The following is a 57,671-nucleotide window of genomic DNA, read 5'->3' on the forward strand; positions in this document are numbered from 1 at the left end:
AGGATAGTTGCCGGGCGCCAGTTCCATGGCAAGAGCTGATCGAGCCGGCTCATGGGATGACCTGCCGACATGCGTTCAAGGATGTCCTTGAGATAGGTGAAGGGCTCGACGTCATTTAGCTTTGCCGTGGTGATGAGGGAGCAGACTGTGGCCCAGCGCTGAGCCCCGCCATCTGATCCGGCGAACAGGTGGTTCTTTCGTCCGAGCGTGACCGGACGAATGGCGCGTTCGACGGTGTTGGTGTCGAGCTCGATGCGGCCGTCATTGAGGAAGCAGCAAAGAGCATCCCAGCGGCTTAGGGCATAGCGAGTGGCATCGGCGAGCCCGCCGCGCGGCGGGATTTGGGCGAGTTGCATTTCGAGCCATGCTTTCATCGCCGTGACCAGAGGCAACGACTTTGATCGACGCATGCTTTGCCGTGCTTCCGCGGTCTGGCCGCGGATGGCGGCCTCGATCACGTAAAGCTCGGCGACGCGTCGCAGCGCTTCGGTCGCGACAGGCGAGGCGGTCGCCTGCTGCACCTCGTAGAACTTCCGCCTGGCGTGAGCCCAACAAGCTGCGAGCTGGATGGTGCCGCCGTCGCGAAGCCGATCGAACCCGGGATAACCGTCGACCTGAACGATGCCGCTGAAGTTGGCCAGATGAGCAGCGGGACGCTCAGCCTTGCGATCCGGACTGTAGAGATAGACCGCGGCTGGCGGATCCGGTCCGTTCCAAGGCCGGTCATCGCGGGCGTACACCCACAACCGGCCAGTTTTGGTGCGGCCGCGGCCGGGATCGAGTACCGGGATAGGCGTGTCGTCGGCGAACAGTTTCTGCGATGCAAAGATGTGTTCAGCGAGCTTGGATTGAAGGGGCTCCAGCCACCAGCAGGCGCCGCCGATCCAGTTCGCCAAGGTCGAGCGGTCCAACGTGACGCCCTGCCGGGCGAAGATCTGGCTCTGCCTGTAAAGCGGGAGGTGATCGCAGTATTTGGAGACCAGAACATGGGAGAGCAGAGCCGGGGAGGCCAGCCCTTTGGCGATCGGCCGCTCTGGTGCTGGCGCTTGATGGATAGTCCCGCAGGCCCGACAGCCATAGCGCGGCCGGCAGATTCGGATGACCCGCAGCCGCGCCGGTACATGGTCGAGCATCTCGCTCGTCGTTTCGCCGATCAGGTGCAGTATGCCGCCGCAACACGGGCAGGTTTGATGCTCAACATCGAGCCTGACATCCTCGCGGGGCAAGTGCACCGGCAGGCTCGGGCGCTCGCTTTGGGGCCTCGGGGGACGGCTCTCGGCTGGCGGAGGCGGAAGGCTAGTTTCGACGTGCGCAAGATCGGCGTTGAGGTCTTCGAAGCCGAGTTGCAACTGCTCGTCATCGAGCCGCTCAGCCCGGCGGCCGTACTGGTTGCGCTGCAGCCTCTTGATGATGAGATTGAGCCGTTCGATCTCGGCCTTCGCCTTGCTGAGGCTGATGCGCTCGGCTACAAGCGAACGCACCAGCTTTTGCAGCGTCTCCACGTCGTCGGGCAGTGCGGCGAGATCGACGTTCATACGAGAAGAATCTAACTGACTCGCACCGTTCTCGCCGCATTTCTTGCATCATCGAGTCAATCGGTCGCAGATCATCCGGCAATTGCCGGACGCCAGCGTTGCTCAGGCGCGCGCCAATCGACACCTTCGATCAGCAGCGACAGCTGTGCTGAGGTCAACGACAGCGTTTCGCCAGGCGCAATGCTCGGCGGCCACAGAAAGACACCATGCTCGAGCCGTTTTGTGAACAGGCAGAAGCCGGTGCCATCCCAGTAGATGATCTTGATAAGGTTGGCCCTGGTGCGACCTCGGAAGACAAACAGATGTCCGGTAAATGGATCCTGGTGCAGGACGCCTTGCACCAGCATCGCGAGACCGTCGATGCCTTTGCGCATATCGATGTAGCCCAGAGCCAGGTGCACCTTTACGTTTGGAGGAAGCAAGGCCGTCATGGCATGGCCCTCTCGGCCGCAGGTGTCGCTCCGTCGGCGATCTGCACAGTGACGAAGCCCAGCTCTTTCGCTGCGGCAACGTCCTGCTTCCATCGGCGCAGAACGCGCGGAGCGATGCCGTAGCGGCGCGAGATCTCGCTGCCGCTCGCACCGGACCGTATCATCTCTTCAAGAATCCAACGCTTGTCGGCTTCGCTGAACCGTCGCCGATGCCCTTCACGTGGTCTTGGAACAATGGGCTCCGCTGCCGCCGAGGAGGGATAAGACCCCGGACTTACGAGGGGACTTAACGGCGGACTAAGGGGAGGACTTAAGGGGCGTCGTCGATACAACAGCTTCCGCTTGGGCGGCTGTGGCTCCACTTTAAACAACGATCGCCAGTTGCCAAACGCCTTGAGCGGAATGCCTTGCGCTTCACAATATTGACGTTGATTCAAGTCGCTACGCTTCCAGGCCTCGTGATGTGCCCGCCAAAAATCCTCGCCTTGACGCCTCCACCCTCGATGTTCGCTCGTCATGCTGTTCTCTCCATCTTCAAATTGAAGACAGGAACAGATCGGGGTCGCTAACGATCGAACAAGGGTGCGAGAAATGGACGCTTACTCCAGCGGTTCAAGCTCTCCCTGATCTGCTGCCTAAATTCCCTGTTGCGTCCTGAAAATTCCCTGCTCGGCGAAGCAGGGAATTCACCTGCATATCATTGAGTTTTCGGGTGATTCGTTAGCTTTTCGGCCATTCTCCCGCCGAGATTTCGCAAAATTCCCTGTTATTTTCCCTATTAGCAGGGAATTCTCGCGCCGAGACCCGTTCGCATCCGACTGCGTCCGCCACCAATAAAATCAATGGTTTAGTTGATTTTCACCAAAACGCCCGATGCCCAAAGGTGCGGTAAAGGCGCGGTCCAAAATCCCCGATAATCACCTTTTGTCCCCGATAGGGGCCACGTGTACCAAGCGACGGCGGCTATCGTTCAGGAGGGAGACCGAGCGACAACGCAAAAATAAGAAGAATCGACGACACTCGGTCTCACGTGGCTTCGGTCACTATAGATTTATAGAATCGGGGCGAAGGTTCGATATGGCTGACATCGTATACATCCTGACAAACGAAGCCATGCCTGGGTTGATTAAAATCGGCTGCACCAACGGCGAGTTGGCCTCACGTATCAGGCAATTGTATTCGACTGGCGTTCCGCTCCCTTTTGAACTTTTCTACGCTTGCGAAGTCAGCAATTGCGCGTCTGTTGAAAACAGGCTCCATGATGCATTTGGCGATCACCGCATAAGCAAGGGCCGAGAGTTCTTTCGCATAGCTCCTGAACGCGTAAAGTCCGCTCTCTTGCTGGCTGAAATTCGCGAGGTGAGGCTTGGCGACGAGATATTTGAGAACACTGAGGTCAAAGCCGAGGTGGAAGCCGCCAAGCGCCGAAGCCGTTTCCGCCTCTCAATGATAGGAGTTACGCCGGGAAGCGAACTTCAACTTGCTAAAGATCCTAAGATTATTTGCACGACCATCGATGACGGCAACAAGGTGGACTATCTAGGCGACGTCACGTCCTTATCGGATGCAGCACTTCGAGCACATAACGCGCTCGGGGACGATTGGCCCGCTGTGTCTGGCCCATAGGCTTGGACGTACAAAGGCAAACGCCTTGACGATTTAAGACGAGAAATCGACGACTCCGACTGAGGATTGGGTAGCCGGATAGTCGTTTGGATGTCTCAGCCCTTCGAGCAAGGATCGAAATCAAGCCAGCAGCTATCTTCTTCATGACGCCCGGTTCTGTTTCGACATCCATCGTCGAGTAGTCGCTGCCCTACATCTTTCCAAATGGCATGAGGGCCATAGAGCCTGATCGCGTCAGCGGTCTGGATTTCGACAGTCCGTGGACAGCGCAAGCAGGCGACACGCAGCAGGGAACGAGGAATTTCGTTGAGGCGAAGCTGTTGGATCGGCAATCGAGGTCGTCCACCGGCTCGCGGATCGTTCAGAACCGACCGCCACCAATCAGATGATGGTGGATCGCTCGGAAGCTCGATCGTTTGCGGCACACCATTGCGTGACCTGCTCCGCGAGCTTCTCCATTTGTTTGGCCGAAGGCATGTCTAAAGATGGCAAGTACGTAGAGTTAAAAAAGCGCCCAGGTCGTCAGCATGCCTTCGGCCACTCGCGCTTTCTTATTGACGACGATGCCGAGGATAATCGCTGGCGATGCATCGTGACGCCGCATTATGTCGAAGCCCTCGTCCGTAGTCTTTTCGATCAAGGCTTCTTCTTCGCGTTCAAGTTCAACGATTTTTGCCTTGATCTCCCGAAGCCGATCGCGTTTCGCATCAGCCGATAGCGCAAGCTCGTTAACGTAGTCGCAAGCCGCCTTATCGCCCCAAGTGCGAATGCAGCAATCCGTCGGGCCTTTCACTTCTATAAAGAATGCAGGGGTTCTGGCCGATGACGTTAGCGCCCGGCTGAGCCGCGTCATCCTCCAGCAACAGGAAAGTGCAACGCTGCGCGAGCACGGTCGGGTGCCGACACACATATGCTTCTCGTTGGGCCAGGCACGTTGGAGGCGGCAGCCTTGCCGATGTCAGCACGCTGCGCGCGCGTGAGGTCGCCGCCCTGCAATCCGCCGATAATCACGCAGCGGGCTACTGCTTGAATCCGCGCGGCCTCGGGCATCGATGGACACTAGTTACAAAGACGACAAATGTCTTCTGCTTTACGCAATCAACATCGCATCATCGGTCGCGCTTATTCAGCGTTGCGCGGTTCATCGACCATCGCGATTACAACAGAGGAGATCGTCGCATCGCGCATGGATTGCATCGTTGCAAATGCAAGACGCGCAAGTCTATGTTGGAGCATCAACTAGGATTGAGTCCTCCAAGCTGCCGAAAGGCAATGCTTCTTGCTGCGGTATCTCTCGCGGTTAGAGCACTTACCCCGAACTAATCAGGTTGGTGGATTTCGTTTGCCTGCAAGTGAGCGGGCGGACTCTCGACGCGATGAATCCTGCGCGCGGCAACGACGGGTGAAATAGCACCTCCCGGCGAACGGTGGTCCTTTGGAAAAGGAAAGCGTGATGAGCGGTATCGATCTGGCGACTGCACGAAAACCTGCGATCGAATTCATTGACCGGACTGGCGGCTGACTCCGCAGAGCGGTTTGAAGAAGCAGATTGAAGAATATGGATGTGAGCAACGACAGGCCCCGCGGCCGGCCGAAAGCACTGAGGAGACGCTGATGAGCTGGATACTTGACCTCGTTAATCCCCGGGAGCGCAAGTGGGAAGAGTTCTACCGCAACCGCTGGTCCCACGATAACGTCTTCCGCAGCACGCACGGCGTGAACTGCACCGGCGGCTGTTCCTGGGCGATCTACGTCAAGGACGGCATCATCACCTGGGAGATGCAGCAGACGGACTATCCGCTTCTTGAGCGCAGTCTGCCGCCCTATGAGCCGCGTGGCTGTCAGCGCGGCATCTCCGCTTCGTGGTACGTCTACAGCCCGATCAGGGTGAAGTATCCGTACATTCGCGGGCCGCTCTACGACCTTTGGCATGAGGCCAAGGCTTCACATCCGGATCCGGTGCAGGCCTGGGCATCGCTGGTCGAAAATGAGGAGAAGCGAAATCGCATCCAGAAGGCGCGCGGTAAGGGTGGCTTCCGCCGCGCCAAGTGGGAAGAGCTGGTCGAGCTGATCGCGGCGTCTTGTTTATATACTGCGCGCAAGCACGGGCCGGACCGGGTGATGGGCTTCTCTCCCATTCCCGCGATGTCGATGCTGTCATTCGCGGCCGGTACACGCTTTCTGTCGCTGTTCGGCGGCGGGTTGATGAGCTTTTACGACTGGTACGCCGACCTGCCGACCTCGTTCCCGGAAATCTGGGGCGACCAGACCGACGTGTGCGAAAGCGCCGACTGGTACAACTCCAAGTTCATTGTTTCGATGGCGTCGAACCTGAACATGACGCGGACCCCCGACGTGCACTTCATCTCGGAAGCGCGCACCGAGGGCACCAAGTTCGTGGTTCTCTCGCCTGACTTCAGCCAGGTCGCGAAGTACTGCGACGAGTGGATTCCGATCCAGGCGGGTCAGGACACGGCTCTGTGGATGGCAGCCAACCACGTCATTCTCAAGGAGTACTATATCGACCGCCAGGTTCCGTACTTCATCGACTATGTGAAGCGCTATACCGACCTTCCGTTCCTTGTCGAGCTGGAGCCCAACGGCAACACCTACAAGACGGGCCGGCTGCTGCGAGCCAAGCGTGTGGCGCGCTATCAGGACGTCGAGAACGGCGACTGGAAGATGCTGGTGCTCGATTCCAAAACCGGCGAGCCGCGCGCGTTCAAGGGTCAGGTCGGCGATCGCTGGGGCTCCACGCACGGCAAGTGGAATCTGTCCGCGGAAGATACGCTGGACAACAGCCCGATCGATCCGGTGCTGAGCTTCATCGATCAGTCCGACGGCGTGGTGCAGGTCGGGTTTGACGACTTCGTCAACGGCAGCGTCGTTTCGCGCGGCGTTCCGGTGAAGCGCATCGCGACCGACAAGGGCGAGGTGCTGGTCACGACCGGCTTCGACATCATGATGTCCCAGTTCGGTCACAGCCGCGGCCTGGAAGGCTCGTTTGCGACCAGCTATGACGACGAGAACGCGCCCTACACGCCGGCCTGGCAGGAGCGTCACACCGGCATCGGCCGCGAGACCGCGATCAGGTTCGCGCGTGAGTTCGCGACCAACGCGGAGCTCACCAACGGCAAGTCGATGGTGATCGTGGGCGCCAGCGCCAACCACTGGTACTACAACAACCTGTGCTACCGGTCGGCGACGGTCGCCTTGATCCTGTGCGGCTGCTGCGGCGTCAACGGCGGCGGCATCAACCACTACGTCGGGCAGGAAAAGCTTGCGCCGGTGGCTCCGTGGAACACGATTGCGATGGCTCTGGACTGGACCAAGCCGCCGCGCGTGGTGCAGTCGTCGACCTGGCACTATGCCCATAGCTGTCAGTGGCGCTACGAGCAGGAGTTCACCGAATATGGTCTGACGGCTCCGAATCCGCGCTGGGCCAAGGGTCACGCGATCGATCTCGAAGCGAAGTCGGTGCGCTCCGGCTGGATGCCGTTTACCCCGAACTTCCATCGCAACCCGATTGAGGTTGTGGCCGACGCCGAACGCGCCGGCGCGAAGACGACCGAAGATATTGCCACTTACGTCGCGGATCAGGTCGCGAGCAAGAAGCTGAATCTCGCGATCGATGATCCTGATGCCGAGGAGAACTGGCCGCGTGTGTGGTTCATCTGGCGGGGTAACGCGATCCAGTCGAGCGCCAAGGGTCACGAGTTCTTCCTGCGCCACTACCTAGGTGCGCATGACAACGTGGTCGCTGAGGAGCGTGCGAAAGGAAAAACGACGACGGTTAAGTACCGCGAGACAGCTCCGCGCGGGAAGTACGACCTGGTGGTCGACATCAACTTCCGCATGAACACGACGGGGTTATACTCCGACATCATATTGCCGACTGCGTTCTGGTACGAGAAGAACGACCTCAACACGACGGACCTGCACTCGTTCCTGCACGTGCTGGGGCAGGCGGTTCCTCCGGTGTGGGAATCCAAGACCGACTGGGAAATCTTCAAGCTGATTTCCAAGAAGGTCAGCGAATTGGCGCCGCTTGCGTTTTCGAAGCCTGTTCGGGACGTGGTCCTTCAGCCGCTCATGCACGACACTCCCGACGAACTGGCGCAGCCCGAGATTCTCGACTGGGCCGAGGGTGAGTGCAAACTGGTGCCGGGCAAGTCCTTCCCGCACGTCCGAGTCGTCGAACGTGACTATGCGAATCTGTACAACAAGTTTATTTCGTTCGGACCAAGGGCGCGTGAGGAAGGTATTTCAGCGGTCGGCGTGAATATTCCGATCAAGAAGCAGTACGATCAGATGCTCGATAATCCCATCATGCCGATGCCGGATGCGAGGCATATGCGGTGTGTGGAGTGGGGCGGCAAGCGCTACCCGAGTCTCGAGGACGTGCTGGATGCGTGCAACACCGTGCTGATGTGCGCGCCGGTATCGAATGGTGAAGTCAGCTACCAGGGCTTCGTCAACGAGGAGCAGCATGTCGGACTGCCGCTTGCAGACTTGGCGGAGCCTACGCGGAGTGTCTCTTCGACGTTCTTCGATCTGACGCGGCAGCCGCGGCGGATTCTGACCAGCCCCTGCTGGACTGGCCTAGTCAATGATGGTCGTGCATACGCCGCCTGGTGCATGAATATCGAACGCCTTGTGCCTTGGCGCACGCTGACCGGTCGGCAATCTCTATATCTCGACCATCAGTGGTATCTGGACTTCGGGGAGCACATCCCGACCTACAAGCCGCGGCTCAATCCGCGCAAGACCGGTGACATCGCGAAGAGCCGGGTTGATGATCGCTCGCTGGTGCTGAACTACATCACGCCGCACGGCAAGTGGAACATTCACTCCACCTACAAAGACAACCACCGGCTGCTGATGCTGTCTCGCGGCATGGATCCGGTGTGGATCAATGACCGGGATGCGGAAAAGGTCGGCATCGAGGATAACGATTGGGTCGAGGTCTACAACGACAACGGTGTGGTTGTGACGAGAGCTAACGTTAGTCGTCGAATTCAGCCCGGCACCTGCATGTATTACCACGCGGTTGAACGCACGGTGTACATTCCGAAGTCGCAGGAGCGGAAGTGGCGAGGCGGTGGACACAACAGTCTGACGCGTATTCGTATCAACCCGTTGTTCCTGGCCGGTGGCTATGCCCAGTTTACATACGGCTGGAACTATTGGGGACCGACCGGCATCTTCACACGCGACACCCATGTTGTCGTGCGTAAGATGGAGAAACTGGAATGGTAGGCGATGTCGTGACGCCTTGATGGTACGTAAGGCTTAAGGCGCTGTCGCATGAGCCGGGCAAACGTCCACATCTTCTCAGCAGAGTTATCTGCTGCCAGCTTCACCCCGTTGGAATTGATATGACTCTAGTCAAGGCAGTCGTTGCCAGCGCAGAGCAATATCCCTGAGGTCACGAGTTGGTTGAATAAGTAAGGTGTGCTTCCTCCTATTCTGTGCCAGCCTCTACGCCTGGAATAAAATACGCGCCCGTCCGCAGGGGCGGGCGCTGTCTGACCGGACTGGCTGGGTGCTACCAGCCAAACCTTATTGCTGATATGATCTGCCACCGGGAGCGCCCCATCGCGGGCAACAGCAATCTCTACCGGACGTGCTATCGCACTCTCCGTCAGGACGCAGGAATCCGGTCAAGACCGCGAAGGTCCGAACGGGTTTGCCCCGTCGCTGAATGGAATGAAGATCATCTCGTAGCCGCTGCGCAACACACGGTTCCACGATCCATACTGTCCGATGAACGCTACGTTTGTCGACGGGGGCCATGAGCCGGCCATGAGCCAGATTAGGTCGCTCCTTGCAAATAAAAACTATGCGCAAGCCTATGACGTAGCTTTGAACGATCTCAACGGGACGTATGGCGGGTTAGAACTCAACGCCAATGATCAAGACGTGGTCCATTGGCTCGACATCGCACAACAGGTGAACTCCGGCTCACAGTGTTGCCGCAAATTCTCATTCGCGCCAATAACCAAGCCGCAGTTGCATATGAGAAAAGTCAAACAATCGATGTTTTTGGACAGGAGCAACAGGCCTCTTCGAACGCCGTCGCCAAGGAGTTTTTTTAAAGGTATAAGTGCTGACAATGCGCTACCCGATTTTAGCACAATTCAAAGGTTCGACGCCGGGGCAGGGCCTTGCGTCTCTTGGCATCAGCGCTGCCGGCTGGTCGGCGCGGTTCAGTTGTTCGGTGAGCCGTTTCTTCTCAGCGTCTTTTTGGGCAGCTATTGCCAAAGGTTCAGCAAAGCGCCGCTTGCGTTCCTCACGCTGACATACCAATCGTCGAATAACGTCTCGATCAGTTTGATCAGGACGTTCGCTTCCCCTTCCTCGATGGGGATGATCAGATCAACGTCCTTTTCCATATGAGCGCCGAGGCTGAAAATTTTAACTGATCTTCATCGCCGCATCGACGGTGGGTACTCCGGCAAGAGCATAAATCAGGAGGACTGCCGGTCTGACGGGGGCATCAAGAGAAAGACCGGCAGCCCGTGCCGGAGAAGTTAGCCGGCGCACAATCCTATCTGAAATATACAAGTGTATACAATGCGACTGACTGTCGTTCTGGTGGGCGCGAGGCCCTGTGTCTTGGATTAACGCCGTCGCGCAACTGAGCTGAGGTTCCAGGCATCTCTGGCCCTGAGAGCCACGTTTGGCACGACGTTCTTTCCAGGGAGGAAACTATTTGAGATTTTTACGCATTCTTACGCAGGCCATTGGTTGTCTGTTGCTGAGGATGTGCTCGCAATGCTCGCGAACCTCATATCCGTGCGCGGCGTAGAAGGGTTCAGCCGTCACGGAAGAGTCTACGTCCAAAACCGTTAGATTCTGTTTACGCGCTTCTTGCTCAAGTTCTCGAATAAGCGCCGAGGCCACCCCCTTCCGGCTGGCTGCGGGGGTAACATAACAAGCGCGCAGCTCATTGTTCTTAGCAAAAAGAACACCAACTCCAACGACGCAGCCATCTTCCAAAAAAGATCGCGCGTCCTCCGGATGCGTTCCTCGAATAAACCCGTCGGTCCGCACCGTGGGTCGCACCCTGTCGCAAAAGTCAAAAGCTAGCCGCGGCTACAATGAGTCCGGACCCGACGAGTGACGCCAAAAGTCCAAAACTACCCGCGAAAAGGAACAGATTGCTCGTCGGTTCCTGGGGCATTCGATCATCGCTGCTGTCACCCATGCTGACCATCCTGATTTTCTAGCGTTACACCATTGGCGCCGGGCTGTTCTTTGCGGCCGGCTGGAAGCTACCAAGCTTGGGAGCTATCCGATGAAGGGCCAACGCCTGATGCTCAGGATGCGTTCCTGGATCGTGATCACCCGGCCGGGAAAAATCGATAGCCTTCCGGCTGCTCGCCAAAAAGGCCCGCCGGGGCAGATCAACAGCGGGCCTGATCGGGGTCGGGGATCATGGAGTGTGGGTCCACCCGTTCCGGTTGAATCAATGCAGATAGAGGGAAAGTTGTTCCCGCGTTAACGTCGCGGCCGGGAGATATTTTCGCCGCGTCAGCATGGCGCCGGGGGCGCCAAAGTTTCTAACGGCGGAGCCGGGCAGTGTTTTAATGCCCGGCTTCGCCCGTTACGCTGATGTGAACTTCGTCGCCCTCCCGAATAGCCACCGACGCGGCCCCTACTGCCGCTTCGAACGCGGCCTCCTTCGTGGCATATTCGTGGTCTGCTTTCCCGTCGTGAAGCACAATCCACGACCGACCCTTTTCGAAGACTTCGTAACTGGCCAATCCCATGTTGCGCTCCTGCATTGTGGCTACTGCTGCTGCGGATCAAGATGCAAAGTACGTCATATAGACGACGATGAAGGCCGCCACGACCAGTCCCGTGCTTGCGAGGAGTACGTTTCGTATCGTAGGGCCGCGCTCAGCGCCTCGCGCCTCGGTTGCGGTTTCAACAATCCGTCCGTTTTCTTCCGTTGGCATTTGTTGTTCTCCACTGTGAGAGCCAGGGTCCCGGTTCGCGATTCTCAGCCGGGACGGATGACTTCATCGTTGTAGTAATCGTCCAGTTCGGCGTATCGGGCATCCCAGTCGAAGATGGTCTCGGTGCCGTGCTTTGGAGCACCTTTCAGCCGGTTCTCACTGATGTCGGAATGGTAGCCGTCGACATTGGAATCATATCGCAGCACCTTCCACGGCACCGGGAACTGGTCAGTGCCGAATCCCAGAAACCCGCCGAAGTTGAGTACAGCGTAGGCGATTTCACCGGTTCTCTTGTCGATCATGACGTGATCGATCGACCCTACCTTCTTCTTGTCGGCGCCATAGACGGCTTTTCCAGACTCTTTATCGCTGGCGGTCAGGTGACCCGAGGGACGCGCGTTATCGGGGGCAGGCGGCGGATGATCGCCTTGCGGGTCCTGGTACACGTCTCTACCCTGACTGGGCCGCTTTTCGGGATCGTTACTCATGGGCGCGCTCCTTCTTTAGGCACAGGGACCCGGTCAATCTCCAGTGCGTCCCTTCGTTCCTTTATTCGGCACAGTCGGGCCGTGAATCTCTTAAGGTGATGAGCAAAAGGTCCGGTCAGCACGAAAAGCTGACGGGAACGGCCTGTCGAACCATGCCCAGTGTTCGAAAGGTTCCAAGCGGACAGCTAAATTAAAGAAGACTCGCTGTTCCGTGTTTGACGCGCTCATGTTCGGAACATCGCAGCGTGGCACGTCGTATTTATCGGTGTGACGATAATTATTTCCTTCAGCCGTCGCTGACATGGCTGACGGACACCGATAGGCGATTGACGATCTACGCTCAGGTGTCCCACAGCGTGGCGCGCATCGACCAAAAAGGAAGATTCTGGTGACTGATGCCTATTTCCCTGTGGGCGGCGGGTTGATCGAGCGTTTCACCCACTGACCAAGAACGTAAGAGACCACAAATATGACGGTGGCGATTAACGCGATCGTTAAATCCGCAGATTGATCTTTAAGCACCCTGGCAAGGATGTAGACGCCGGCGAGCCCGACTCCAAAGACAGCTAGCGAGGCGACTTCGGCAATGAATTTCCGGGTCAATTTGGTTTCCATGGGCGATGAGCTCCGGGTTATGAGAACTAAAGCCGCCCCCGATATGGAGCCGTTCGGCTTCTGACGAAATCAGAAGCGCGGCTCTATGATTCTGATCTGACGCATTTTCTTCACACGAACCAGTATCTGCCCTCGCGCCAAGCTCAGGGACATGCTTCGCACGAAAACGCTATAGGATATCACCAATAGAATATCGAGACCATTTGGCCCGCAATCTCATTAGCAATAAGATGAGTTGGACGCGGCCTATCAGGTTCTCCCGCATCTATTCATTTGAACTGCACGGCAATTCCTGGTCAGCGGGCCGCTTACTTTGGTCACCGCCGTGCCGAAGCTATCAAGACCCGCCTCATTGCAGCCGGTGGTGGCGGATGGCAAACTCCATACCAGCAGCAATGTTGATCCCGTTTGGTTGCGCGCGTTCTATCCGATGGTGGGAAAGGAGAAGCCGAGATGGCCGGACTGTACTTTGAGCAGTTTTCCGTCGGGCAGACGTTTGTTCACGAAATTCGGCGAACCGTCACCGACATGGACAACATTCTGTTCTCCTCGCTCACCTGCAATCCGGCGGCGGTGCACATCGATCACGAATATGCCAAATCGACTGAATTCGGTAAGCCGCTGATCAATTCCATCTTTACGCTGGGACTTATTATTGGCCTTTCGGTGCAGGACACGACTCTCGGAACCACGGTCGCAAACCTCGGCATGGAGGAAACCAGATTTCCTCGTCCGGTATTCGCGGGCGATACATTGCGCGCGGAGTCGAAAGTGGCCTCGGTTCGCGTCAGCAAGTCGCGTCCAACGCAGGGTATCGTTACTTTCGAGCATCGTGGATACAATCAACGAGACGAAGAGGTGGTGTTCTGCCGCCGCAATGCGCTGATGATACGGAGGCCGGCATGAAGTGGCGCTCGCTTCTTTTCGTCCCGGCTGACAGCGAACGCAAGTTCGCGCGGGCCGAGACTTGCGGTGCGGATGCGCTAGTCCTGGATCTGGAAGACTCGGTTGCATCCGGCCGCAAGGCAGTTGCGCGTGACGCGGTCAAGAGCCTTCTCGGCGCGGCGGCGCGGGACTGGACATTTCTGGTGCGGATCAATTCGCTCGGAACGGGCCTGACGCTGGCTGATCTCGCCGCTGTCGTCAGACCGGGACTGGACGGTATCCTGATTCCGAAGGTCAACGGCATTCAGGACGTCGAGCGGATATCGCACTATGTCGACGTCCTGGAGGTAGCTGCGGGTATTCCGGCCGGGCATGTTAAGCTGCTGACGATCGTCACCGAAACGCCGGCTGCGATGCTTGGCTTTGCCCGTTATGCCGCGCCGGTCCCAAGGCCGGACTCAAGGCTGGTGGCGATGACATGGGGCGCGGAAGACCTCAGTGTCGCGCTCGGCGCACTGGCCAATAAAGAACCCAACGGCGACTGGACGTTCCCATACCGGCTCGCGCGGGCTCAATGCCTGTTCGCGGCCGGCGCGGCCGGCGTTCTTGCGCTGGATACGCTGTACGGTGATTACAAGGATCAGGCCGGACTCGCCGAGAGTTGCCGCGTCGCCCGCCGCGACGGGTTCGTCGGACGACTTGCGATCCATCCGGACCAGGTCGCCACCATCAACGCCTGCTTCACGCCATCCGACGCCGATTTGGCGCACGCCCGCCGTGTCGTCGCGGCTTTCGCCAGTCAGCCTGACGTCGGCACTGTGGGCATCGACGGCAAGATGTATGACGTTCCGCATCTGATCGCGGCGAAACGAACGCTGGCTTCGGCTGGTGAATCTGCCGACCATCCAGGCGTCAAGACTCGCAATCCTATTTGACGGCATCCCTTTTAGCTGATGTCGAAAGCTGGCGGCGACAGGGCTGCGGCAGTCATTTATTGTTACTTCGGGGATGAGAGAACCAATTTCGGTGAGTTCAGGGTGTCCCGCGTCCAGAACGCAATGTGTCGTATGACCCGAGCGATTGCGAGCCGCGGATTCGCGGGGAGTGGCAATCGTCGGCGGGTTCGTGCAAGACAACGGCGCGGTGCGAAGCCCGCGGCAGAGAACAGACAATGCTTGGAGGCGATATGACAGACGCTCAGACCATACAGAGTTGGTCGGTTTGACAAATGGTAGAAGCACCGATTCTAATCGTCGGCGCCGGCCATGCCGGCTTTCAGCTTGCCGTTTCGCTTCGTCAGGCCGGGTACGAGGGGCCCGTCGGTCTGATCAATGACGAGCCGCATCTGCCTTACCAGCGGCCGCCGCTCTCGAAAGCCTATCTGAAAGGCGGTGGAAGCCCGGATTCGGTGATGTTCAGGCCGGAGAAATTCTATCACGATCAGCGCATCGAACTGATTGCCGATCGCGCCGTCGCCATCGACCGCAGTGCGCTTCAACTCGTCTGCGCATCCGGTGCTTCCCGGCCTTATAAACATCTCGTACTGGCGATGGGCGCGCGAAACCGTTTGCTCGACATTCCCAACGCCGGTCTGGAGGATGTCCTCTACCTGCGATCGCTTGACGAGAGCGAGAAGCTGCGGCGGCTCTTTGCCACCAGGCGGCGAGCGGTGGTCGTGGGGGCGGGCTTTATTGGTCTCGAATTCGCGGCGACCGCGCGCGCCAAGGGCCTTGAGGTCGATGTCGTGGAGCTTGCGCCGCGCGTGATGGCGCGCGCGGTTACGCCGGAGATCTCGGAGTTTTTTCAGCGTCGCCACACCGAAGCGGGGATCCGCCTTCATTTCGGGGCGCAGGTGACGAGCATCACCAGCAACGACGGTCGCGTGACAGGCGTCACCCTGAGCGACGGCAGGCCGATCGCAGCCGATCTCGTGGTCGTCGGCGTCGGCGTTTTGCCCAACGTCGAATTGGCGGCAGATGCGGATCTTCCGGTGGCCTCCGGCATCATCGTGGATGAGAATCTGCTCACCGCCGACCCGAATATTTCAGCGATCGGCGATTGTGCGCTGTTTGAGAGCGTACGTTTCGGTGCGCCGCTTCGGCTCGAATCGGTGCAGAATGCGACCGATCAGGCCCGCTGCGTAGCGGCGCGGCTGACCGGTGTCATCAAGAGCTATGACGGTTTTCCGTGGTTCTGGAGCGATCAGGGACCTGACAAGCTGCAAATCGCGGGCCTGACAACCGGCTACGATCAAGTCGTTGTGCGTGGTGACGCCGGGCAGGGATCATTCTCCGCGTTCTGTTACAAGGGTGGTCGCCTGATCGGAATCGAATCGGTCAACCGCGCGTCGGATCACGTCTTCGGCCGCCGCTTTCTGGCCGTGAACGGTTCGATACCGCCGGAGCAGGCTGCCGATCCCGCTTACGATCTCAAGCAGGCGCTTGTCTGAAATTCTGCCGGCATTGGGGCCATCCCCTGTCGGCCGGTCCAGGCTCGATCTGGGCGGCGGATGGCCGCCAGTCAGGATCACGAAAGGGAGAGAACGATGACGGTTTACGCCGGCCCGGTCTTCGACATGGCGGTTCAGCAGTTCGGGGTCATTGCCAATCATCTGTCGATCCCGATGGACGAGCGAGAGCGTATTCTAATGCCCAAGCGAGCCATTACGATTTCCTGCCCGGTTCATCGCGACGACGGATCGATCGTGGTCTTCGAGGGATACCGCGTGCAGCATCACCTCACGCTGGGTCCGACAAAGGGCGGAACGCGCTTTGCGCCGTGTGTGGACCTCGGCGAAGTGGCCGCTCTCGCCATCTGGATGAGCTGGAAATGCGCGCTGGTCGGATTGCCCTATGGCGGAGCCAAAGGCGGCGTCAGGGTCGATCCCCAATCGATCTCGATGCGCGAACTGGAAGGGCTGTCGCGCCGTTACATGCAGGAGATGATTCCGTTCGTCGGGCCGCACACGGATGTAATGGCGCCGGACATGGGCACGAACGAACAGGTGATGGCCTGGTTCATGGATACCTATTCCATGTATCAGGGGCGCACCGTCACCGAGATCGTCACCGGCAAGCCCGTAAGCTCGGGCGGCACGCTGGGGCGTCGCGAGGCTACCGGCCGCGGCGTCGCCCATCTCGCTCGCCGCGTCATGAACGAACTCGACATCGTGTTCGGGAATGCGACCGCCGTCGTTCAGGGCTTCGGCAACGTCGGGTCCCATGCGGCGCTGGAGCTTTACAATTCCGGCGTCAAAATCATCGCGGTGAGCGATCACACCGGTGCGCTTTATGACAGGAAAGGTTTGGATGTTCCCGCGCTCCTGCGCCACGCCGGGATGCATGGAAGTATTGCGGGATATTCCAACCAGCTTCAGTACGATCCCGAGGCGATCCTCACGCTGCCCTGTGACGTACTCGTTCCCGCCGCGGTGGAGCGTGTGATTAATGCGCACGTCGCTGAGAACCTGAAATGCCGCATTCTGGCCGAGGGCGCCAACGGGCCAACGACGCCTGAAGCCGATCTGATCCTGGAGACGCGTCAGCAGGAAATTTTTCTGATCCCCGACATCCTCTGCAATTCCGGTGGGGTGGTGGTCAGCTACTTCGAATGGGTTCAGGATTTGCAGCAACTGTTCTGGGAAGAAGACGAGGTGACGCGCCGCGAATACCAGATCCTTGATCGCGCCTTCGGGCTGATGGTCGATCGTGCGAAAAGAGACAATATCCCGCATCGCACCGCGGCGATGGCGCTGGGCGTGGAGAAGGTGCGGGCGGCGAAGGCAACACGGGGACTTTTTCCGTAGCCGCGACCCGCCGCATTTGTCGTCCTCCGGTATCGGGCGACCGCCTGGGATCATTTTCGCTCTAAATTGAAATGATGCGGTGCAACATTCTTCTTGACTAAGCTCAAGTGAGTGCTTACTCACGTCCCTATGAGTAATCTGCGGATGACCAGCGATGTGCGGCGGGAGTTGATCCTGAGCGCTGCGAAACGTTGTTTCGCACGCAACGGCTTCGCCGGTACGACGACCAAGAGTATTGCAGCCGCCGCCTCGATCTCAGAGGCGTTGCTGTTCAAACATTTTCCCACCAAGGCCGCGCTCTATGCCGACATTCTGGCAGAGGCTTGCCAGGCAGATCCGGCGCTGCATCGCCTGCTCGATCGCGAGCCTTCAACAGAGACGCTCGTCATTCTTGTCCGCGGCATGGTCAAGCATTTCCTGAATGCCTCCGCTTCGCCGGATCAGCAGGAGGCGCAGCGCCTGCGTCTCATGATTTCAAGTCAGCTCGACGATGGTGAATTTGCCCGGCTGTTGTACGAAAAAATCCGCGATCTGATCGGCCAGGCCTTCACCACGTCGCTTGGGCGGGCGGTCGCTGCCGGGGATGCCGAGCCGGTCGGGCGGGAGCCGCTCAATCTGTTCTGGTTTGCGCATCATACAGTTTTGATGTTGGTCCTGACCAGGTTTCCTTCCGTTCCAGCCCTGTCATACGGCGGCGGGCCTGACCTGGAACGGCAGGTTTGTGAATTCATTCTCCGAGGAATCGGCCTGAATGCAGCGGCAATTGCCTTGCATCTGGATCGGGAACCCATATTCAACGCCGCCCAGACGTCGGCCGCAGAAAGTGCATGACATGACGGTAAGAAGGGAAGGCAATACCGGCGACGAGACTGTCGCACCACCGCGTGAACTGGACGAGAAGCCTCGCCCGCGCCCGGTGCGCACGAGGCGATGGTTTATCATTGTTGGCCTGCTGCTCGCGTTGCTCGTCGGCGGGCTGGTAGGGTTCAACGCGTTCCGCGCGCACATGATCGCGCAGTTCTTTGCCAACAACAAGCCGCCGCCGGTGACGATCAGCGCTGCCGAGGCGAAGTCCGAGGTGCTGCCGAACTTGCAGCGGGCGGTCGGCAGCCTGGCCGCAGTGCATCAGGTCAACGTTACATCCGATGTCAACGGGCGCATCACCGAGATTCTGTTCACCGCCGGCAGCCGCGTGGTCAAGGGCGCGCCGCTGGTGCAACTGTTCGATAAGCCGGAACAAGGCGATCTCGCCAGCTTCAAGGCCCAGGCGACGGTCGCGAGACTTGCGCTGGAACGGGCGAAGCAACTCGCCGCGCGTCAGGTAGGTCCGCAAGTGACGGTGGATCAGGCGCAGGCCGCTTTCGATCAGGCCAGTGCCGGCATTGCCAAGACCGAGGCGATCATTTCGCAGAAGCTGGTACGCGCGCCGTTTGATGGCGTCCTCGGCGTGCGTCAAGTGGAGGTGGGACAATTCCTCACCGCCGGTACGCAGGTTGTGTCGCTGACCGATCTGTCGACCCTGTTTGCGAACTTCACCGTTACTGAAAAAGACAGTGCACGGCTTTCCGTCGGCCAGACGGTGCGGGTGTCGGTCGATGCTTATCCGGGCAAGACGTTCGACGGTAAGATCACCACCATCGAGCCACAGATAGCCACCGAAACCCGCAACATCCGCATCCAGGCCACTATCGCCAACCCCGGCGACATCCTTAAACCCGGCATGTTCGCCGAGGTCATCGTGGTGCTGCCGGACAAGCCGCCGGTTATCACGGTTCCCGAAACAGCAGTCGATTACACGCTGTACGGAGACTCCGTCTATCTCATCAAAGAGAAGAAGGAAGACGACGGCAAGACCAGCTTGACGGTCGAGCGTACCTTCGTGCGTACCGGCGACCGGATCAATGGCCGTGCCGTCATTGAGAAAGGGCTCCAGCTTGGAGACAAGGTCGCTGCGGTCGGCCAGCTTAAGCTGCAATCGGGCGCCGCGGTCGAGATTTCGAAAGATCCGCTGCCGGAGATTCCGGAAAAGCCGCCGCTGAACTGATTTCAAGAACCGGGTCCGCCAAAGGGGGCGGCCCCGCATCGATCGAACGTCTCGCCGCTATGCTTCGATCATCACGGCGGCCACGCGTCAACGGAGCGCCCGCATGGCATTCACGGACATCTTCATCAAGCGGCCGGTATTGTCGGTCGTCGTCAGCCTGCTGATCCTGCTGATCGGCATGGCGGCGGCCTACAATTTGCCGGTCCGGCAGTATCCGAAGCTGTCCAACACCGTGATCACCGTCACCACGGTATATCCCGGCGCGTCACCGGATCTGATGCAAGGCTTTATCACCACGCCGATCGAGCAGGCGGTCGCGTCGGCCGAGGGCGTCGACTACATCACCTCGGCCTCGACCCAGAGCCAGAGCCAGATCAAGGTTTACGTCAAACTCAACTTCGATCCGAATGCGGCGCTCACCGAGGTTTTGTCGAAGGTCAATTCGGTGAGATACCTGATCCCAAAGGAAGCCAACGACCCGGTGATTTTGAAGTCCACCGGTGAGACCACGGCGGTGATGTATATAGGGTTCTCGAGTGACGAACTCTCGGGTTCCGCCATTTCCGATTACCTGACGCGCGTGGTGCAGCCGATTCTCTCGACCGTGGACGGCGTGGCTTCGGCTGACATCCTCGGCGGCCAGACTTTCGCGATGCGGGTGTGGCTCGATCCGATAAAGATGGCCGGACGCAATGTGACCACCACGGAAGTCGCCCTCGCGATCGCCGCTAACAACTTCCAGGCGGCGGCCGGTCAGACCAAAGGCTACTATACGATCTCCAACGTTTCGACCAATACCGACCTGCAAAGCGTCGAGCAGTTCAAGCGCATGACGGTGAAGGCCAAGGACGGCGGCTTCGTGCGCATGGAGGACATCGCCACGGTGGAGCTTGCGGCGCAAAGCACGAACGCCAGCGTCGCTTTCAGCGGGCAGCGTGCGATCTTCATCGGCGTGCAGGCAACGCCTCAGGGCAACCCGCTGAATATCGTCTCCGGCGTGCGGGCGCTGTTTCCCGACATCGAGCGAAACCTTCCTCCCTCGATGAAGATGAAGGTGGCCTACGACTCGACCAAGTTCATCACGTCCTCGATCCATGAAGTGCAGAACACTCTGATCGAAGCGGTCATCATTGTCATCGTTGTGATCTTTTTGTTTCTCGCCTCGCTGCGTTCGGTCATCATCCCGGTGGTAACGATCCCGCTGTCGCTGATTGGCGTCTGCGCGCTGATGATGGCAGCGGGATTTAGCTTCAACCTGCTGACGCTGCTGGCGATGGTGCTCGCCATCGGCCTTGTGGTCGATGACGCCATCGTGGTGGTGGAAAATATCCACCGCCATCTCGAGGAGGGCAAGACGGCGGTTCAGGCGTCATTGCAGGGTGCGCGCGAAATCGTCGGTCCGGTCATCTCGATGACAATCACGCTGGCCGCGGTGTACGCGCCGATCGGCTTTCTCGGCGGTCTTACCGGCGCGCTGTTCCGCGAATTCGCCTTCACCCTCGCAGGTGCGGTGATCGTTTCCGGCGTCATCGCGCTGACGCTGTCGCCGATGATGTGCTCGGTGCTGCTTAAGCATGGCGGGCAGGGCCGGTTCGCCACTGCGGTCGATAAGGTCTTTAGTTCGGTTACTGATCGGTACGGCCGCAAGCTGGATCGCTCGCTCGACTACCGGCCGGTGACGGCGCTATTCGCGGTGACCATACTCGGGCTGGTCGGCTTTCTCTATATGAACACGTCAACGGAGCTGGCGCCGGAAGAGGATCAGGGCATCGTGTTCGCGGTCGTCAAGGGACCGAAATACGCCAATCTCGACTACATGGATTTTTACGGTGGGAAGCTCGACAAAGCATTTGCAAGTTTCCCCGAGACCGACCTGCGCTTTATGATCAACGGCACTGACGGAATCAATAACGGCATCGCCGGCATGTTGCTGAAGCCGTGGGACGAGCGCACGCGCTCCGCGATGACTCTCAAGCCGCTGGTGCAAGCTCAAATCAGCAAGGCTGAGGGTGTCAATGCCTTCGCCTTCAATCGGCCGCCGCTCCCGGGCGGTCCGGGCGGTCTTCCGGTCCAGATGGTGATCTACAGCACATCCGGTTTCCAGGCGGTCTATGAGGAGATGAACAAGCTCAAGGATGCGGCGAAGAAGAGCGGCCTGTTCATCGTGAGCGATAGCGACCTTGACTACAACCAGCCGGTGGTTCGCGTCGCTATCGATCGGACCAAAGCGAACGATCTCGGCGTCACCATGCAACAGCTCGGCGTGACGCTGGCGACGTTGCTGGGCGGCAACTACGTGAACCGTTTCAACCTCCAGGGACGCTCTTATCAGGTGATCCCGCAGGTGCCGCGCGGCGAGCGCCTGTCGCCGGAATCCCTCGAGGGGTACTATGTGCCTGGGAGCGCGGGCCAGCAGATCCCGCTGTCCACGCTGGTCTCGATCAAGACCGACACCGATCCCAATGCGCTGACGCACTACAATCAGCTCAATGCTGCGACATTCCAGGCCGTGCCGATGCCGGGCGTGACGGTAGGCAAGGCGGTGGAGTTTCTCGAGCAGCAGGCGAAAAATCTGCCGAAGGGATTCAGTCATGATTACCTCGCCGACGCCCGACAATACGTAACGGAGGGCAATCAGCTTGCGATCGCTTTCGGCTTCGCGCTCATCATCATCTTCCTGGTGCTGGCGGCGCAGTTCGAAAGCCTGCGTGACCCGCTCGTCATCATGATCAGCGTGCCGATGGCGATCTTGGGCGCGCTGATTCCTCTGTTCTTCGGCGTCGCGACGATCAACATCTATACCCAGGTGGGTTTGCTGACGCTGATCGGCCTCATCAGCAAACACGGCATCCTGATGGTCGAATTCGCCAACGAACTGCAACTCAAGGACCGACTCGACAAACGCTCCGCGATCGAGATGGCTGCGCGGATCAGACTGCGTCCGATCCTGATGACAACGGCGGCGATGGTCACAGGCCTGCTGCCGCTGCTGACGGCATCGGGAGCGGGCGCGGCGAGCCGGTTCTCGATTGGCCTCGTGGTCGTGGCCGGCATGATGATCGGAACGCTGTTCACCCTGTTCGTGCTTCCGGCTGTCTATGTTGCGATCGCAACCGATCACCTTAACGGCACCAAGTCTGAACGTCGCAGGCAGATCGCTGAATTCGACATGGAGTCGAAAGCCTTGCGGCCGACATAGGATCGAAGATGTATCCACGGGCATGATTTGCTGCGTCGAACCGGACGGTTTGCGCACCCGAACCGCAATACTTAAGTTTGAGGGATAACGTTCGGCGAGGCCGTGCGAGTTTGCGTTCGGAGAGCCGCGTGGCGCTAGCGAAATCCGATGTTCTGGTCCTGGGAGCAGGAATTGTCGGCGTTTCCGCAGCGCTGCATCTCCAAAAGCGCGGGCGCGATGTTATCCTTGTCGACCGGCACGAAAGGGCGGGTGAGGAGACGAGCTACGGAAATGCCGGCCTGATCGAATGCGCGTCGGTTTTTCCGTACGTGTTTCCTTATGATCTCCGGCAGATTCTGCGCTATGCGCTAAACCTTTTTCCGGAGGCGCATTATCGCTTTCGTGACTTGCCTGTGTTTCTGCCGTGGTTGCTCCGCTATATTCTTGCATCATCGCCTGAACGCGCGTTCCGCAGCGCGATGGCGGCTCTGCCGATGATTCAGCGCAGCCTCGTCGAGCATGAAGCTCTGATTGCGGAAGCGGGCGTGCCTCAGCTTTTGCGCCGGACGGGCTGGATCAAGCTGTTTCGGTCGACAGCGACGCTGGACAAGGGCATCGCTGATCTCGAACGCGTTCGCCGGTATGGGGTCGAAGGAGATGTTCTCGACGCCAGGACGATCGCCATGCGCGAGCCGAATCTGTCCGGAACGTTCGCCGGCGCCATTCACTGGCCAGCGCCGGGCTTTATTCCAGATCCGGGAGCCTTGACGAAAGCCTATGCGGCGTTGTTCCTGCGCCGAGGCGGTCGTTTTGTTGCTGCCGACGCGCAGACGCTGACGAAAAGTCAGGGAGCATGGCGCATCCAGGGTCCCAAGGGAGCTCTGTTGGGACGCGAGGCCGTGATTGCCCTGGGGCCATGGTCCGACGATGTCTTCCGTCCGCTCGGCTACGATATGCCGCTCGGCATCAAGCGCGGCTATCACTTGCATCTCGCGCCACGCGGCAATGCGGTGCTCAATCATCCCGTACTCGATTCGGATCGCGGCTATCTGTTGGCGCCGATGAATCAGGGCGTGCGCCTGACGACCGGTGCGGAGTTCGCGCGCCGCGACGCGCCTCCGACCCCGGTGCAGATTGAACGAGCGCTGCCTCTGGCGCGCGGGTTGTTTCCCCTCGGTGAAGCGATCGAGGCGACGCCCTGGATGGGGAGGCGTCCTTGCATGCCCGATATGCTCCCGGTGATCGGAAGGGCGGCCCGTCATGCCGGGTTGTGGTTCAATTTCGGACACCAGCACCACGGTCTGACCCTTGGTCCGGTAACGGGCCGGCTGCTGGCGGAAATGATGACGGGCGCCACGCCGTTTGTCGATCCGAGGCCGTTCGCCGCGGAGCGCTTTCGTTGAACCACGGTTCGCGGTCCTGGTACCGATGTGACGTGCCGTCGCGATGTCTTGCGCCACAGGTGGTCCCGCAGCGATACTGCTGTTGAATCAAGCTTTGTTTCGTTCGTTACTGATTGAGTCGGAAGCGAAGCTTGAGATTCTTGTTTCGACGCGTTTTCTTCACGCGAACAGGTCATCCATCCTCGGATCAGGCAGGAGGACACGTTCCGCTCGAAAACGCCACAGGAGTGCGCCATGAAGATGAATATAGAGATCGAGTGTACACCCCTCGAGGCTCGCGAGTTTTTGGGGCTTCCGGATGTCCAGCCGATGCAGAATGCCGTGATGGAGAAAATCCAGCAGAAGATGGCGGAGAACATCGATAAGTTCTCGCCGGAGGCGATCATGCAAACCTGGTTCGATCCAAAGATGGCGGAGCGCTTCCAGGATATGTTCGTCAATATGTCAGGACTCGGGGCGGGACGGACGAGAGATAAAAAGTAGACGCGGCCGGGCGGTGAAGCTGCCGCATCGGCTGGACGGAGCGTGCCGTGTCAGGTTTGCGGCGAACGATCGGGAGCGGATCTTCGGATCAGCTACCTGTCATGCGTGTCCTAATGCGAACTTCCGACGTCAGCGTTCTGTGAACCGGACACTTGTCTGCGATGTCCATAAGTTTTTGCCGCTGCTCGGGGTCGAGCGTTCCTTCCATCGCGATCTCGCGCTCGATGAGATCGAGCATGCCGGTTTTGGTTTCGCATTCGGCGCAATCCTTTGCATGAACCTTGCGGTGCCGCAGTCTGACGGTGGCGCGATCAAGCGGCAGCGCCTTCCGTTCGGCATATAATCGCAGGGTCATCGAGGTGCAGGCGCCGAGCGCGGCAAGCAGAAGATCGTAAGGTCCGGGTCCGGTATCGTCGCCGCCGACAGGAATTGGCTCGTCGGCCAACAATCGATGCGGACCGACGGTCACGGTCTGCTGGAATTTGTTGTGGCGGGTTTCCTGGACGACGACGTCGCGCGCGCCTGGGTCTTCCGCGGCGCTGGCGGGCTGCGGTTCCAGGTAGCGCTGCGCCCAGGAGGCGATCACCTCCGCCACGTAGTCGGTGTCGCGCCTCTCGCTTAACAGATGATCGGCGCCGGCGAGCGATATGAAGCTTTTTGGATGTTTCGCAGTAACGAAAATGCGGGTGGCATTGTCGATGCCCACGATGTCATCGGTCGGCGAATGCAGGACCAGCAACGCTTTTCGCAGGTTCGCGATTTGCTCCGTCAGGTTGTGCTCGGCGATATCGTCGAGAAACTGCCGGCTGATGTGGAATGGGCGGCCGGCGAGGGACACCTCGACCGTGCCTTGCGCGCGGATGTCCGCGACGTGATCAGCGAACAGGCGCGTGACATGAGCGGGATCGGACGGCGCGGCGATCGTCGCCACCGCTTTTGCTTCGGGAATCCGTGCCGCGGCAGCGAGAATGGCGGCTCCGCCGAGACTGTGGCCGATCAAAAGTGTTGGCGCCTTACGTGTTTGCCGCAAATGGTCGGCCGCCAGAACGAGATCCGCGATGTTGGAGGAAAACGTGCTGTTGGCGAATTCGCCTTCACTTGCACCGAGGCCAGTGAAGTCAAATCGCAGAACGGCTATTCCTCGTCTCGTCAGCCCCTCGGCGATGCGCTTTGCCGCAAGCACATCCTTGCCGCAGGTGAAGCAGTGCGCGAACAGCGCGTAGGCCACCGGTTCGATGTCGGGGAGATCCAGCGTGGCTGCAAGTTCGAGACCATCCGATCCGGAAAACTGGAAACGCTCGCGCGGCACGTCTCGCTTCCTTCTCTTATAGTCTGACAGCGTATTCGAGGTGGATGCCGGTTCGCATGAAGAAAACGCGTGAGATCGAAATCACGGAGCCACGCGCGCGATGCGGCGAAGCCGGCGGCCTTAAGTTCTTCCGAGCAGCAGCGGAAGCTGGCGCGGGCCGCGCACGCTTCCCTCGGACCACTTCACTTCCCCTGACGGATCAAGCCGGAACTCCGGAATTCGTTTGAGCCACTCCTCGATAGCAACAAGCATCTCCATGCGTGCAAGATGAGCGCCGACACAACGGTGGATACCGACGCCGAAAGCGATATGGCGGTTCTCCTTGCGGTCGATGACGATCTTGTCGGCATCGGGGAAAACGGCCGGGTCGCGGTTGGCGGCCGGGAAGGATAGCAACACCATGTTGCCGGGTTTCATCGGGCAGCCGCTCACGGTGGCTTCTTTCATGACCTCGCGCCCCGACGTGGCCGGCGCATATGCGCGCAGGAATTCCTCGACAGCGGTCGGTATCAGTTCCGGCTCGGCAATGAGACGCTCGCGATCCGCCGGCGTTTGCGCAAGGTGCCACAACGAGGAGCCGATGGCGCTCCACGTGGTGTCGATGCCGGCGACCAGCAGCAATCGCAGCGCGCCCTGGACGTGCATGTCCGTCAATGGTTGCCCGTCCTCGCCCCGCGCATTCATCAATGTCGCGATCAGGTCGTCGGTCGGGTGCTTCTTTCTCGCTTCGATCTGCTCGGCGAAATAGGCGACCATTTCGCGAACGGCCTGCATCACCGCAGCGTCATCATACAGGCCCACTTCAAGTATCTCGTGAATCCACTTTATGAAGAGATCGCCGTCCTTTTCCGGCACGCCAAGCATGATGGTGATAGCTCGGGTGGGAATGTATCTCGTGTAGCGAGCCGCCGCGTCGCAGCCTTTCTCGTTTATGAATCCGTCGATCAGTTCATTGCAGATCGTGCGTATCCTCGGCTTCAGCTTGGTCACGGCTTCTGGCGCAAATGGCGGCAGCAGGATCTGCTTGGCATGTTTGTGCGCGGGTGGGTCCGATGTGATGGGCGGCGCCGGCGGCGGCGGCTCCGGGCGGAAGTTGCGAACCACCACGCGGCGCGACGAAAAACACTCGGTGTCGTGGCAGATTTCCTTTACCGCCTCGTAGGTCGTGGGCAAGTAGACGCCCAGAAAGCGGCTGGTGTGAGCGACGGGGCATTTGGTGCGCAGGTCGTCCCAGATCGGGAAAGGATCTTCGGTCCAGCGGGGATCTGTATGGTCAAAATCGTGAACCCAGTCGGTGACGGGGGCAGGGCTGGACATCGACTTCTCCGGGAAATTGCGCTACCGTTCCGACGCCGGAGGCTGGCGCTCAAAAAGTACGATTTCATTCTTTCTCGACGGTGATAGCAATTTCCGGGCAGTTGGCCTGTGCGAGCCACGCCTTGTCTTCCAGCCCGGCTGGGATGGCGCCATTGCCGATGATCTGGGCGTTGCCTAGCTCGTCGAGTTCAAAAAGTTCTGGCGCCAGCGACTTACACCGCGCGTGTCCCTGGCATTTTTCCGGATCGACGTGGATCCTGAGCGTGCCGGACATGCAGGGTCGTCCTTTGAAATGACAGGGTGTGATCGCCCGGCAAGATAACCCCGCTTTCCGCGTCGCGCCACTCTCGTCCCGGGCTCTTTGCATTATCGGGGGATAAAGATTATATCACATTGTTTTCATTATAATATCTGCGGTTGAGATTTTGCGGCCGCCACCATGTCGGGGCGAGCATCCTCGGTTCGGACGGCCCGTTTCTTGGGTATTTCGAATGAGGAATGGCCCGATGGAGTCGCGCCATTACCGATCCGATTCATGTCCGGCCGCTCATCTTTTGTGCATCGATGGCCGGCATTTCTTGCGTCGCAGCAAGAAAATTGCGACTGAAGAACCGACTTTTCAGGAGCCGCGCGATGTCCAGTCTGTTGCCGTTACCTCGTGCAGGTCAGTTGGAGTCTGACGCCGCCGTCCTCGATGAAAGGCTGCGCAACGATATCCGGCTGCTCGGGCGTATTCTCGGCGATACCGTGCGCGATCAGGAAGGGCCGGACATGTTCGATCTGGTCGAGCGCATCCGGCAGACCTCGATCCGCTTTCACCGCGATGACGACAAGCCCGCGCGGCGCGAACTGGAAGCAATCCTCGACGGCATGTCGACGCAGGAAACTGTGCTCGTCGTCCGCGCTTTCAGCTATTTCTCGCATCTTGCCAACATCGCTGAAGATCAGAACAATATCCGCCAGATGCGCAGTCAGACCCTTGCGGGCGGGGTAGCGGACCAGGGTCGGCTGTCGCGCACGCTTGCCTGCGCGCGTGAGGCCGGGTTCAGCGGGGCTGAATTGCGAGCCTTTTTCGACAGCGCCGTGGTCAGTCCGGTGCTGACCGCTCATCCGACCGAGGTTCGCCGCAAGAGCACCATCGACCGCGAGATGGAGGTCGCCGCGCTGCTCGATCGGCGCGAACGGATGCAACTCACTCCGGACGAATACGAAGCCAGTGAGGAACAGTTGCGCCGGGCGGTGCTGACGCTATGGCACACCAATCTTTTACGGCGAACCAAGCTGACGGTGCTCGACGAAGTCGCTAACGGGCTGTCGTTTTACGACTATACGTTTCTGCGCGAGGTGCCGCGGCTGCATTGTGGGCTGGAAGATCGCTTGCGGGACGCCTCCGAGGACGGCACCGCGAACGAGTTGGCGTCGTTCCTGCGCATTGGAAGCTGGATCGGCGGCGATCGCGACGGCAATCCCTTCGTGACGGCGGACGTTATGCGCGGCACTCTCCAACGGCAGGCCTCGCGGATATTGCGTTATTATCTTGATGAACTCCACGAACTTGGTCGCGAACTGTCGCTGGCTGCGGATCTTACGGATGTCTCGCCGGAACTGCGCGTGCTGGCCGAACGATCGGCCGACAAGTCGCCGCATCGTCGCGGCGAGCCCTACCGTCTTGCGGTGTCCGGCATTTACGCGCGGCTTTCCGCCACGGCCATAAAGTTGAAAGCCGACACGCTGCGCCCGCCATACGGTGCGGCTCCGCCCTATGCGAGCGCCGCCGAATTCAGCGCCGACCTTGACGTCATCCACAGCTCGCTGACCGCGAATAATTCGGAGGTGATCGCGCGCGGGCGGCTACGCTATTTGCGCCGCGCCGCCGACTGCTTTGGTTTCCATCTCGCCTGCCTCGACTTGCGGCAGAATTCCACCGTTCATGAACGAACGATTGCCGAATTGCTCGATGCGGCCACGCCGGGCACCTCCTATCTGACCCTGGACGAGGAGGCCCGCATCGTCGTGCTGCTGCGAGAACTGCGCAGCGCGCGACCGTTGACGTCCCCGTTCATCACATACAGCGACGAGACGCTGGGCGAACTCGCGGTGTTTCATGCCGCCGCGGCGGCGCACGAAATGCTCGGTCCCGACGCGATCCCTCAATGCATCGTCTCGATGACCGAGGGCGTTTCCGACCTGCTCGAAGTCGCGTTGCTGCTTAAGGAGGCTGACCTCGTCGATCCCACGGGACACAGCGCCATCAATATCGTGCCATTGTTCGAGACCATCGAGGATTTGCAGGCCTGTGCCGGCATCATGGACAGGTTGCTGTCGCTGCCGGAATATCGCGCGCTGGTCGATAGCCGCGGCGGCTTGCAGGAGGTGATGCTCGGCTATTCCGACAGCAACAAGGACGGCGGCTTCGTCACCTCGGGTTGGGAGCTTTACAAGGCAGAGATCGGCCTGGTCGATGTGTTCGAGCGTCACGATGTGCGGCTGCGCCTGTTTCACGGCCGCGGTGGATCGGTCGGACGCGGCGGCGGGCCGAGCTACGACGCCATCCTCGCGCAGCCCGGTGGCGCCGTGAACGGCCAGATCAGGATCACCGAGCAGGGCGAAATTATCTCCAGCAAGTATTCCAACGCCGAGGTGGGCCGCAACAATCTGGAAATCCTCGCTGCTGCAACGCTGGAGGCCAGCCTGTTGCAGCCACGGCAAAGCGCGCCGAGCCTTGAATATCTCGACGCGATGGAGGCGCTTTCATCGCGCGCCTACACGGCCTACCGCAACCTAGTCTATGAGACGCCGGGTTTCGAGGACTATTTCTGGGCCTCCACCGTGATCAATGAGATTTCCACACTGAATATCGGCAGCCGGCCGGCGTCGCGCAAGAAGACGCGCAAGATCGAGGACCTGAGAGCGATTCCGTGGGTGTTCAGCTGGGCGCAATGCCGTGTGATGCTGCCGGGCTGGTACGGGTTCGGCAGCGCGACGGAGTCGTGGATAGCGGATCATCCGGACAAAGGCATGGGATTTCTGCAAGAGCTATATGCAGAGTGGCCCTTCTTCCGCATGCTGCTCTCAAACATGGACATGGTGCTCGCGAAAAGCTCGATCGCGATCGCGTCGCGCTATGCGGATCTGGTACCCGACGTGGAACTTCGCGAGGCCATCTTCGGACGCATCCGGCGCGAGTGGCACCTCACCATCGACATGCTGCTCGCCATCATGGGGCAGGAGCGGTTGCTGGCCGGTAACCCGCTGCTCGAGCGCTCGATCCGCAACCGCTTTCCGTATCTCGACCCACTCAATCATGTTCAGGTCGAACTCCTGAAGGATCATCGCGCGCAGTGCGAGGATGAGCAGGTGCTGCGAGGTATACAGATCACCATCAATGGAATTTCCGCGGGCCTGCGCAACAGCGGTTAGCATAGCGTCTATTATCCGTTTGCGAGTTCCGCCATGCCGAATCACCCGACTCTGGCCACGCTCACCGCCGATCTAGCGGCGGGCCGTACCACGGCGCGCAAGCTCGTCGACGACTGCCTTGCGAAAATCGCGGACAAAGCAGGCGAGGGTGCGCGCGTGTTCATCCAGGCCGATGCTGACGGGACGATTGCCGCAGCCGATGCCATGGATAAGCTGCGCGAGGTTAGTGCCGCGCCGTCGCCGTACGCCGGCATCCCGGTTTCGATCAAGGATCTGTTCGACGTCGAGGGACAGGTCTCGCGCGCTGGATCGCTGACGCTCAAGGATGCGCCGCCGGCCGCGAAGGACGCTCCGGTCGTGGCGCGTCTGCGCCGGGCCGGCTTCGTGGTGATCGGACGCACGAACATGACCGAATTCGCCTATTCGGGTCTGGGTATCAATCCGCACTACGGTACCCCGAAAAACCCTTGGCGGCGCGACATCGGCTATGTGCCGGGCGGGTCGTCCTCAGGGGCGGCAGTCTCGATCACAGATGGCATGGCATACGGCGCGCTTGGCACCGACACCGGCGGATCCTGCCGGATTCCGGCGGCCTATTGCGGCATTGTCGGCTACAAGCCGACCGCGCGCCGCGTTCCGCTCGATGGCGGTATTCCATTGTCCGTCACGCTGGACAGCTACGGCCCGATCGCGCGCTCGGTCGGCTGCTGCGCCGTGTTGGACGCGGTTCTGACGGGCGAACCGATCGCGCAGGTCGTGCCGCGCCCTGTAAGAGGGCTGCGGCTTGCGGTGCCGACCACGGTGATGCTGGACGATCTTAATCCCGCCGTTGCCCGAGCCTTTGAGCGCGCGCTGGACCGGCTGGCCGATGCCGGCGCCCTGATCGATCACATCGCCGTTCCCGAGTTTGGCGAGGTCGCGGCGCTGAACGTCGGGGGCGGGTTTGCCGCGGCGGAAAGCTGGGCGTGGCACCGCGCGCTGATCGCTGAAAAGGCCGAGCTATATGATCCTCGCGTCCTCAGCCGCATTCGGCGGGGCGAAAGCCTCAGCGCAGCGGATTATGTTGATCTGCTCACCATTCGCCGTCCGATCATCGCAGGTTTTGAGCGACGCGTTGCACCCTACGACGCGCTGATCGCGCCGACGGTGGCCATCACGCCGCCGGTGATGGCTGATCTGGCCGATGATGCGGCCTACGTGAAAGCCAACATGCTGTCGCTGCGCAACTGCTCGCTGATCAACATTCTTGATGGTTGCGCGATCTCGCTGCCCTGTCATCGCGAAGGCGAGCCGCCTGTGGGTTTGATGCTGGCCGCGGCCGGCGGCTCGGATCGCAGAATTTTCGAACTTGCGGCGGCTATAGAGAAGATCGTCCGCGCCTAAAATGCCTGCCGGCCCCTGTGGGCGCCTCAAGGGACCGCTGTGCGGCGCAAAGTGCGGACCGCATATCACGACATCACCATTCCAGTGGGGTCCCCCGAGGCGTCTTTCAGCGTCGCCATATTGTTGAAAAATTTGTTGCACACCTTTTCTACGGGATCGGACGTGATTGGAACCATCTTCAGCGCGAAGTGTTGAAGTGGAGCGTTAAACTGTCGAGTGCATTTGCACCGCGGTGCACGGGAAGGTGCGATGAGGGGCGTAGGACAGTATGGTATTCGACGCGTTTTATGCGTCTTTCCCCGCTATACTTCGTCGTTTGGCACGTTCGAGCACGCCTATCCGTTGACCGGCGGTGTACAAGCTTTCATGCCGCCGCAGGGGCTGTTGCTGATTGCCGCCTATCTACCCGCCGATTGGCAGGTCCGGTTTATCGACGAGAATATTCGCTTCGCCACCAACGAGGATTTCGAGTGGGCCGAGGCTGTGTTCGTCAGCGGGATGCACATCCAGCGCCAGCAAATGAATGATATCTGCCGCCGCGCCCACGCTTTCGCTCTTCCCGTCGCGCTCGGGGGCCCGTCGGTCAGCGCCTGCCCGGATTACTACCCATCCTTCGATTACCTTCACGTCGGCGAACTTGGTGACGCCACGGACCAATTGATCGAACGGCTGGCCCGCGATCCGTCGCGGCCGGACAGGCAGGTCGTGCTCAAAACCACCGACCGGCTGGCCATGGATCAATTTCCGGTTCCCGCCTACGAACTGGCAGACATCAAGCGTTATTTTCTCGGCAGCATCCAGTATTCAAGCGGTTGCCCTTATCAATGCGAGTTCTGCGACATTCCGGGCCTGTACGGACGCAATCCGCGCCTCAAGACCCCCGAGCAGATCACCCGTGAACTCGACAAGCTGTTGGAATGCGGAATCAGCGGGTCTGTCTATTTCGTTGATGACAATTTCATCGGCAACCGCAAGGCCGCGCTCGAGCTTCTGCCGCATCTGATCGAATGGCAAAAGAAGACCGGTTATGTGCTGCGCTTCTCATGCGAGGCGACGCTGAACATCGCCAAGCGCCCAGAGATACTGTCGCAAATGCGCGACGCATTCTTTGCAACGATCTTCTGCGGCATCGAGACACCCGATCCGGTCGCGCTGAAGGCGATGCATAAGGATCACAACATGATGGTTCCCATCATGGACGCGATCAGGACGTTGAACGATTACGGCATGGAGGTGGTTTCCGGAATCATTCTCGGACTGGATACGGACAAGCCTGAAACCGGACAACACTTGCTGGAGTTTATCGATCACTCCCAGATACCGCTTTTGACCATCAATCTTCTGCAAGCCTTGCCGAAGACGCCGCTGTGGGATCGTTTGAAGCGCGAGAACCGTCTGATCGAGGACGAGGGCCGCGATTCGAACATCGATTTCCGGCTGCCTTATGAACACGTCGTGGCGACCTGGCGCAACTGCATGGGCCGCGCCTACGAACCTGAAAAGCTTCTGGAGCGCTTCGAATATCAGATCCGCGAAACCTATCCAAAAAGGATCCAGCCGCGCACGCCGCAGCAGAGGTCATGGCGGAATATCAAGCTCGGCCTGACCATGCTTCGCAACATTTTCTGGAAAGTTGGCCTGCGCGGTGACTACAGGCGCGTGTTCTGGAAATTCGCGCTACGCAGGCTGGCTCGCGGCGAGATCGAATATCTTATCAGCTCGGTTCTGGTCGCCCACCACCTGATTATGTTCGCGCGCTCGGCCTCTCGCGGTAAAACCAATGCTTCCTATTATTCGTTGAAACTTCGGGAAACCGCAGGAGCCTCCGTTCCCGCGGAATAGCGATCGCTCCTGATGCCCGACTTTCAGGCTGACAGATCGAGCGGTGAGCGAGCCGCGCCGGATAGACGGGCCGATGCGTTAAGGTGGCGCCCGACGCCGGGTTGAAGGCGAACGCCTGCGACAGCCAGCGCTCCGTTCCAACGCCGGTCCGAACCGAAATCATTTTGACGTGAGCGGTGCGGATGGCAGCATAATCTGCCTTGCTTGTAGTCTATCCGGGAAACGGCTAAACGTTGCGCCCGAAAATCGACGCATGTTGTCAGGATCGAGCGGGCCGCCCAGGATTCGCGGGTCCGCTCCAGGGGTCTTTCCAGAAATTTGCTCGGCGATGGTTTCACGATAGAACGGACAGCGCATGCATGAGCGAAATCCCGATGCTGCCGATCTGATAAAGCCGGCCAAACGGTCGCTCAGCATCGCTTTCGGATTCGAGCGGATCGGGCTGACTGCGATGCGCGCGCCGGTCCTGTCCTGCATCGTTCTGCTGGCCATGGTCATCGGCGCGGTGTTCGGGATCCAACGTATCAAAATTGATGATTCGCTTAGCCAGTTGTTCCGCTCTGATACCAAAGAGTATCGCCAGTACGAGGAAGTGACCAAGCGTTTTCCGTCCACTGAATTTGATGTGCTGGTGGTGGTCGAGGGCAAGACGCTGCTCGAACGCGACAATCTCGAAAAGCTGCGCGATCTTGTCACCGATTTGCAGCTGGTCGATGGCGTGCGTGGTCTGATCTCGTTGTTCTCGGCGCGTCAGGCACCCGAACCCGGCAAGCTGCCGGCGGCGCTGTTTCCAACCGAACTGCCCCAAGGCGCCGAATACGATACGTTCATCCAGACCGTAAAGTCCAACGAGATCATTCGTGGCAAGCTGCTGTCCGAGGATGGCACGCTGGCGCTGGTCGTGCTGTCGCTGGAGCCGTCGGTCGTCGGCGACAGCAAGCTGAAAACGACCGTCGGCCAAATTCGCAAGGTCATGAGCGATGACCTCGCCGGCACCGGACTGACCAAAGAGCTGTCCGGCGTGCCGGTGATGCAGCTCGAAATCCGCAACGCCGTGGAGCGTGACGGGATTATCTACAACATTGCCGGCATTCTGGCCGGCTGTCTGATCGCGATCGTGTTCTTCCGCAAGGTATCCTTCATGGTGGTTGCGGCGTTTCCGCCGCTGCTTGCCATCCTGCTGTCATTAGGCGTGCTGGGCTGGGCGAATTTCAGCCTCAACATGTTCCTCAATGTGATGACCCCCCTCATCATGGTCATCAGTTTTTCCGATTCGATGCAGCTGACGTTCGCGGCGCGCGATCGCCTGATCGCCGGCGAGGACAAATATTCCGCCTTTCGCAATGCCGTCCTCGTGGTCGGGCCGGCCTGCGTGCTGACCCACGCCACCGCCGGAATTTCCTTCATCGCGTTACAGTTCTCCAATTCAGATCTGATTCGCAGCTTCGGTGAGGCCGGCCTGCTGGCGACGGTCATCGCGCTGCTTGCGGTGCTCTCGCTGGTTCCTGTGTTCGGGGTGCTGCTGGTGCGCAACGAACGGCGTTTCGCGGAAAAGCTCAGAACGGCGGACTGGGGTGTGCAGGTGCTGCGTCGCTTCTGCGCCTGGATCGCGGAACGGATGGTGGGACACCCCGGTTTCTTCAGCCTGCTGGCCCTTCTGGTGGTCGGAGGACTGGCCGTGGTCTACGGCAGCCTGGAGCCGCGTTACCGGCTCGCCGATCAGGTTCCGGACAAGCAGCAGGCGGTGGCGGCGAGCGGCCGTCTCGATGCCAAGCTCACCGGCGCCAATCCGATTGACGTCCTGATCGAATTTCCCAAGGGCGAGACGCTGTACTCGCCGCAGACGCTGGCCACCATCGCCGCGGTCCACAAGTTGGTGGAGGAGCAGGCCGGTGTCGGCAACGTCTGGTCGCTCGAAACGCTGCGGCGGTGGCTCGCCGAAAAGGCTGGCAGCCACGATGTCGAGACGCTCAAGGAATATGTCAGCGTCATTCCCAAGCATCTGGTACGCCGCTTCATCTCGGAGGATCAGACGGCGGTCGTGGTGTCGGGCCGCGTGCCAGACCGCGACGCGAGCCAGATTCTGCCGGTGGTGGAGAAGCTCGACCACGCGATGGATGCTGTCAGGACAGCGCATCCCGGTTATGAAATCGCCGTCACCGGCCTGTCCGCCATCGCCGCGCGCAACAGCGCCAACATGATCGAGAAGCTCAACCAGGGTCTTACGATCGAGTTCGCGCTGGTCGCGGTGTTCATTGGACTCGCATTCCGTTCGATCGTCGTGATGTTTGCCTGCATCCTGCCCGGAATTTTCCCGGTCGTGCTCTCCGGCACGGTATTATGGTCGCTCGGGGAGGGGCTGCAATTCGCCAGCGTGGTGGCGCTCACGGTGTCGTTCGGCCTCGGGCTGAGTGCGACCATCCACTTCCTCAATCGCCTGCGATCCGAGAGCCAGCCGGGGGTGGGCGCCGGCAAGGCGGTCGAGCGTGCGACCGTGCTGATGGGACCGGCGCTGATCCTCACCACCGTGGTGCTGGCCTGCGGTCTGGTCGTGACAGTGTTTTCGGATTTGCCGTCGCTGCGCCTGTTTGGCTGGCTCAGCGCTTTCGCCATGGTCGCCGCCTTGGTGGCCGACTTCCTGATCCTGCGCCCGACGGCGATGTGGCTGATCACCTTTGCCGAGCGTTTGCAGGGCAGCAGCCAGGCGAAACCGGCGAATTAAGCAGGCCCGCAGGCAAAGCATATGCTGCCGGCCGTGGAAGCCGATTTTCGAATAATTTTCAGCGGCGTACCATGGTGATGGAAACGTTTCGGATTTCGCCTTTGGACGTGATCCAGACTGATTGCCGTTTGCTACGGGTGCGAATCGTGAGATTTGCGGCAAAGCCGGCGGCTTGCACGAACACCTCGATCTGGCCACCTCCCGCGCGGCCGCGCAGGGAGCCGAACAGATTGCGGCTGGCCTCGCTCCATTGCCCCGTAATCTCACTGCCGTGGCTGACAACGTCGCTGGAGAGATCAAACTTGTAGCTGTCACTGGCGCAACGCAGGTTCTGGTTCAGGGCCATGCCTGTGCGGTCCACTCTGTAGGATGCCTTGCAGCGAATCTTCTCTTTCGATCCGTCGGACAGAGTGACCGTGCCTTTTCCAGACCAGTTTCCCGCGAAGCCTTCAAACGGAGTGGACTGGGCGAAGCTGGTGGGGGCGGACAATGCGAGGCCTGCGACAAGGCCGGCTGCGATAGCCGATTTCCGAATCAGCCTGTTGGCAAACGGGTTCATGTGCCGCTCCTGTCAAAAAGCGTTTTGGCAATGACTCTCGTGCTCATCTATCCCTTTAGTCTTGCCGTGCCTCACGAGGTTCTGGCCTTCAGAGTATAGCCAATATCGTCCTGGGTATCTGCCTCGAACTCGCCCCGTGAAGCCGCAAATTATGTCGACCGTCACCAAACTGAGCTGATCGCACTTGACCGACCATCGGCGAACCTGTCACCTGTGAACGGGGCCGGCTCGATGTTTGGTGCTAGCGTTTTCCAGCGAAGCGGACACCGGTTCGCGGGAAGAAAACGCGTCAGATCAAAATATAGAGTCCCGCCTCTGATTCAATCAGAAGCGGAAAAGCTCTCCAGTTGATTATTTCAGGCATGTTAGAAATTATCATTTGAAAAACTTTTGAGCGGCAGCGGTCGCCCGGCGGTCGCCGCAATTTTAGCCGCATTCGCAGCGTTTTGGTATTAGGATGTGCTCAGGGATGCCCAGGTTGATCGTGATCGCCGTGTACCGCATCAGACAGACTTTGGCAGCGTCGGCACGTCTGTATTCCCTTGCGAACTCTTTCAATATGGTATCGATAAAGAGCTCGTGGCGTGATCACCCTCCAACGTTTTGAAAAGCCTGTCATCCGGTATGACCCGTGTGCAGGATCGAATTCTCCCCCGTTGCAGTGAAGGATTATGATGTCCAAAATTTTACTATCATTCGCCCTCCTTTTATCATTCGGCTCGACCGTGGCGATGGCGCAGGTCCGGGGGCAACCGTATCGCGGGCCGGTCCAAGGGCAACCGCACAGCGGGACCGAAGCGGAACACCGCGCGTGCGCCCGGGACGTCAGCCGTTTCTGCCGCGCAGTAATGGATCAGGGCGATTTCACGGTTCTCGCATGCTTGCAGCAAAATCGTCCGAGGATTTCAAAGACGTGTAACCAGGTTCTTGTGAGCCATGGCCAGTAAAACAGACAAGCTTGCTTTACTCGTTCCCTTTTGTCGCAGTGCCACGCGACGGGGCTAAAAAGCGAAAGATAGCATTGGTTTAGCCCGCGGTTTCCTTTATATGGGACGCGGGCGACTTTGCCGCCGGTTTCGGAGCTGGCGGGAGGCCCGATTGCGATTCAGTCAACGTAACCGGTCCTGATGCCTGCCGCGAACCAACTGCGATCCGGAAAGACCCACCGCGACGAGAATTTTCCCGTCGCGTCGTGGGTCATTCACCCGCGCCATCGCGCGCTGATTCTTGCGTTCTATAATTTCGTTCGGACAGCGGACGACATAGCCGACCACGCCGAGCTAGGAGATAAGGACAAGCTCGCTTGGCTCGACTTGTTCGAGAGCGAACTCTTGGGGCAGGGGGATAGCCAGCCCGAAGCTGTCAACCTTCGCGAAGCGCTGGCGCAACGGTCGATGTCCCCGCGCCATGCCATCGACGTGCTGAAGGCGTTCCGGATGGACGTCACCAAGCTGCGCTACGAAACCTGGGACGACGTGATCGACTATTGCCGCTATTCGGCGATGCCGGTCGGACGTTTCATGCTCGACGTGCACGGCGAGCGCGAAGAGACCTGGGTCGCATCGGACGCGCTGTGCGCGGGCCTGCAAATCAACAACCACCTTCAGGATTGCGCCAAGGATTATAAAAACCTCAACCGCGTTTATCTGCCGCGCGATGCGCTTGCTGCATCGGGCGTCACGGTCGAGATGCTCAGGAACGACAAGGCTCCGCCGGCGCTCCTGCAATGCTTGCACCTGCTTGCCGGGCGGACCGAAGCATTGCTCAACGAAGGCCGGCCGCTCGCGGGCGAGATCAGGGATGTGAGGCTGGGACTGGAAGTCGCCGTGATTCAAATGTTCGCCGACAAGATCGTCGCATTGCTGAAAGTCCGCGATCCCTTAAGCGAGACGGTTCATCTCAAGCCGCTGCAACTGCTCGGCTACAGTATCGCCGGCATCACCACGGAAATGCTCCGCCGTTTGGTGCGGCGGCGGCCACTGTCGAACCCGGCGGTTGGCGTATGACAATCGAGACGGCAGCCGACGCGAGTTCGGGAGTGACCGCGTCCAACAGTTCGTTCTACGCGGCGATGCGTATCCTGCCGCGCGCGCAGCGCGAGGCTATGTTCCAAGTTTACACGTTTTGCCGGTATGTGGACGACATCGCCGATTCGGATCGTCCGCGTCCCGAGCGGCTGGCCGCGCTTCAGCAATGGCGCGACGACATCGATGCGCTCTATGGGGGACAGCCGCCGGAACGGTTGCGTGATTACGCCGTCTCCGTTCAAACTTTCGGCCTTCGCCGCGAGGATTTTCTCGCCATCATCGACGGCATGGAAATGGACGTGCTGGCGGATATTCGCGCGCCCGAGGATGCCACGCTCGATCTGTATTGCGATCGCGTTGCCAGTGCGGTCGGACGGCTATCGGTCCGGGTTTTCGGATTGCCCGAACAGGATGGCATTCTGCTCAGCCACCATCTTGGCCGCGCTCTGCAGTTGACGAACATCCTGCGCGATCTCGACGAGGACGCCGGAATCGGCCGGCTTTATCTGCCGCGCGAGGGTCTGCTCCAGGCCGGCATCAACTGCGCCGATCCGGCCGCCGTGATATCGAACCCGGCGCTGCCTGAGGTCTGCGCCCAGCTCATGGAGCGGGCGAAGACGCATTTCGTCGAATCGGACAAGATCATGGATCGGAACTCGCGCCGAGCCGTGCGCGCGCCGCGCATCATGTCGAAATATTATCACGCCATATTGGATTTGCTGCAGGATCGCGGCTTCCAGCCGCCGCGTTCACCCGTCCGCGTGAGCTATCCGGCGAAGATTGCCATTGTTCTCCGGTACGCGTTGATCTGATGCAAAGCACCGTTCATATCGCCGGTGGCGGCATTTCCGGTCTTGCAGCGGGCGTGCGTCTGGCCGAAGCCGGCTATCTGGTTCGCGTGCACGAGGCCGCGCAACAGGTGGGCGGCCGTTGCCGTTCCTATTTCGACGGCGCGACCAATCTCACGATCGATAACGGCAACCATCTGGTGCTCTCCGGCAACCACAATGTGCTGGCTTATGCACGCAAGATCGGCTCCGAAGCTGGCTTGCAGGGGCCGCCGAAGGCCGAATTTCAGTTTATCGATCTTGCCGCCGGTAAACGCTGGACCCTGCGGATCAACGACGGCCGCGTTCCGTTCTGGGTGTTCGACCGCACCCGCCGGGTGCCGGACACCTCGCCCGCCGATTACCTCGCGCTCGCGCCGCTGATATGGGCCAATGGCCGCACGCGGGTCGGCGATGCCATCAGGTGCGACGGCGTGCTTTACCAGCGGCTGGTGCTGCCGCTCCTGCTTGCGGCGCTGAACATCGATCCGCCCGACGGATCGGCGGGGCTTGCCGGTGCGATCGTTCGCGAAACGCTGCTGGCGGGGGGGCAGGCGTGCCGCCCGCTGATCGCGCGAGACGGGCTGAGCTCGGTGCTGATCGAGCCGGCGATCGACTACATTCGTGCCAGGGGCGGCAGCGTTGATGTCGGCCAGGAAGTGCGGCAGCTCACCATGGCGAACGATCGGGTGACCTCGCTCTCGCTTGGCGATCAGGCCATCGCACTTGGCCCGGATGATGCTGTCGTGATGGCGGTGCCGCCGCGATCGGCGGCCGCGCTGGTGCCCGGCGTGAGCGTGCCAACGAAGTTCCGCGCCATCGTCAACGCGCATTTCCGTTTCGTCCCGCCGCCACATCATCCGCCGATGATCGGGGTCGTGAATGGCCTGATCGAATGGCTGTTCGCGTTTCCTGACCGCTTAGCCATCACAATCAGCGGCGGCGACCGTCTGATAGACATGCCGCGCGAGGAACTGGCGCGTGCGATCTGGAAGGACATCTGCGCGGTCGCCGATCTCAAGGCCGAGATGCCGGCCTGGCAGATCGTGCGCGAGCGGCGCGCCACGTTCGAGGCTTCCCCGGAGCAGAATGCCTTGCGTCCGGGAACCCTGACGAAGTGGAAAAACCTGTTCCTTGCCGGCGACTGGACTGATACGGGGTTGCCGGCGACCATCGAGGGATCGATCCGCTCCGGAAACCGGGCTGCCGATCACATTCTGAAAACCCCGTCAATCTGAGACGCCAGCCGCCATGAGTTCCATGAACGCCACAGTTGCGCAAATCGGTGACGCAGTGCTTGAGGACCGCATCGGCTCCGCTACGCGCGGACTTCTGAACCTCAAGCAGTCGGACGGTCATTTTGTGTTCGAACTCGAGGCCGACGCGACCATCCCGTCCGAATATATCTTGCTGCGACACTACCTCGGCGAGCCGGTCGACACAGTGCTCGAAGCCAAGATCGCGGCTTACCTCCGCCGCATTCAGGGCGCGCATGGTGGCTGGCCGCTGGTGCATGACGGGCCGTTTGACATGAGCGCGAGCGTGAAAGCCTACTTCGCGCTGAAGATGATCGGCGATTCCGTCGATGCGCCGCACATGGCGCGCGCGCGTGAGGCGATCCTGTCCCGCGGCGGCGCAGCGAACGTGAACGTTTTCACGCGCTTCCTCCTCTCGTTCTTCGAAGTCCTGACATGGCGCAGCGTTCCGGTGCTGCCGGTCGAGATCATGCTGCTGCCGATGTGGTCGCCGTTCCATCTCAACAAGATTTCCTACTGGGCGCGCACCACCATGGTGCCGCTGATGGTGCTGGCGGTGCTGAAGCCGCGTGCGCGCAATCCGCGCGACGTCGGCATTCGCGAACTTTTTCTTCAGGATCCGGCCACTGTCCGCACGCCGAAGAGGGCTCCGCATCAAAGCCCGGCCTGGTTCGCATTGTTCAGCAGCCTTGACTGGATCCTGCGAAGGATCGAACCGCTGTTTCCCAAGCGGCTGCGCGCGCGCGCCATGGAAAAGGCGATCGCGTTCGTCGAGGAGCGCCTTAACGGCGAGGACGGTCTCGGTGCGATCTTTCCGCCGATGGTCAATACGGTGATGATGTATGATGCACTGGGATTTCCGCCGGAACATCCGCCACGAGCAGTGACGCGACGCGGAATCGACAAGCTACTCGTCATCGGTGAAGACGAAGCTTACTGCCAACCGTGTGTGTCGCCGATCTGGGATACCGCGCTGAGCTGTCACGCGCTGCTCGAAGCCGGCGCACCCGAGGCCCTGAACAGCGCCGGCAAATGTCTCGACTGGCTGCTCCCGAAGCAGGAGCTTGTTCTCAAGGGCGACTGGGCGGCGAAACGTCCGGACGTACGACCAGGTGGCTGGGCGTTTCAATATGCCAACGGTCACTATCCCGATCTCGACGACACCGCTGTCGTGGTGATGGCGATGGACCGGGTACGTCGTAACGGCCGAGGCGATAAATATGACGAGGCGATCGAGCGAGGCCGCGAGTGGATCGAGGGCATGCAGAGCCGGGACGGCGGCTTTGCCGCGTTCGATGCCGACAATCTTGAATACTATCTCAACAACATCCCGTTCTCCGATCATGCGGCGCTGCTTGACCCGCCGACCGAGGACGTTACCGCGCGATGCGTCTCGATGCTGGCGCAACTCGGCGCGACCGTTGATGGCAGCTCGTCCATGGCGGCCGGAGTTGAGTACCTGCGCCGCACCCAACTCGCGGAGGGGTCGTGGTACGGCCGATGGGGCCTGAACTACATCTACGGCACCTGGTCGGTGCTCTGTGCGCTTAATGCCGCCGGGGTCGACCACCAGGATCCCGCGATACGCAAGGCGGTAGACTGGCTGCTATCAATTCAGAACGAGGATGGGGGCTGGGGCGAGGATGCGGTCAGCTACCGACTCGATTACAAGGGGTTCGAGGGAGCGCCCACCACTGCTTCGCAAACCGCGTGGGCGTTGCTTGCCTTGATGGCTGCGGGCGAGGTCGAAAATCCTGCCGTGACCCGGGGAATCAAGTACCTGATAGACACACAAACAAAAAAAGGTCTGTGGGACGAGCAGCGCTACACGGCCACGGGGTTTCCACGAGTATTTTACCTGAGGTACCATGGCTACTCCAAGTTCTTCCCGCTCTGGGCGCTGGCGCGGTATAGGAATTTGAGAAGCACCAATAGCAAGGTGGTAGGGGTCGGGATGTGAATTTGGGGGCGGCGATTGACGTGTCCGTGGGCAATGCCTTTGACCCGCGGCCGGTATTGATTGTGACCGGTCTGGTTCAGGAAGCCCGCATCGCGGCGGGCCCCGGCATGACTGTTATTTGCAGCAGCAGCAATCCGCGGCAGTTGCGCGAGCTTCTCGACGGGTTTGATCCGTCCACGGTACGCGGCGTGATCAGCTTTGGCGTCGCCGGCGGGCTCGATCCGTCCTTGAAATCGGGAGACGTCGTGGTCGCCACGGAAGTTGTGGACGGGGCTTCGCGATGGGAGGCAGGCCTCGGGCTCAGCGAGGAACTGATCGACGGCTCCGGTTTGGGCGGTCAGAAAGTGGTCCGCGCCGGGCTAGCGGGGGTCGAGCAGGTCGTGCTGGAGCAGGCCGGCAAGGCGCGGCTGCATGCTGCGACCGGCGCTTCCGCTGTCGATATGGAAAGCCACATCGCGGCAGCCTATGCCACGGCAGCGGGTCTTCCCTTCGCCGCCTTACGCGTGATCAGTGATCCTGCGACGCGGGCGCTGCCCGCAATCGCCCGCGGCGCTATCAAGCCAAACGGCAACGTCGATCTGAAGAAGGTGCTACGTGGCCTTGCTCGAAATCCGCTGACCCTGCGCGCACTGGTATCCACCGGAGTCGACTTCAATCGAGCCCTCCGCTCCTTGCGCGGGTGCCGTGGTTTTCTGTTAGGCGGCGAGAGTTCCGTTCCGGCGGATTACGCTGCGCCAGTCGCAAGACCGCGAGGATCAGGCCCTCGAAAGGGTCGTGCCGGGGAGCCAGTTCCGGCGCGGCGCTTTTCCGGTTTGCGAGCGAATGTCCCACAACCCGCGCGTCTTTGACGGGGTTGAAGCCGGCCCAACTTCTGTGCTGTCCTAATTAGGGATACTCGCTCAGATGGGGGCCAGTCTCAATGTCGGCGTCCCGGTCCAAAACGAAGACGATCGCAAAACCGGCGGCCAAACCAACCCAACAGGCCGGAGGCGAATGCTCCTCCGACGTCCCGGTCCGAGAACCAAAAAGATCATGCTCAAACAGAAAGATAAGCGACGAGTCAACGCCGTTGAAACAGACTCCAGGAGCCGCTATCGCTGGATAGCGTTACGCCGCGGTAGAAGCCTTCTGTTCCTTTGCCGCTTGTTTCGCCGCCGCTGCGGCAGCTTCATCCTTTCGGATCTCTGACAGTTTCTTCTGAACCTGCTCGGCGAAAATGTACTGCGCGGGGCGCTGCTTGCTGAGATCGATCTCGGGCGCCATCGGGCCCTTGGTCCGGACCCCGCGCAACGCCACCCACATCGTCTTGAGCGGATTGTTCAGAGCGGCAGTTGCGGCGGTCGGCTCGTAACCGCAATGCGCCATGCAGTTGGCGCATTTTTCGTACTTGCCGGTCCCGTAGGAATCCCAGTCCGTGGTCTCCATGAGTTCCTTGAAGGTCTTGGTATAGCCTTCGCCAAGCAGGTAGCAGGGTTTCTGCCAACCGAAAATGTTACGCGCGGGCATTCCCCAGGGCGTGCAATGATATTCCTGGTTGCCGGCGAGGAAGTCGAGGAACAGGCCGGAGTGCATGAAATTCCACTTCTTGCCCTTGCCGAGCGTGAACACGTCACGAAACAGTTTTTTGGTCTTGGTGCGGTTCAGAAAATGCTCCTGATCGGGAGCGCGCTCGTAAGCGTAGCCCGGCGAAATCGAGACGCCGACACCGAGTTCCTGGCAGAAGTCGAGGAAAGCCGCGAGTTCCTCGGCCGGATAGCCGTCGAAGACCGTGCAGTTGACGTTGACCGTAAAGCCTTTCGCCTTCGCGGCCTTGATGGCGGAAACCGCGCGGTCGAACACGCCTTCCTGGCACACCGACTTGTCATGGTGCTCGCGCAGGCCGTCGAGGTGGACCGAGAAGAACAGATATGGGGAGGGCTCGAACAGATCGAGCTTTTTCTCCAGCAGGAGCGCGTTGGTGCAGAGCGAGACGAACTTCTTGCGCGCAACAAGTCCGCGCACGATCTCGCCGATCTCCTTGTGAATGAGCGGTTCGCCGCCGGGAATAGCCACCATGGGCGCTCCGCATTCTTCGGCGGCGTCCCAGCATTCCTGAGCGGTCATGCGACGGTTCAAGATCGCATCAGGATAGTCGATCTTACCGCATCCGGCGCATGCGAGATTGCAGCGAAAGAGCGGCTCCAGCATCAGCACAAGCGGATAGTGCTTGCGACCCATCAGCTTCTGCTTGATCAGATATCCACCGATCTTCAGTTCTTTAAAAAACGGTATTGCCATAACAAGTGTTCTTTCTGGAGTTTACCAGCTGAAATTTTGAAGGGGATCAAGCTGAGGTGAGTTCAGACGGAAGCCGGAATTCGATGTTTTCTTCCCGTCCCGGCAGTACCGAGACGGCCACCGGCCTGATACGCTTCAGGGCCTCGATGACGTCGTCGACAAGGACTTCCGGAGCCGAAGCACCGGCCGTAATACCCACGGCTTTCGCCCCTTTCAGCCACTCCGCGTTGAGTTCGCTGCCGTCAGCGATGAGGTAACTTGCGACGCCGACTTCGGTGCCGATTTCGCGCAGCCGGTTCGAATTTGAACTATTGGCCGCGCCGACCACTAGAATGACGTCCACGAGCTTGCTGAGGTCTCTTACGGCAGATTGACGGTTTTGTGTTGCATAGCGGATATCTCGTGTGTCGGGACCCTGAATATCGGTGAATCGCTGTTGGAGGGCGAGGATGATATCCTTGGTGTCGTCAACGCTGAGCGTCGTCTGGGTGATATAGGCCACCGGCGTATCGGCGGGCAGCGTCAGGGCCGCGACGTCATCGACATCCTGAACAAGCAAAACGGGGCCTGGAACCTGTCCCATGGTTCCCTCAACCTCGGGATGGCCGGCGTGGCCAATCAGGATCAGGGTCCGCCCCTTGGAGGTGTAGCGTTTGCCCTGGTTGTGGACTTTAGTGACGAGCGGGCAGGTGGCGTTGAGGACGGGCAGGCCGCGAGCGAAAGCTTCTTCTTCCACGCTCCGTGCGACGCCGTGAGCGCTGAACACGGTAACGGCCTTCGGCGGCACTTCCGATAGATCCTCCACGAAAATGGCCCCTTTATTTTTCAGGCTTTCGACGACGTATTTATTGTGAACGATCTCGTGGCGGACATACACTGGGGGGCCGTACTTCTCCAGCGCGCGTTCGACGATCTCGATCGCGCGAACGACGCCTGCGCAGAATCCGCGCGGTTGTGCCAGCAGAACTTCCATCGGGCGAGGATCAGTCAATTTGCACCTTACGCATTATGCTGTAACTCCATATAGAACCGAACGTCCCTGTAAAATCACACGTGCCTTCAAGAAATGTCACAGTATATAATCCGCAGGTCGCGATTTCTGGATTTCAACGCCATGATATATATGGCCTTTGTGGCAGAACAAAACGTTGCAATGCCGCAGGCTTTCTAGCCGGCGACCGATATCCCGGAACTGGAATTCGGTATTGTGGTATTGGCTAACTCGCCCGAATGGCTCTCACTGATTCGTCACTTGCTGTTCCCGGTGCTACTATATCAAAACCCTTGAATCGTCGGCAAATCCTCGCGAACTGAAACCCACCGCAGGTGTTACGCACCTTTCCATGCCTCTGAAATAGCATACAAAGTCATTAGGCCGGGCAGAAGACCCGAGCCGGATCCGTTCATGTGCGTATACGTACACGGTAGCAGAAAGAAAGAATGTGCTGACAGGTATTATTGTTTCGATCGTTAAGGCTTGCACACGATTTGCTTGGGCTACTGCGTTGGTTGCGATCGTGCTGGCCGCCGGCGCAGTTTTCTATTCGGCGAGAAACTTCGAAATAAATACTGATATCAATAAGTTAATTTCACCCGATCTGGATTGGCGGCAACGCGACATTGCTTTTGAAAAGGCGTTCGACCAGGAAAGGCTGATCCTTGCGGTCGTGGAGGCCCCTACGGCGGAGTTTGCCAGTGCTGCGGGCGCCGTGCTGGCTGCGAGGCTCAAGGATGACCACCGCCACTTCGAATCGGTTCAGCTTCTCGGCGGAGGGGCATTTTTCGAGCGGAATGGTCTGTTGTTCCTTCCCACCGAGGAGGTCAAACAGCTCACCGGCCAGTTTGGTGAGGCCGCGCCGCTGGTCGAAATCATGGCCGGCGATCCGAGTTTGCGCGGGCTGACCGCCGCGCTTGAAACGGCGCTGGTCGGCTTGAAGCGGGGTCAGTTCGAACTCGACAGCACGGCGCGGCCGTTCTCGCTGATCGCCCAGAGCGTTGAGGATGTTCTGAACAAGGGAAGTGGCGCTTTCTCCTGGCGTCAGCTTGCAAGCGACAAGCCGCTGCCGGATTCCGATCGCCGCTCGCTGATCCAGATCAAGCCGTACCTCGATTTCAACGCGCTTGAGCCGGGCAAGGATGCCACTGATGCGATCCGCAGAGCCGCTTTCGATCTCGATATTGCCGGCAAGTTCGGCGCGCGCGTCCGGCTGACGGGGCCGGTGCCAATCGCCAACGAAGAATTCGCCACCGTGCAGGAGGGCGCCATCGTCAACGCCGTGGGCACGGTGCTGGTCGTGCTGGTGATCCTCTGGCTGGCGTTGCACTCACCGAAGATCATCTTCGCCGTGTTTGTAACGCTGTTCGTCGGACTCGCGGTCACGACGGCCATCGGCCTCATGATGGTGACATCGCTCACTCTGCTGTCGATTGCCTTCGCCGTGCTGTTTGTCGGCATCGGCGTTGATTTCGGAATTCAGTATAGCGTCCGCTACCGTTCCGAACGATTCAAGACCAACGATCTGGAAAAGGCGTTGTTGGTGGCGGCAAAGCGTTCCGCGGTTCCGCTGTCGCTGGCGGCGATGGCGACTGCGGCGGGTTTCCTGTCGTTCCTGCCAACGGATTACAAGGGCGTTTCCGAACTCGGCAAAATCGCCGGCGTCGGCATGCTGATTGCGTTTTTCGCCAGCATCACCGTTCTTCCGGCATTGCTGCGCCTTTTGAACCCGCCGGGTGAGAAAGAACCGGTGGGCTACGCGTTCCTGGCCCCGCTCGATCGTTTTCTCGAAGACCATCGCGTGGCGATCGTCGGCAGCACCATTGCAGTCGTCATTCTCGGAGCGCCCGCGCTTTACTTCCTGCGATTCGATTTCAATCCGATCCACCTGAGGAATTCGAAAGTCGAATCGATCGCGACGTATCTGGATTTGCGGAAAGACCCCGATACCGGCGCGAACGCCATCAACGTGATGGTCAAGTCCGAGCAGGAAGCAAAGCAGGTCGAGACCCGGCTCGCCGAGCTGCCTGAAGTAGCGCGCACCCGCTCGCTCGACAGCTTTATACCCGCTGACCAGCCTGAGAAGCTCAAGCTGATCGCGCAAGGCGCCAAAGTTCTTGGTCCAGCGCTCAATCCGGATTCGATTGATCCGCCACCCTCCGACAAGGAAAATGTCGATGCGCTGAAAAGCACCGCCGACAGCCTGAGGAAGGCGGCCGGCGCTGGTCAGGGGCCGGGCGCCGCGGCCGCAAAGCGGTTGGCTGACGATCTGACCCGGCTGGCCGATTCGAACGAGGCCACCCGTGAAAAAGCGCAAGTCACGTTCGTTGAACCGCTTAAGATCATGTTCGATCAGCTTCGAAACTTACTGACGGCTGAACCTGTCTCCCTTGAATCCTTGCCGCCCGATTTCGTGAGGCTCTGGAAGAGCGATGACGGAATTTCTCGCGTCGAAGTGTTGCCGCGCGGAGATCCGGACAATAACGAGACGCTACGAAAATTTGCCAGCGCTGTGCTTGCGGCTGCGCCCAACGCAATCGGTGGGCCGGTATCGATTCTCAAGTCCGGCGATACCATCGTTAAAGCATTTATCGAGGCCGGCCTCTGGGCTCTGATCTCCATCAGCATTCTGCTCTGGCTGGCGCTACGCCGAATTACCGATGTGCTGCTGACGCTGGTGCCGCTGCTGGTCGCGGGAGCGGTGACGCTGGAGATCTGCGTGATGATCGGGCTTCCTCTCAACTTTGCCAACATCGTCGCGCTGCCCTTGCTGCTTGGCGTCGGCGTGGCGTTCAAGATTTATTATATTACGGCCTGGCGGTCCGGCAGAACGAACCTGCTGCAATCAAGCCTCACACGGGCGATCTTCTTCAGCGCGCTGACAACCGCGACCGCTTTCGGCAGCCTGTGGTTGTCGAGTCATCCGGGCACGGCAAGCATGGGCAAGCTGCTGGCGCTGTCGCTCATCACCACCCTTGCCGCAGTGCTCTTGTTTCAGCCCGCCTTAATGGGCCGTCCCCGCGACGTCGGGAAGTAGACAGATATCGCCGACGGGATCGGTCGACGAGTTGGCAGCGGCGGCGGACTTTTGACCAGTGGTCTTGTGCGCAGCCTTTGGTGACGTAGCTCTCGCAGTGGCCGCCTTCGGCGTGGTGCCGGCAGGACCGTTGGACGGACTGCTCGGAATCGGGGGCGCGACGCGGGTCCAGGTCTCGCCGCCGCACAGGAAGCCGAGCACGCAGCCTTCGATCTCGAGTTGATCTGGCGATACAAGCGTGATCGTCGACTCGTATGTCTTGCCGTCCTTTGCGTTGTAGACGTGGCCCTCCCACGCATCTTTCTCGGCCTTCTTTTTCATGTCCAGAAGGATCGGCATTCCCAGTGTTGGCCGGCTCCTTTTGGAGGCGTCCGGGTTGTTCTGATCGACTCCGCCGGGCCTTTTCTCCCACGCAACCACCCCCCACATCGCGCCGTTGCATTCGGCGACTCGAATATTGGCGACCCCCTCGGCGACGCGCCACTCCCCGGTCGGATCAGCCGCTCCGGCTATGCCGGAACTCGCCGTGATCAGGGCTGCTGCGACAAGAGAGGAAATAGCGGAAGTTCTGCAATAATCTAAAATGCGCATGGGGTGTTTCGGGCGCTGCAACATATTTTCAAGCCTGTGCTGAAGAAGAGGGCTGGGGATCAGTGACAAAGTCAAATACCGTGTTGTGCTTTTCAGTTGACGAAGTGACCATCAACCGAACTATGTAGCGGATGCTATATCCAAATCTAGACGTTTCCGAGATGTTTGTGGAGCGGCAGGCACAACGCAGCGCGATGCATGTCCGCCATCTCAATGAACAGCTCGTCAGGGTTTTGAAGACCATCGGCTATGACGTTGGTTTCCAAAGTGGACAGGGTCAATATCTGGTCGACCGCGTGGGCGCGCGTTACCTTGATCTACTAAGCGGATTTGGCGTTTTTGCGATCGGTCGGAACCATCCGGTGTTGCGGGATGCGCTGAAAAGCGTCCTGGACAGTGATTTTCCCAATCTTGTGCAGATGGATGTTTCGACCCTGGCCGGCGTTCTGGCTGAAAGGCTGGTCGCTCACGTTCCCTACCTCGACAAGGTCTTTTTCGCGAATTCCGGAGCGGAAAGCGTCGAGGCGGCCATCAAGTTCGCGCGTGTCGCCACCGGACGAACGGGCATCGTTTACTGCGATCACGCTTATCACGGCCTGACCTACGGCGCGCTTTCGCTGACAGACGACAAGAATTTCCGTGGTGGGTTCGAGCCGCTGCTGCCCGATTGCAAGGTGATTCCGTTCAATGATCTCGCCGCGCTGGAGCAGGCGTTGTCGTCGCGCCAGGTCGCGGCCTTCATCGTCGAGCCGATCCAGGGTAAGGGTGTCAACATGCCCTCCGATGAATTCCTGCCCGGAGCGGCCGCGCTGTGTCGGAAATATGGCACGCTGTTCGTGGCGGATGAAATTCAAACCGGCATCGGCCGGACAGGGCGGTTTCTGGCGGTCGAGCACTGGAACGTCGAGCCGGACATGGTGCTGCTGGCCAAGGCGCTATCCGGCGGTCACGTGCCGATCGGCGTGGTGCTGACCCGCAAGCACATCTTTGATAAAGTATTCAACCGGATGGATCGTGCCGTGGTGCACGGCTCGACGTTCGCCAAAAATGATCTCGCGATGGCGGCGGGCATTGCCACGCTTGAAGTGTTGAAGGCTGAGAAGCTGGTCGAGAACGCGGCGCGGCGCGGCGCGGAATTGCAAGCGGCGCTTAGCCGCATGGTGCCTGGCTTTGAGCTTCTGAAGGAGGTGCGCGGCAAGGGTCTGATGATCGGCATCGAGTTCGGGCCGCCGAAATCGCTGCGATTGAGGGCGTCCTGGAATTTGCTGGAAACTGCGAACAAGGGTCTGTTCTGCCAGCTTATCACCGTGCCCTTGTTCAAGGATCACAAGATACTCACCCAGGTCGCCGGTCACGGCAGCCATACGATCAAGCTGCTTCCTCCGCTCATCATCAATGAGGAGGACTGTAAGTGGATCGAGACCTCGTTCGACAGCGTCATTGCCGCAAGCCATCAGGTTCCGGGCGCGATCTGGTCGCTCGGCAAGACCCTGATGGATAATGCCGTTCGCAAGTCGGCGTGACGCCCTTTCGTTGTGAAGGGCACGATGTCAGAATCTGACCGCTAGAGATTTTTCGAGCGAAGTGGATACCGATCGCGTGAAGAAAACGCGTCAAATCAAAATCTGAGAGCCTCGCTTCTGATTGGATCGGAAGCGGAAAGCTCTCGGGAAGATCCTCGCAACCCGGTCTGGAAACTCAAGATGCCTGTCGTCAATCGCGTTGCCGATCTGCAATCCGAAATCGCCGGCTGGCGCAGGGATATCCACGCGCAACCGGAGCTGCTGTACGACGTTCCCCGCACCGCCGCGTTCGTGGCCGACCGCTTGCGGGAGTTCGGCTGTGACGAGATCGTGACCGGACTCGGACGGACCGGCGTTGTCGGCGTCATCAAGGGCAGACGCCGGGCTGATGGGGAGATCAAGGTGATCGGTCTGCGCGCCGATATGGATGCGCTGCCGATTCAGGAGGAAACCAATCTGCCTTACGCCTCGAAGATACCCGGCAGGATGCATGCCTGCGGCCATGACGGTCACACGGCGATGCTGCTCGGCGCTGCGCGATATCTCGCGGAGACGCGGAATTTCGCCGGTGAGGCGGTCGTGATCTTTCAACCGGCGGAAGAGGGGGGCGCAGGTGCCGCGGCGATGATCAAGGACGGGCTGATGGATCGTTTCAGGATCGATCAGGTGTATGGGATGCATAACCTCCCCGGCGTTCCGCTCGGCGCCTTCGCCATCCGGCCGGGGCCGATCATGGCGGCGACCGACGGCGTCGATTTCAGGATCGAGGGCCACGGCGGCCATGCCGCGCGTCCGCATCTTTGTATCGATCCGGTGTTGGCTGGCTCGCAGCTCATCGTTGCCCTGCAATCGATCGTATCGCGCAATGTCGATCCGCTGGAATCGGCGGTGATTTCCATATGTGAGTTCCACGCCGGTAATACCTCAAATGTCATCCCCCAAACGGTCGAGCTGCGCGGGACCGTCCGCACGTTGAAGGCTGACGTGCGCGACCAGATGGAGAAGCGGATTCGGGAGGTCGCCGCCGGCGTGGCGCTGACCAGCGGCGCGAGAATCGATGTCAGGTTCCGGCGTGGCTATCCGGTGACGGTGAATCACCCGGAGCAGACAGAAACTGCGCTCAGGCTCGCGAAAGAGATTGCTGGCGATAACAATGTATACGGGACGCCGCCGATGATGGGCGCGGAGGATTTCGCCTATATGCTGGAAGCGCGGCCAGGCGCCTTCATTTTTATCGGCAATGGCGATAGCGCGGGTCTGCATCATCCCGCTTACAACTTCAACGACGATGCCATCGTGTACGGCACGTCATACTGGATCAGGCTGGTCGAGACCACGCTGGCTGCCTGAGCGGAACGTTATTGGGCCCGGAAACACTCACGTCAGGAAGGCGGGTGGGCTGCCGGTGATGGTCGGCCTGCTTGTCGTTTACGCCGCCTTGTCGCGTTGCAGTTGCGTCGCGGCAATTTTCAGATCGTCGACAAAGCGCTCATATTCGCGGGCTCTGGAGTCCTGGTCCGGCAGCCGCAGCAGATAGGACGGATGCACCGTCACCAGTGCCTTGCGTCCGTCCTTCATGTCAATCAGGTGTCCGCGCGACTTGTTGATCGGTGTGATTTTTCCGAACACGCTTTGCGCGGCGGTTGAGCCCATCGCCACCACCAGCGCCGGATTGATCGTCGCTAGCTCGCGCTCATACCATTGGCGGCACGCCCTGATTTCCGGCGTGTTCGGCTTCTGGTGCAGTCTGATCTTGCCGCGCGGTACGAACTTGAAGTGCTTCACCGCATTGGTGACATAGACCTTCTTGCGGTCGATTCCGGCTTCCTTGAGGGCGCGGTCAAGCATCTGTCCCGCCGGGCCGACGAACGGTTTTCCTGCGAGGTCTTCCCTGTCGCCGGGCTGCTCGCCCATCAGCATGATCTGCGCGTGCGCCGGTCCCTCGCCAAATACAATCTGCGTCGCATCCTTCCAGAGGGGGCAGGCGCGGCAGCCGGCGGCCTGGGCGCGAAGACCGGCGAGGGAGGGGGGCGGGGCAATCATGGGAAGCTCCACTGCCTGATTTCCATCGAACTTTGGGCCAATGTCGGAAGCTGTCCGGCGTTCCGCGATGCCGAGGAAATAGAGCGTTTCGAGCATGGGACTCTGGTCGGGGTTCTGGCCGCGAAAGCCGGTTGACTCTCATGTGCAGGTCGGCCTTAATGGAACATAACATGAACACATGGCCCGTCCAGCGGTCAGGTTCACAGGCTTTTGTGCGGTTTGATCCAGGAGGCGGCGCATGACCGAAGTTCATGCACGCACGGAGGCGCTTGCGCGCCTGCGTGACCGCATCGCGCGGATCGAGAGCTGTCATGGCGATGGAATGCCACGCAGGCGGGCGGCGGCGCTCGATCATGGGGAGATGGACGCGGTGTTGCAGGGGGGGCTTTCGCGCGGCGTCGTGCATGAGGTGTTTGCGGAAGGACGGCACGGCGCTGCGGCGACCGGATTCATAGCAGGTCTCGCGCAGCGGGTATGTGTGAAGCGGCCACTGCTTTGGGTGCGGCAGGATTTTGCCGCACGCGAATCCGGTGTGTTGTCGATGTGCGGATGGCGCGAGCTCGGTCTTGATCCGCGCCTTCTGGTGATGGTCCACGTCCCCGATGCGGAGAGCGCGCTGCGGACGGCATCCGATGCGCTGGCCTGCGATGCGCTCGGCGCCGTGGTGATGGAGATATGGGGCGAGACGCGTCTGTTCGATCTCGTCGCCAGCCGGAGGCTGACGCTGGCCGCGCGTCATTCCGGCGTCACCGGGTTGCTACTGCGGGTGGCGGCGACGCCGCTGCCTTCGACGGCGGAGACACGGTGGATCGTGCGCCCGGCGGCGAGCCGGCCGTGCGCGGCCTGGCAGGCATGGGGCGCGCCCGTCTTCGAAACCCGGCTTGTGCGGAATCGTCATGGCCAGACCGGTCAGTGGATCATGGAATGGAAATGTGATGAGGGCCTTTTCCGTAACGTCTCCGGCTTTGGCCCGCAGACGCATCCTCAGCCTGTGGCTGCCGCGCCTGCCGGCCGACCGCATCCAGCGCAAGCTGTTTCGCTCCGGCGAGCGGGATAACGGCCGGTCCTGCGTCATCCTCGCCAAACAAAACAACGCGCTGGTCATTTCGGCGCTCAATGACGCGGCCGCGCGCCTCGGCCTGACGGTCGGCCTGCCGCTGGCCAATGCCCGCGCGATCTGTCCCGACATCGACGTGTTCGATACTGACGAGATCGCGGACGCGCAGACATTGAACGGTATCGCCGACTGGTGCGACCGTTTCACGCCGCTGGTGGCGCTCGATCCGCCGCATGGCCTGCTGCTGGACATCACCGGCTGCGCACATCTGTTCGGCGGCGAAGCCGCGCTGATGAACGCGCTGTGCGGCGCGCTGACGCGACAGGGCTTTGTTGTCAGCGCGGCCATCGCCGGCACGCCGGCCTGTGCGCGGGCGCTGACGCGCCATGCCCATGGTCGGGTGGTCGCGCCCGGCGAGGAGCTGGAAGCCGTCGCGCCGCTGCCGGTGTTCACATTGGGGGCGGATGATGCGATCACGCGCGGGCTGCGCCGCGCCGGGTTGAAAACCATCGGCGATGTCGCCGCACGCGGCCGACACGAGATCGCCGCGCGTTTCGGCGCAGCTTTTACTGTGCTTCTGGAACAGGCGCTGGGGCAGGGCGATACGCCCATCAACCCACGCAGGCCGCCGCCGGATTATATCGTCGAGAAGCGGTTTGCCGAGCCGATCGCCACCGACAGCGCGATCGCGACGACGCTGGCGGATCTTGCGCGCACGTTGATCGCCGCGATGGAAAAACAGGGCAAGGGCGCGCGGCATCTGGAAACGGGTTTTTTCCGCACCGACGGCGCGGTGCGAGTCATCGCGGTGGAGACAGGCCGTCCCGTCGCGCGCGGCGAGATCGTCGATCGCCTGTTTCGTGAGCGGCTCGACGCGCTGGCCGACCCGCTCGACCCCGGTTTCGGCTTCGATCTGGTGCGGCTGTCCGCCGTGCGAACCGAATCCGTCGTGCAGGAGCAGCGCGACCTCGATGCACGCGTTCAGGACAATGACGAAGTGGCGGCGCTGATCGACCGCATTGCCGCGCGCATCGGCGGCCATCGCGTCGTCGTTCACCTGCCGCAGGAGACGCATATTCCTGAACGCGCGTCGTTCCTGGCGCCGGCGCAACAGCATCTCGTGGCGGCCATGCACGCGGAGTGGCCCGCATGTATCGGAAGTGAGCCGCCGTTGCGGCCGTTGCGGATGTTGGCGCGGCCGGAGCCGATCGAGGTGACGGCGATGTTTCCGGATGGTCCGCCGGCGCAGTTCAAATGGCGTCATCGTCAGTGTCTCATTGTATACGTCGAAGGGCCCGAACGCATCGCCATGGAATGGTGGAAGCGCGGCGAACAGGCCTTGTCGCCCGAACCCGACGATGAATTCATGCGCCTGCATCCGCCGCAAGGCGAGGTTGCAGTCGCGCGCGCCGATGGCAGTGCGCTGACGCGTGATTATTTTCGTGCCGAGGATAAGGAAGGCGTGCGTTATTGGCTTTATCGCGAAGGAATTTGCGGACGTGAAGTTCAAACGTTCCGCTGGTTTTTACACGGCATGTTCGCATGAGGCAGCCGCGCGACGTTCCATCCTATGCCGAAATCGGCATCGCCACCAACTTCTCGTTCCTTCATGGCGCGTCGCACCCGCAAGAGTATGTGCATCAGGCCAGCGAACTTCGGCTGCCTGTCATCGGCATTGCCGACCGCAACACGCTGGCGGGCGTGGTGCGCGCCTATACGGAGCTGGAAAACCCCGAGGTTCGTTATAAGCCGCGGCTGCTGATCGGATCGCGTCTCGTTTTCATCGACGGTACGCCTGACATTCTCATCTATCCTCGTGGCCGGCATGCCTATGGCCGGCTCTGTCAGTTGCTCACCAGAGGCAAGCTGGCCGCGGAGAAGGGCGAATGCCGTCTGAAGCTGGATGATCTCCTGGATTTTTCCGAAGGACAGCTGCTTGTGCTGACCCTGCCGCATCGCTTCGAGACGACAACCGCGTTGAAAGTGCTTGAGAGGTTGCGGCAGAGTCGCGCGGATGGCGTCTGGCTCGCGGCAAGTCTGCTCTATCGTGGTGACGACGTCCGCCGTCTTGCACAGCTTGATCGGATCGCGGCTTCCGCCCGCATGCCGCTGCTTGCGACCAACGAAGTGCTGTACCATCATCCCGCACGCCGTCCGTTGCAGGATGTCCTCACCTGCGTCCGCGAAAAGGCCGCGATCGATGCCATCGGGCGCAAGCTGGTAATCAACGCCGAGCGTCATCTGAAACCCGCGCACGAGATGGAGAAGCTGTTTCGTGATCTCCCGGGAGCGATCGCCGAAACGATGGTGTTTGCATCGCGTATCGAATTCACGCTCGACCAGCTTCAATACCAATATCCCGACGAACCTGTGCCGCCGGGCAAAAGCGCGCAACGGCATCTTGAGGATCTGACGTGGGCGGGTGTCGAAAAATATTTTCCGGGAGGCGCGGATGAAGATCTGAAAGCAGCTCTCCGCAAGGAATTGGACCTGATCGCCGAACTCAACTACGCTCATTACTTCCTCACCGTGCACGACATCGTGCGGTGGGCGCGAGATCAGGACATCCTGTGCCAGGGGCGCGGATCGGCGGCGAATTCGGCCGTGTGCTACGTGCTCGGCATCACCTCCGTCGATCCCACCAAGGTCGATTTGCTGTTCGAGCGCTTCATCTCCAAAGAGCGGCTGGAGCCGCCCGATATCGATGTCGATTTCGAGCACTCGCGTCGCGAGGAGGTGATGCAGTATGTCTATCGCCGCTATGGCCGCCATCGCGCCGCGATCATCGCCACCGTTATTCACTATCGACCGCGCAGCGCTATCCGCGATGTCGGCAAGGCGTTGGGCCTGACCGAGGATGTCACGGCGGCGCTCGCCGATACGGTCTGGGGAAGCTGGGGCGATGACGTCAGCGACGCGCAGATCAGGCAGGCGGGATTTGATCCGCAGAATCCGATGGTGCGCCTCGCGGTTGAATTAGCAACCGAGCTGATCGGCTTTCCGCGTCATCTGTCGCAGCATGTCGGCGGTTACGTGCTGACGCAGGACCGGCTCGACACTTACGTGCCGA

General features: G+C 60.1%; 43 protein-coding genes and 1 pseudogene (1 of these 44 running past the window's edge). 29 read left to right on the top strand and 15 right to left on the bottom strand.

The window, feature by feature from the left end:
- The 3 genes from NB311A_RS17090 to NB311A_RS22945 form a co-directional block, all read right to left on the bottom strand.
- Positions 1–1,535 (bottom strand): IS66 family transposase (locus NB311A_RS17090; protein ID WP_009798212.1); only part of this gene is annotated, 1,535 nt, incomplete at its 3' end.
- Positions 1,536–1,606: 71 nt separating this feature from the next.
- Positions 1,607–1,966: an IS66 family insertion sequence element accessory protein TnpB gene (gene tnpB / locus NB311A_RS17095; RefSeq protein WP_009798194.1), complete on the bottom strand. Its 360-nt coding sequence runs from the start codon at positions 1,964–1,966 to the stop codon at positions 1,607–1,609.
- A complete protein-coding gene (locus NB311A_RS22945; protein ID WP_083780429.1) occupies positions 1,963–2,484 on the bottom strand; it encodes a transposase in 522 nt (173 codons plus the stop codon). The genes tnpB and NB311A_RS22945 overlap by 4 nt, the downstream gene beginning before the upstream one ends.
- Positions 2,485–3,043: 559 nt before the next feature.
- Between NB311A_RS22945 and NB311A_RS17100 the strand changes: the two genes are divergently transcribed.
- The 4 genes from NB311A_RS17100 (at position 3,044) to NB311A_RS21620 (ending at position 9,991) form a co-directional block, all read left to right on the top strand.
- Complete coding sequence (locus NB311A_RS17100) at positions 3,044–3,592, top strand: GIY-YIG nuclease family protein (protein WP_009800035.1); 549 nt, start codon at positions 3,044–3,046, stop codon at positions 3,590–3,592.
- 385 nt (positions 3,593–3,977) lie between these two features.
- On the top strand, positions 3,978–4,310 hold the full coding sequence (locus NB311A_RS21615; RefSeq protein WP_165475273.1) for a hypothetical protein: 333 nt from the start codon (positions 3,978–3,980) through the stop codon (positions 4,308–4,310).
- 896 nt (positions 4,311–5,206) lie between these two features.
- Positions 5,207–8,851, top strand: a complete 3,645-nt coding sequence (locus NB311A_RS17110) for a nitrate reductase subunit alpha (protein ID WP_040675862.1) — start codon at positions 5,207–5,209, stop codon at positions 8,849–8,851.
- A 546-nt stretch (positions 8,852–9,397) separates the two neighbouring features.
- Positions 9,398–9,991, top strand: coding sequence for a hypothetical protein (locus NB311A_RS21620; RefSeq protein ID WP_131522934.1), 594 nt, complete (start codon positions 9,398–9,400; stop codon positions 9,989–9,991).
- Between the two features lie 312 nt (positions 9,992–10,303).
- Here NB311A_RS21620 and NB311A_RS23255 read toward each other — a convergent pair whose 3' ends face one another.
- The 4 genes from NB311A_RS23255 to NB311A_RS17125 all read right to left on the bottom strand — a co-directional run bounded on the left by NB311A_RS23255 (position 10,304) and on the right by NB311A_RS17125 (position 12,659).
- Positions 10,304–10,660 carry a GNAT family N-acetyltransferase gene (locus tag NB311A_RS23255; protein ID WP_083780508.1) on the bottom strand — a complete coding sequence of 119 codons (357 nt, stop codon included), beginning with the start codon at positions 10,658–10,660 and terminating at the stop codon, positions 10,304–10,306.
- Positions 10,661–11,181: 521 nt separating this feature from the next.
- The gene (locus NB311A_RS17115; protein ID WP_040675865.1) at positions 11,182–11,367 is read right to left on the bottom strand and encodes a hypothetical protein; all 186 of its coding nucleotides are present in this window, start codon (positions 11,365–11,367) and stop codon (positions 11,182–11,184) included.
- A 233-nt stretch (positions 11,368–11,600) separates the two neighbouring features.
- Positions 11,601–12,044 (bottom strand): PRC-barrel domain-containing protein, encoded by a 444-nt coding sequence (locus NB311A_RS17120; protein ID WP_040675800.1) that lies wholly within the window; start codon positions 12,042–12,044, stop codon positions 11,601–11,603.
- A 399-nt stretch (positions 12,045–12,443) separates the two neighbouring features.
- Positions 12,444–12,659, bottom strand: coding sequence for a hypothetical protein (locus tag NB311A_RS17125; RefSeq protein ID WP_009800042.1), 216 nt, complete (start codon positions 12,657–12,659; stop codon positions 12,444–12,446).
- A 453-nt stretch (positions 12,660–13,112) separates the two neighbouring features.
- On the opposite strand from NB311A_RS17125, the gene NB311A_RS17130 reads away from it, so the two are divergent.
- The 9 genes from NB311A_RS17130 to NB311A_RS17170 all read left to right on the top strand — a co-directional run bounded on the left by NB311A_RS17130 (position 13,113) and on the right by NB311A_RS17170 (position 24,457).
- Positions 13,113–13,565, top strand: coding sequence for a MaoC family dehydratase (locus tag NB311A_RS17130; protein WP_009800043.1), 453 nt, complete (start codon positions 13,113–13,115; stop codon positions 13,563–13,565).
- A complete protein-coding gene (locus NB311A_RS17135; protein WP_009800044.1) occupies positions 13,562–14,479 on the top strand; it encodes a CoA ester lyase in 918 nt (305 codons plus the stop codon). The genes NB311A_RS17130 and NB311A_RS17135 overlap by 4 nt, the downstream gene beginning before the upstream one ends.
- Before the next feature lie 293 nt (positions 14,480–14,772).
- Positions 14,773–15,993, top strand: coding sequence for an NAD(P)/FAD-dependent oxidoreductase (locus NB311A_RS17140; RefSeq protein WP_009800045.1), 1,221 nt, complete (start codon positions 14,773–14,775; stop codon positions 15,991–15,993).
- Between the two features lie 96 nt (positions 15,994–16,089).
- Positions 16,090–17,349, top strand: a complete 1,260-nt coding sequence (locus tag NB311A_RS17145) for a Glu/Leu/Phe/Val dehydrogenase (RefSeq protein WP_040675870.1) — start codon at positions 16,090–16,092, stop codon at positions 17,347–17,349.
- Positions 17,350–17,478: 129 nt separating this feature from the next.
- On the top strand, positions 17,479–18,180 hold the full coding sequence (locus tag NB311A_RS17150; protein WP_009800047.1) for a TetR/AcrR family transcriptional regulator: 702 nt from the start codon (positions 17,479–17,481) through the stop codon (positions 18,178–18,180).
- A 1-nt stretch (position 18,181) separates the two neighbouring features.
- Entirely contained in the window at positions 18,182–19,393 is a 1,212-nt protein-coding gene (locus NB311A_RS17155; RefSeq protein WP_040675873.1) for an efflux RND transporter periplasmic adaptor subunit, read from the top strand.
- A gap of 103 nt (positions 19,394–19,496) precedes the next feature.
- Positions 19,497–22,592 (top strand): efflux RND transporter permease subunit, encoded by a 3,096-nt coding sequence (locus tag NB311A_RS17160; RefSeq protein WP_009800049.1) that lies wholly within the window; start codon positions 19,497–19,499, stop codon positions 22,590–22,592.
- Positions 22,593–22,720: 128 nt separating this feature from the next.
- Positions 22,721–23,974 (top strand): FAD-binding oxidoreductase, encoded by a 1,254-nt coding sequence (locus NB311A_RS17165; RefSeq protein ID WP_009800050.1) that lies wholly within the window; start codon positions 22,721–22,723, stop codon positions 23,972–23,974.
- A gap of 234 nt (positions 23,975–24,208) precedes the next feature.
- Positions 24,209–24,457, top strand: a complete 249-nt coding sequence (locus tag NB311A_RS17170; protein ID WP_009800051.1) for a DUF6489 family protein — start codon at positions 24,209–24,211, stop codon at positions 24,455–24,457.
- Positions 24,458–24,545: 88 nt separating this feature from the next.
- On the opposite strand, the gene NB311A_RS17175 is transcribed toward NB311A_RS17170, so the two are convergent.
- The 3 genes from NB311A_RS17175 to NB311A_RS17185 all read right to left on the bottom strand — a co-directional run bounded on the left by NB311A_RS17175 (position 24,546) and on the right by NB311A_RS17185 (position 27,357).
- Positions 24,546–25,766 carry a bifunctional alpha/beta hydrolase/OsmC family protein gene (locus NB311A_RS17175; RefSeq protein ID WP_009800052.1) on the bottom strand — a complete coding sequence of 407 codons (1,221 nt, stop codon included), beginning with the start codon at positions 25,764–25,766 and terminating at the stop codon, positions 24,546–24,548.
- 120 nt (positions 25,767–25,886) lie between these two features.
- Positions 25,887–27,083 (bottom strand): cytochrome P450, encoded by a 1,197-nt coding sequence (locus tag NB311A_RS17180; RefSeq protein WP_009800053.1) that lies wholly within the window; start codon positions 27,081–27,083, stop codon positions 25,887–25,889.
- 64 nt (positions 27,084–27,147) lie between these two features.
- Positions 27,148–27,357 (bottom strand): ferredoxin, encoded by a 210-nt coding sequence (locus NB311A_RS17185; RefSeq protein ID WP_009800054.1) that lies wholly within the window; start codon positions 27,355–27,357, stop codon positions 27,148–27,150.
- 359 nt (positions 27,358–27,716) lie between these two features.
- Here NB311A_RS17185 and ppc point away from each other — a divergent pair, with 359 nt between their 5' ends.
- The 4 genes from ppc (at position 27,717) to NB311A_RS17205 (ending at position 36,450) form a co-directional block, all read left to right on the top strand.
- Positions 27,717–30,503, top strand: a complete 2,787-nt coding sequence (gene ppc, locus NB311A_RS17190; RefSeq protein WP_040675874.1) for a phosphoenolpyruvate carboxylase — start codon at positions 27,717–27,719, stop codon at positions 30,501–30,503.
- Positions 30,504–30,536: 33 nt separating this feature from the next.
- Positions 30,537–31,886, top strand: coding sequence for an amidase (locus NB311A_RS17195; RefSeq protein ID WP_009800056.1), 1,350 nt, complete (start codon positions 30,537–30,539; stop codon positions 31,884–31,886).
- Positions 31,887–32,135: 249 nt separating this feature from the next.
- A complete protein-coding gene (locus tag NB311A_RS17200; RefSeq protein WP_040675803.1) occupies positions 32,136–33,728 on the top strand; it encodes a B12-binding domain-containing radical SAM protein in 1,593 nt (530 codons plus the stop codon).
- Between the two features lie 355 nt (positions 33,729–34,083).
- A complete protein-coding gene (locus tag NB311A_RS17205) occupies positions 34,084–36,450 on the top strand; it encodes an RND family transporter (RefSeq protein WP_009800058.1) in 2,367 nt (788 codons plus the stop codon).
- Between the two features lie 58 nt (positions 36,451–36,508).
- Here the strand turns inward: NB311A_RS17205 and NB311A_RS17210 are convergent, their stop codons facing one another.
- Positions 36,509–37,009, bottom strand: a complete 501-nt coding sequence (locus NB311A_RS17210) for a hypothetical protein (protein ID WP_009800059.1) — start codon at positions 37,007–37,009, stop codon at positions 36,509–36,511.
- A gap of 674 nt (positions 37,010–37,683) precedes the next feature.
- Between NB311A_RS17210 and NB311A_RS22755 the strand changes: the two genes are divergently transcribed.
- From NB311A_RS22755 to NB311A_RS17240, 6 genes are all read left to right on the top strand, one after another.
- A complete protein-coding gene (locus tag NB311A_RS22755) occupies positions 37,684–37,956 on the top strand; it encodes a hypothetical protein (RefSeq protein ID WP_040675876.1) in 273 nt (90 codons plus the stop codon).
- 180 nt (positions 37,957–38,136) lie between these two features.
- On the top strand, positions 38,137–39,015 hold the full coding sequence (hpnC, locus tag NB311A_RS17220; RefSeq protein ID WP_009800061.1) for a squalene synthase HpnC: 879 nt from the start codon (positions 38,137–38,139) through the stop codon (positions 39,013–39,015).
- A complete protein-coding gene (gene hpnD, locus NB311A_RS17225; protein WP_009800062.1) occupies positions 39,012–39,848 on the top strand; it encodes a presqualene diphosphate synthase HpnD in 837 nt (278 codons plus the stop codon). Before hpnC ends, hpnD begins: the two co-directional genes overlap by 4 nt.
- Complete coding sequence (hpnE, locus tag NB311A_RS17230) at positions 39,848–41,101, top strand: hydroxysqualene dehydroxylase HpnE (RefSeq protein ID WP_009800063.1); 1,254 nt, start codon at positions 39,848–39,850, stop codon at positions 41,099–41,101. Before hpnD ends, hpnE begins: the two co-directional genes overlap by 1 nt.
- Before the next feature lie 13 nt (positions 41,102–41,114).
- Complete coding sequence (gene shc, locus NB311A_RS17235; RefSeq protein ID WP_040675807.1) at positions 41,115–43,079, top strand: squalene--hopene cyclase; 1,965 nt, start codon at positions 41,115–41,117, stop codon at positions 43,077–43,079.
- A 20-nt stretch (positions 43,080–43,099) separates the two neighbouring features.
- Positions 43,100–43,927, top strand: coding sequence for a phosphorylase (locus NB311A_RS17240; RefSeq protein ID WP_086008726.1), 828 nt, complete (start codon positions 43,100–43,102; stop codon positions 43,925–43,927).
- A gap of 259 nt (positions 43,928–44,186) precedes the next feature.
- Here NB311A_RS17240 and hpnH read toward each other — a convergent pair whose 3' ends face one another.
- Entirely contained in the window at positions 44,187–45,356 is a 1,170-nt protein-coding gene (gene hpnH, locus NB311A_RS17245) for an adenosyl-hopene transferase HpnH (RefSeq protein WP_009800066.1), read from the bottom strand.
- 46 nt (positions 45,357–45,402) lie between these two features.
- On the bottom strand, positions 45,403–46,329 hold the full coding sequence (gene ispH, locus NB311A_RS17250; protein ID WP_009800067.1) for a 4-hydroxy-3-methylbut-2-enyl diphosphate reductase: 927 nt from the start codon (positions 46,327–46,329) through the stop codon (positions 45,403–45,405).
- 469 nt (positions 46,330–46,798) lie between these two features.
- Here ispH and NB311A_RS17255 point away from each other — a divergent pair, with 469 nt between their 5' ends.
- Positions 46,799–49,387 carry an MMPL family transporter gene (locus tag NB311A_RS17255; protein WP_040675809.1) on the top strand — a complete coding sequence of 863 codons (2,589 nt, stop codon included), beginning with the start codon at positions 46,799–46,801 and terminating at the stop codon, positions 49,385–49,387.
- On the opposite strand, the gene NB311A_RS17260 is transcribed toward NB311A_RS17255, so the two are convergent.
- A complete protein-coding gene (locus NB311A_RS17260) occupies positions 49,355–49,978 on the bottom strand; it encodes a DUF2147 domain-containing protein (RefSeq protein WP_009800069.1) in 624 nt (207 codons plus the stop codon). The genes NB311A_RS17255 and NB311A_RS17260 overlap by 33 nt on opposite strands.
- Positions 49,979–50,109: 131 nt before the next feature.
- Between NB311A_RS17260 and hpnO the strand changes: the two genes are divergently transcribed.
- Positions 50,110–51,501, top strand: coding sequence for an aminobacteriohopanetriol synthase HpnO (gene hpnO / locus NB311A_RS17265; RefSeq protein ID WP_040675815.1), 1,392 nt, complete (start codon positions 50,110–50,112; stop codon positions 51,499–51,501).
- A 180-nt stretch (positions 51,502–51,681) separates the two neighbouring features.
- A complete protein-coding gene (locus NB311A_RS17270) occupies positions 51,682–52,851 on the top strand; it encodes a M20 aminoacylase family protein (protein WP_009800071.1) in 1,170 nt (389 codons plus the stop codon).
- Positions 52,852–52,929: 78 nt separating this feature from the next.
- Here the strand turns inward: NB311A_RS17270 and NB311A_RS17275 are convergent.
- A pseudogene (locus NB311A_RS17275) lies at positions 52,930–53,526 on the bottom strand (UdgX family uracil-DNA binding protein); the annotation flags it as partial.
- Between the two features lie 256 nt (positions 53,527–53,782).
- Here NB311A_RS17275 and NB311A_RS20865 point away from each other — a divergent pair.
- The 3 genes in view from NB311A_RS20865 to NB311A_RS17285 are tightly spaced (each overlapping or abutting the next) and all read left to right on the top strand, a layout consistent with a single transcriptional unit that may run on beyond the window.
- Positions 53,783–54,601 carry an ImuA family protein gene (locus tag NB311A_RS20865; RefSeq protein ID WP_009800073.1) on the top strand — a complete coding sequence of 273 codons (819 nt, stop codon included), beginning with the start codon at positions 53,783–53,785 and terminating at the stop codon, positions 54,599–54,601.
- Positions 54,510–56,147: a DNA polymerase Y family protein gene (locus NB311A_RS17280; RefSeq protein WP_009800074.1), complete on the top strand. Its 1,638-nt coding sequence runs from the start codon at positions 54,510–54,512 to the stop codon at positions 56,145–56,147. The genes NB311A_RS20865 and NB311A_RS17280 overlap by 92 nt, the downstream gene beginning before the upstream one ends.
- Positions 56,144–57,671 carry the start of an error-prone DNA polymerase gene (locus NB311A_RS17285; RefSeq protein ID WP_009800075.1) on the top strand. 1,976 nt of this gene lie beyond the right edge of the window, so the window shows 1,528 of its 3,504 coding nt (coding positions 1–1,528); the start codon lies at positions 56,144–56,146; its stop codon lies beyond the right edge, outside the window. The genes NB311A_RS17280 and NB311A_RS17285 overlap by 4 nt, the downstream gene beginning before the upstream one ends.

Source organism: Nitrobacter sp. Nb-311A (assembly GCF_000152905.1).
Lineage (GTDB): Bacteria > Pseudomonadota > Alphaproteobacteria > Rhizobiales > Xanthobacteraceae > Nitrobacter.

Coding starts and splice junctions, on each gene's coding strand:
- tnpB (WP_009798194.1), bottom strand. CDS start 1,966: ATGACGGCCTTGCTTCCTCCAAACGTAAAGGTGCACCTGGCTCTGGGC.
- NB311A_RS22945 (WP_083780429.1), bottom strand. CDS start 2,484: ATGACGAGCGAACATCGAGGGTGGAGGCGTCAAGGCGAGGATTTTTGG.
- NB311A_RS17100 (WP_009800035.1), top strand. CDS start 3,044: ATGGCTGACATCGTATACATCCTGACAAACGAAGCCATGCCTGGGTTG.
- NB311A_RS21615 (WP_165475273.1), top strand. CDS start 3,978: ATGATGGTGGATCGCTCGGAAGCTCGATCGTTTGCGGCACACCATTGC.
- NB311A_RS17110 (WP_040675862.1), top strand. CDS start 5,207: ATGAGCTGGATACTTGACCTCGTTAATCCCCGGGAGCGCAAGTGGGAA.
- NB311A_RS21620 (WP_131522934.1), top strand. CDS start 9,398: ATGAGCCAGATTAGGTCGCTCCTTGCAAATAAAAACTATGCGCAAGCC.
- NB311A_RS17115 (WP_040675865.1), bottom strand. CDS start 11,367: ATGGGATTGGCCAGTTACGAAGTCTTCGAAAAGGGTCGGTCGTGGATT.
- NB311A_RS17120 (WP_040675800.1), bottom strand. CDS start 12,044: ATGAGTAACGATCCCGAAAAGCGGCCCAGTCAGGGTAGAGACGTGTAC.
- NB311A_RS17125 (WP_009800042.1), bottom strand. CDS start 12,659: ATGGAAACCAAATTGACCCGGAAATTCATTGCCGAAGTCGCCTCGCTA.
- NB311A_RS17130 (WP_009800043.1), top strand. CDS start 13,113: ATGGCCGGACTGTACTTTGAGCAGTTTTCCGTCGGGCAGACGTTTGTT.
- NB311A_RS17135 (WP_009800044.1), top strand. CDS start 13,562: ATGAAGTGGCGCTCGCTTCTTTTCGTCCCGGCTGACAGCGAACGCAAG.
- NB311A_RS17140 (WP_009800045.1), top strand. CDS start 14,773: ATGGTAGAAGCACCGATTCTAATCGTCGGCGCCGGCCATGCCGGCTTT.
- NB311A_RS17145 (WP_040675870.1), top strand. CDS start 16,090: ATGACGGTTTACGCCGGCCCGGTCTTCGACATGGCGGTTCAGCAGTTC.
- NB311A_RS17150 (WP_009800047.1), top strand. CDS start 17,479: ATGAGTAATCTGCGGATGACCAGCGATGTGCGGCGGGAGTTGATCCTG.
- NB311A_RS17155 (WP_040675873.1), top strand. CDS start 18,182: ATGACGGTAAGAAGGGAAGGCAATACCGGCGACGAGACTGTCGCACCA.
- NB311A_RS17160 (WP_009800049.1), top strand. CDS start 19,497: ATGGCATTCACGGACATCTTCATCAAGCGGCCGGTATTGTCGGTCGTC.
- NB311A_RS17170 (WP_009800051.1), top strand. CDS start 24,209: ATGAAGATGAATATAGAGATCGAGTGTACACCCCTCGAGGCTCGCGAG.
- NB311A_RS17180 (WP_009800053.1), bottom strand. CDS start 27,083: ATGTCCAGCCCTGCCCCCGTCACCGACTGGGTTCACGATTTTGACCAT.
- NB311A_RS17185 (WP_009800054.1), bottom strand. CDS start 27,357: ATGTCCGGCACGCTCAGGATCCACGTCGATCCGGAAAAATGCCAGGGA.
- ppc (WP_040675874.1), top strand. CDS start 27,717: ATGTCCAGTCTGTTGCCGTTACCTCGTGCAGGTCAGTTGGAGTCTGAC.
- NB311A_RS17195 (WP_009800056.1), top strand. CDS start 30,537: ATGCCGAATCACCCGACTCTGGCCACGCTCACCGCCGATCTAGCGGCG.
- NB311A_RS17200 (WP_040675803.1), top strand. CDS start 32,136: ATGAGGGGCGTAGGACAGTATGGTATTCGACGCGTTTTATGCGTCTTT.
- NB311A_RS17205 (WP_009800058.1), top strand. CDS start 34,084: ATGCATGAGCGAAATCCCGATGCTGCCGATCTGATAAAGCCGGCCAAA.
- NB311A_RS17210 (WP_009800059.1), bottom strand. CDS start 37,009: ATGAACCCGTTTGCCAACAGGCTGATTCGGAAATCGGCTATCGCAGCC.
- NB311A_RS22755 (WP_040675876.1), top strand. CDS start 37,684: ATGTCCAAAATTTTACTATCATTCGCCCTCCTTTTATCATTCGGCTCG.
- hpnC (WP_009800061.1), top strand. CDS start 38,137: ATGCCTGCCGCGAACCAACTGCGATCCGGAAAGACCCACCGCGACGAG.
- hpnD (WP_009800062.1), top strand. CDS start 39,012: ATGACAATCGAGACGGCAGCCGACGCGAGTTCGGGAGTGACCGCGTCC.
- hpnE (WP_009800063.1), top strand. CDS start 39,848: ATGCAAAGCACCGTTCATATCGCCGGTGGCGGCATTTCCGGTCTTGCA.
- shc (WP_040675807.1), top strand. CDS start 41,115: ATGAGTTCCATGAACGCCACAGTTGCGCAAATCGGTGACGCAGTGCTT.
- hpnH (WP_009800066.1), bottom strand. CDS start 45,356: ATGGCAATACCGTTTTTTAAAGAACTGAAGATCGGTGGATATCTGATC.
- ispH (WP_009800067.1), bottom strand. CDS start 46,329: ATGGAAGTTCTGCTGGCACAACCGCGCGGATTCTGCGCAGGCGTCGTT.
- NB311A_RS17260 (WP_009800069.1), bottom strand. CDS start 49,978: ATGCGCATTTTAGATTATTGCAGAACTTCCGCTATTTCCTCTCTTGTC.
- hpnO (WP_040675815.1), top strand. CDS start 50,110: ATGCTATATCCAAATCTAGACGTTTCCGAGATGTTTGTGGAGCGGCAG.
- NB311A_RS17270 (WP_009800071.1), top strand. CDS start 51,682: ATGCCTGTCGTCAATCGCGTTGCCGATCTGCAATCCGAAATCGCCGGC.
- NB311A_RS20865 (WP_009800073.1), top strand. CDS start 53,783: ATGACCGAAGTTCATGCACGCACGGAGGCGCTTGCGCGCCTGCGTGAC.